Annotated in this window: 48 protein-coding genes and 5 pseudogenes (1 of these 53 running past the window's edge); 7 read left to right on the forward strand and 46 right to left on the reverse strand. The window is 68.3% G+C overall.

Features of this window, described 5'->3' with window-relative positions; genetic code table 11:
• Nucleotides 1–1722: hypothetical protein (locus tag AB0E14_RS26550; protein WP_362423072.1), on the forward strand; the 1722-nt coding region annotated here is incomplete at its 5' end.
• Between the two features lie 291 nt (nucleotides 1723–2013).
• Here the strand turns inward: AB0E14_RS26550 and AB0E14_RS26555 are convergent.
• Entirely contained in the window at nucleotides 2014–2613 is a 600-nt protein-coding gene (locus AB0E14_RS26555) for a transposase (protein WP_362423074.1), read from the reverse strand.
• 314 nt (nucleotides 2614–2927) lie between these two features.
• A pseudogene (locus AB0E14_RS26560) lies at nucleotides 2928–3433 on the reverse strand (IS3 family transposase); the annotation flags it as partial.
• Nucleotides 3434–3752: 319 nt separating this feature from the next.
• Between AB0E14_RS26560 and AB0E14_RS26565 the strand changes: the two are divergent.
• Nucleotides 3753–5924: a hypothetical protein gene (locus AB0E14_RS26565; protein WP_362423077.1), complete on the forward strand. Its 2172-nt coding sequence runs from the start codon at nucleotides 3753–3755 to the stop codon at nucleotides 5922–5924.
• 121 nt (nucleotides 5925–6045) lie between these two features.
• On the opposite strand, the gene AB0E14_RS26570 is transcribed toward AB0E14_RS26565, so the two are convergent.
• The 15 genes from AB0E14_RS26570 to AB0E14_RS26640 all read right to left on the reverse strand — a co-directional run bounded on the left by AB0E14_RS26570 (nucleotide 6046) and on the right by AB0E14_RS26640 (nucleotide 22417).
• Nucleotides 6046–6954, reverse strand: coding sequence for an alpha/beta hydrolase (locus tag AB0E14_RS26570; RefSeq protein WP_362423080.1), 909 nt, complete (start codon nucleotides 6952–6954; stop codon nucleotides 6046–6048).
• Nucleotides 6954–8027 (reverse strand): helix-turn-helix domain-containing protein, encoded by a 1074-nt coding sequence (locus tag AB0E14_RS26575; protein ID WP_362423083.1) that lies wholly within the window; start codon nucleotides 8025–8027, stop codon nucleotides 6954–6956. Before AB0E14_RS26575 ends, AB0E14_RS26570 begins: the two co-directional genes overlap by 1 nt.
• Nucleotides 8028–8077: 50 nt before the next feature.
• Nucleotides 8078–9325 (reverse strand): hypothetical protein, encoded by a 1248-nt coding sequence (locus AB0E14_RS26580; protein WP_362423086.1) that lies wholly within the window; start codon nucleotides 9323–9325, stop codon nucleotides 8078–8080.
• A gap of 722 nt (nucleotides 9326–10047) precedes the next feature.
• Entirely contained in the window at nucleotides 10048–10587 is a 540-nt protein-coding gene (locus AB0E14_RS26585; RefSeq protein ID WP_362423089.1) for a phage tail protein, read from the reverse strand.
• Nucleotides 10584–12542: a putative baseplate assembly protein gene (locus AB0E14_RS26590; protein ID WP_362423092.1), complete on the reverse strand. Its 1959-nt coding sequence runs from the start codon at nucleotides 12540–12542 to the stop codon at nucleotides 10584–10586. Before AB0E14_RS26590 ends, AB0E14_RS26585 begins: the two co-directional genes overlap by 4 nt.
• The gene (locus AB0E14_RS26595) at nucleotides 12542–12976 is read right to left on the reverse strand and encodes a GPW/gp25 family protein (protein ID WP_362423095.1); all 435 of its coding nucleotides are present in this window, start codon (nucleotides 12974–12976) and stop codon (nucleotides 12542–12544) included. The genes AB0E14_RS26590 and AB0E14_RS26595 overlap by 1 nt, the downstream gene beginning before the upstream one ends.
• Nucleotides 12977–12996: 20 nt before the next feature.
• Complete coding sequence (locus AB0E14_RS26600; protein WP_362423098.1) at nucleotides 12997–14811, reverse strand: VgrG-related protein; 1815 nt, start codon at nucleotides 14809–14811, stop codon at nucleotides 12997–12999.
• A gap of 23 nt (nucleotides 14812–14834) precedes the next feature.
• Nucleotides 14835–15419: a hypothetical protein gene (locus tag AB0E14_RS26605; protein WP_362423101.1), complete on the reverse strand. Its 585-nt coding sequence runs from the start codon at nucleotides 15417–15419 to the stop codon at nucleotides 14835–14837.
• 20 nt (nucleotides 15420–15439) lie between these two features.
• Complete coding sequence (locus AB0E14_RS26610; RefSeq protein ID WP_362423104.1) at nucleotides 15440–16066, reverse strand: phage tail protein; 627 nt, start codon at nucleotides 16064–16066, stop codon at nucleotides 15440–15442.
• Between the two features lie 55 nt (nucleotides 16067–16121).
• Nucleotides 16122–16640, reverse strand: a complete 519-nt coding sequence (locus AB0E14_RS26615; protein ID WP_362423107.1) for a phage tail protein — start codon at nucleotides 16638–16640, stop codon at nucleotides 16122–16124.
• Between the two features lie 48 nt (nucleotides 16641–16688).
• The gene (locus tag AB0E14_RS26620) at nucleotides 16689–17570 is read right to left on the reverse strand and encodes a hypothetical protein (RefSeq protein WP_362423110.1); all 882 of its coding nucleotides are present in this window, start codon (nucleotides 17568–17570) and stop codon (nucleotides 16689–16691) included.
• A 2206-nt stretch (nucleotides 17571–19776) separates the two neighbouring features.
• On the reverse strand, nucleotides 19777–19947 hold the full coding sequence (locus tag AB0E14_RS26625; protein WP_362423215.1) for a DUF6760 family protein: 171 nt from the start codon (nucleotides 19945–19947) through the stop codon (nucleotides 19777–19779).
• A complete protein-coding gene (locus tag AB0E14_RS26630) occupies nucleotides 19944–20312 on the reverse strand; it encodes a hypothetical protein (protein ID WP_362423114.1) in 369 nt (122 codons plus the stop codon). Before AB0E14_RS26630 ends, AB0E14_RS26625 begins: the two co-directional genes overlap by 4 nt.
• A 26-nt stretch (nucleotides 20313–20338) precedes the next feature.
• On the reverse strand, nucleotides 20339–20779 hold the full coding sequence (locus tag AB0E14_RS26635; RefSeq protein ID WP_362423117.1) for a phage tail protein: 441 nt from the start codon (nucleotides 20777–20779) through the stop codon (nucleotides 20339–20341).
• Between the two features lie 69 nt (nucleotides 20780–20848).
• The gene (locus tag AB0E14_RS26640; protein WP_362423218.1) at nucleotides 20849–22417 is read right to left on the reverse strand and encodes a phage tail sheath subtilisin-like domain-containing protein; all 1569 of its coding nucleotides are present in this window, start codon (nucleotides 22415–22417) and stop codon (nucleotides 20849–20851) included.
• A 176-nt stretch (nucleotides 22418–22593) separates the two neighbouring features.
• Here AB0E14_RS26640 and AB0E14_RS26645 point away from each other — a divergent pair, with 176 nt between their 5' ends.
• A complete protein-coding gene (locus tag AB0E14_RS26645) occupies nucleotides 22594–23202 on the forward strand; it encodes a Pvc16 family protein (RefSeq protein WP_362423120.1) in 609 nt (202 codons plus the stop codon).
• A gap of 9 nt (nucleotides 23203–23211) precedes the next feature.
• Here the strand turns inward: AB0E14_RS26645 and AB0E14_RS26650 are convergent, their stop codons facing one another.
• The 3 genes from AB0E14_RS26650 to AB0E14_RS26660 all read right to left on the reverse strand — a co-directional run bounded on the left by AB0E14_RS26650 (nucleotide 23212) and on the right by AB0E14_RS26660 (nucleotide 25419).
• Nucleotides 23212–23841, reverse strand: coding sequence for a response regulator transcription factor (locus AB0E14_RS26650; protein WP_362423123.1), 630 nt, complete (start codon nucleotides 23839–23841; stop codon nucleotides 23212–23214).
• Nucleotides 23842–24280: 439 nt separating this feature from the next.
• Nucleotides 24281–24472: a hypothetical protein gene (locus AB0E14_RS26655; RefSeq protein WP_362423126.1), complete on the reverse strand. Its 192-nt coding sequence runs from the start codon at nucleotides 24470–24472 to the stop codon at nucleotides 24281–24283.
• Nucleotides 24469–25419, reverse strand: a complete 951-nt coding sequence (locus AB0E14_RS26660; RefSeq protein WP_362423129.1) for a TerC family protein — start codon at nucleotides 25417–25419, stop codon at nucleotides 24469–24471. Before AB0E14_RS26660 ends, AB0E14_RS26655 begins: the two co-directional genes overlap by 4 nt.
• Before the next feature lie 342 nt (nucleotides 25420–25761).
• Between AB0E14_RS26660 and AB0E14_RS26665 the strand changes: the two genes are divergently transcribed.
• Nucleotides 25762–26646: a hypothetical protein gene (locus AB0E14_RS26665; RefSeq protein WP_362423132.1), complete on the forward strand. Its 885-nt coding sequence runs from the start codon at nucleotides 25762–25764 to the stop codon at nucleotides 26644–26646.
• On the opposite strand, the gene AB0E14_RS26670 is transcribed toward AB0E14_RS26665, so the two are convergent.
• From AB0E14_RS26670 to AB0E14_RS26740, 15 genes and pseudogenes are all read right to left on the reverse strand, one after another.
• The gene (locus tag AB0E14_RS26670; protein ID WP_362423135.1) at nucleotides 26614–27033 is read right to left on the reverse strand and encodes a hypothetical protein; all 420 of its coding nucleotides are present in this window, start codon (nucleotides 27031–27033) and stop codon (nucleotides 26614–26616) included. The genes AB0E14_RS26665 and AB0E14_RS26670 overlap by 33 nt on opposite strands.
• Nucleotides 27034–27041: 8 nt before the next feature.
• The gene (locus tag AB0E14_RS26675) at nucleotides 27042–27980 is read right to left on the reverse strand and encodes a helix-turn-helix transcriptional regulator (protein WP_362423138.1); all 939 of its coding nucleotides are present in this window, start codon (nucleotides 27978–27980) and stop codon (nucleotides 27042–27044) included.
• A complete protein-coding gene (locus AB0E14_RS26680) occupies nucleotides 27977–29410 on the reverse strand; it encodes an FAD-binding oxidoreductase (RefSeq protein WP_362423142.1) in 1434 nt (477 codons plus the stop codon). The genes AB0E14_RS26675 and AB0E14_RS26680 overlap by 4 nt, the downstream gene beginning before the upstream one ends.
• A 242-nt stretch (nucleotides 29411–29652) precedes the next feature.
• On the reverse strand, nucleotides 29653–30648 hold the full coding sequence (locus AB0E14_RS26685) for a hypothetical protein (RefSeq protein WP_362423146.1): 996 nt from the start codon (nucleotides 30646–30648) through the stop codon (nucleotides 29653–29655).
• Between the two features lie 161 nt (nucleotides 30649–30809).
• On the reverse strand, nucleotides 30810–32165 hold the full coding sequence (locus AB0E14_RS26690) for an ATP-binding protein (RefSeq protein ID WP_362423149.1): 1356 nt from the start codon (nucleotides 32163–32165) through the stop codon (nucleotides 30810–30812).
• The gene (locus AB0E14_RS26695) at nucleotides 32162–32827 is read right to left on the reverse strand and encodes a response regulator transcription factor (RefSeq protein ID WP_362423152.1); all 666 of its coding nucleotides are present in this window, start codon (nucleotides 32825–32827) and stop codon (nucleotides 32162–32164) included. Before AB0E14_RS26695 ends, AB0E14_RS26690 begins: the two co-directional genes overlap by 4 nt.
• Before the next feature lie 98 nt (nucleotides 32828–32925).
• A complete protein-coding gene (locus AB0E14_RS26700) occupies nucleotides 32926–34137 on the reverse strand; it encodes an ABC transporter permease (protein ID WP_362423155.1) in 1212 nt (403 codons plus the stop codon).
• A complete protein-coding gene (locus AB0E14_RS26705; protein ID WP_362423159.1) occupies nucleotides 34134–34967 on the reverse strand; it encodes an ABC transporter ATP-binding protein in 834 nt (277 codons plus the stop codon). The genes AB0E14_RS26700 and AB0E14_RS26705 overlap by 4 nt, the downstream gene beginning before the upstream one ends.
• Nucleotides 34964–36103 carry a peptidoglycan-binding protein gene (locus tag AB0E14_RS26710; RefSeq protein ID WP_362423162.1) on the reverse strand — a complete coding sequence of 380 codons (1140 nt, stop codon included), beginning with the start codon at nucleotides 36101–36103 and terminating at the stop codon, nucleotides 34964–34966. Before AB0E14_RS26710 ends, AB0E14_RS26705 begins: the two co-directional genes overlap by 4 nt.
• The gene (locus tag AB0E14_RS26715; RefSeq protein WP_362423165.1) at nucleotides 36100–36675 is read right to left on the reverse strand and encodes a hypothetical protein; all 576 of its coding nucleotides are present in this window, start codon (nucleotides 36673–36675) and stop codon (nucleotides 36100–36102) included. The genes AB0E14_RS26710 and AB0E14_RS26715 overlap by 4 nt, the downstream gene beginning before the upstream one ends.
• A gap of 198 nt (nucleotides 36676–36873) precedes the next feature.
• Nucleotides 36874–39747 carry an AAA family ATPase gene (locus tag AB0E14_RS26720; RefSeq protein WP_362423170.1) on the reverse strand — a complete coding sequence of 958 codons (2874 nt, stop codon included), beginning with the start codon at nucleotides 39745–39747 and terminating at the stop codon, nucleotides 36874–36876.
• 532 nt (nucleotides 39748–40279) lie between these two features.
• Nucleotides 40280–41044 (reverse strand): annotated as a pseudogene (locus tag AB0E14_RS26725) (transposase family protein).
• 140 nt (nucleotides 41045–41184) lie between these two features.
• Nucleotides 41185–41978: pseudogene (locus AB0E14_RS26730) on the reverse strand (IS5 family transposase); the annotation flags it as partial.
• A gap of 1067 nt (nucleotides 41979–43045) precedes the next feature.
• Nucleotides 43046–43603, reverse strand: coding sequence for a transposase (locus AB0E14_RS26735; RefSeq protein ID WP_362423173.1), 558 nt, complete (start codon nucleotides 43601–43603; stop codon nucleotides 43046–43048).
• On the reverse strand, nucleotides 43596–43853 hold the full coding sequence (locus AB0E14_RS26740) for a winged helix-turn-helix domain-containing protein (RefSeq protein WP_362423176.1): 258 nt from the start codon (nucleotides 43851–43853) through the stop codon (nucleotides 43596–43598). The genes AB0E14_RS26735 and AB0E14_RS26740 overlap by 8 nt, the downstream gene beginning before the upstream one ends.
• A gap of 306 nt (nucleotides 43854–44159) precedes the next feature.
• Between AB0E14_RS26740 and AB0E14_RS26745 the strand changes: the two are divergent.
• Nucleotides 44160–44622: pseudogene (locus AB0E14_RS26745) on the forward strand (transposase family protein); the annotation flags it as partial.
• A 137-nt stretch (nucleotides 44623–44759) separates the two neighbouring features.
• Here AB0E14_RS26745 and AB0E14_RS26750 read toward each other — a convergent pair.
• Complete coding sequence (locus tag AB0E14_RS26750; RefSeq protein WP_362423179.1) at nucleotides 44760–45338, reverse strand: hypothetical protein; 579 nt, start codon at nucleotides 45336–45338, stop codon at nucleotides 44760–44762.
• 200 nt (nucleotides 45339–45538) lie between these two features.
• Between AB0E14_RS26750 and AB0E14_RS26755 the strand changes: the two are divergent.
• Nucleotides 45539–45965: pseudogene (locus tag AB0E14_RS26755) on the forward strand (hypothetical protein).
• 7 nt (nucleotides 45966–45972) lie between these two features.
• Here the strand turns inward: AB0E14_RS26755 and tatC are convergent.
• From tatC to AB0E14_RS26805, 10 genes are all read right to left on the reverse strand, one after another.
• The gene (gene tatC / locus AB0E14_RS26760; protein WP_362423182.1) at nucleotides 45973–46917 is read right to left on the reverse strand and encodes a twin-arginine translocase subunit TatC; all 945 of its coding nucleotides are present in this window, start codon (nucleotides 46915–46917) and stop codon (nucleotides 45973–45975) included.
• Between the two features lie 59 nt (nucleotides 46918–46976).
• The gene (gene tatA / locus AB0E14_RS26765; protein ID WP_362423185.1) at nucleotides 46977–47270 is read right to left on the reverse strand and encodes a Sec-independent protein translocase subunit TatA; all 294 of its coding nucleotides are present in this window, start codon (nucleotides 47268–47270) and stop codon (nucleotides 46977–46979) included.
• Nucleotides 47271–47419: 149 nt separating this feature from the next.
• The gene (locus tag AB0E14_RS26770) at nucleotides 47420–47908 is read right to left on the reverse strand and encodes an ATP-binding protein (protein WP_362423188.1); all 489 of its coding nucleotides are present in this window, start codon (nucleotides 47906–47908) and stop codon (nucleotides 47420–47422) included.
• Nucleotides 47909–48075: 167 nt separating this feature from the next.
• Nucleotides 48076–48477 (reverse strand): DUF6009 family protein, encoded by a 402-nt coding sequence (locus AB0E14_RS26775; RefSeq protein ID WP_362423191.1) that lies wholly within the window; start codon nucleotides 48475–48477, stop codon nucleotides 48076–48078.
• A complete protein-coding gene (locus tag AB0E14_RS26780; protein WP_362423194.1) occupies nucleotides 48474–49997 on the reverse strand; it encodes a phage/plasmid primase, P4 family in 1524 nt (507 codons plus the stop codon). The genes AB0E14_RS26775 and AB0E14_RS26780 overlap by 4 nt, the downstream gene beginning before the upstream one ends.
• Entirely contained in the window at nucleotides 49994–51091 is a 1098-nt protein-coding gene (locus AB0E14_RS26785) for a bifunctional DNA primase/polymerase (RefSeq protein ID WP_362423197.1), read from the reverse strand. The genes AB0E14_RS26780 and AB0E14_RS26785 overlap by 4 nt, the downstream gene beginning before the upstream one ends.
• Before the next feature lie 560 nt (nucleotides 51092–51651).
• Entirely contained in the window at nucleotides 51652–52026 is a 375-nt protein-coding gene (locus tag AB0E14_RS26790) for a DUF6009 family protein (protein WP_362423200.1), read from the reverse strand.
• A gap of 201 nt (nucleotides 52027–52227) precedes the next feature.
• Nucleotides 52228–53778 carry a phage/plasmid primase, P4 family gene (locus AB0E14_RS26795; RefSeq protein WP_362423203.1) on the reverse strand — a complete coding sequence of 517 codons (1551 nt, stop codon included), beginning with the start codon at nucleotides 53776–53778 and terminating at the stop codon, nucleotides 52228–52230.
• Complete coding sequence (locus AB0E14_RS26800) at nucleotides 53775–54857, reverse strand: bifunctional DNA primase/polymerase (protein WP_362423206.1); 1083 nt, start codon at nucleotides 54855–54857, stop codon at nucleotides 53775–53777. The genes AB0E14_RS26795 and AB0E14_RS26800 overlap by 4 nt, the downstream gene beginning before the upstream one ends.
• Before the next feature lie 1068 nt (nucleotides 54858–55925).
• Entirely contained in the window at nucleotides 55926–56261 is a 336-nt protein-coding gene (locus AB0E14_RS26805; RefSeq protein ID WP_362423209.1) for a hypothetical protein, read from the reverse strand.
• A gap of 1214 nt (nucleotides 56262–57475) precedes the next feature.
• Between AB0E14_RS26805 and AB0E14_RS26810 the strand changes: the two genes are divergently transcribed.
• On the forward strand, nucleotides 57476–57671 hold part of the coding region annotated (locus tag AB0E14_RS26810) for a transposase family protein (RefSeq protein ID WP_362423212.1) (this coding region is incomplete at its 3' end). The annotated region continues 112 nt past the right edge of the window; 196 of 308 annotated nt are visible.

Below are 57671 nucleotides of genomic sequence, written 5' to 3' on the forward strand. Positions count from 1 at the left end.
GTGAACCTGGATGTGTTCGCACCGGATACGGCCGGCGGCGATCCGGTGCCGGGGCCCTCCGGACGGCCGCGTAAGCGCAAGGCCGACACGGATCTTCCGGCTGTCGTCCTCCACGACCCCCGGCCCTCCAGCAAGCGGACACGGGAGAAGGACGAGCAGATCCTCGCGGGCATCAACGCCGCACCCGCAGGCAGTATCGCCGATACCGCCCGGCACATGAACATGGACCCGAAGACCCTGAATAGTTGGCTGCAACAGAGGACTTCTCAGCTGGGGCTGGACTCCGGGACGACCAATGCGCAGACACTGCGGTATATCCGTGATCACATGGACGCGGTCGCCGTGGGCATGATCGGGAAACGAGCCAACGACCTCGCCCCCTACGAAACCCCCTGCCCCAAAATCCTGGACGAACGCGACAAGCAGGTCATCGCCACCCTCCTCCACCACCGAACCCTCAACATCACCGACCTCGCCAATGAGTACCGGCACCCGAAGCAGACCCTGAAACAGTGGGTGGAGAGGCTGGGAAAAAACCTGCGCGTGCCCGGCACAGCCGGTGAGGTGATGGCACATGTGCGGGACAACCCGGACGAGGCACTTCGCCAGGCCGGGCTCGACATCAGCGACATCACCACCCTCACCATCCCCTCCGGAGAAGTCGCAGGCCCCACCCCACGCGACAAGCAGGTCATCGCCACCCTCCTCCACCACCCCACCCTCAACATCACCGACCTCGCCAACAAGTACCAGCACCCAAGGCGCACCCTGGAGGACTGGGTGGCGGGGCTGGGACTGAGCCTTCGCGTGCCCGGCACAGCCGGTGAGGTGATGGCACATGTGCGGGACAACCCGGACGAGGCACTTCGCCAGGCCGGGCTCACCAGCAGCGACATCGCCACCCTCACCATCCCCACCGGAGAAGTCGCAGGCCCCACCCCACGCGACAAGCAGGTCATCGCCACCCTCCTCCACCACCGAACCCTCAACATCACCGACATCGCCAGGCACTACGGGCAACCGGGGCAGACCCTGAAGAATTGGGTGGCGGGGCTGGGAAAAAACCTGCGCGTGCCCGGCACAGCCGGTGATGTGGTGACGTATGTGCGGGACAACCCGGACGAGGCACTTCGCCAGGCCGGGCTCGACATCAGCGACATCACCACCCTCACCATCCCCTCCGGAAAAGTCGCAGGCCCCACCCCACGCGACAAGCAGGTCATCGCCACCCTCCTCCGCCACCCCACCCTCAACATCACCGACCTCGCCAAGCAGTACCAGCACCCGAGCAGGACCCTGGAGGACTGGGTGGCGGGGCTGGGACGGAGCCTGCGCGTGCCCGGCACAGCCGGTGAGGTGATGGCGCATGTGCGGGACAACCCGGACGAGGCACTTCGCCAGGCCGGGCTCACCAGCAGCGACATCGCCACCCTCACCATCCCCTCCGGAAAAGTCGCAGGCCTCACCCCACGCGACAAGCAGGTCATCGTCACCCTCCTCCGCCACCCCGCCCTCAACATCACCGACATCGCCAATGAGTACCAGCACCCGAGCAGGACCCTGAAGAATTGGGTGGCGGGGCTGGGACAGCGCCTGCGCCTGGACGTCGAAGCCCGTCAGGTGGCGCCGTATGTGAGGGACAACCGGGACGAGGTACTTACCCAGGCCGGGCTCGGCAAAGACATCACCACCCTCCCCGGCATCCCGAAAGGAAAGAAGTAGCACCCCTACACACCACACGATCACCGGAAATCACCGCGGCCACAGGAACAATGCCAACCGCTTCCGATCCAGCGGCCACCCCCTCCGCAGCTGAAGCCCGGAGGGGCTTGCCGATGCTCCGACCCCCACCCCATTCCGGTGATGCCGAGGCAGCACGGGATCAACGCCATAGGAACATCGCACGCCCCACGAAGGACAACCACCAGCAGTGCCGCATGGTCCACCAGCACTTCGAACGCAGAGACCGAACTCGGTCGCGGCGGCCATGTCGATCCGAAACCCATGGGGTTCTCACGCCCAGGACGTAACGGATATGTGCCACCGCAGTAGCCGCGGACGATGTGTGCCCGGCGCTGGCGTCTGCGGAAGAAGCAGCGGGTCTCGACGGCGAGTTCGGCCTGGCCGCGGGGGTGATGCTGCCTGGGCAGGCCGTGCTTGAGGTCGGCGTTGACCAGCTCGTCGGGGTTCAGCTCGGGCAAGGACGCCGGGGAAGAAGTGCAGTTCGACAGCATCAGGGGCGGCGAGCCAGTCGCGGACCTTCTTGAAGCAGTGGACGGAGAGCCCGTCGACCACGAGATGGACCTTGTGGTCGACGTGGCCTGCATACCGGTCCAGGAAGCGGCACATCACCGCAGCGGTGAAGCTCTCGGGGAAGACCATGAAGTGCATCCAGCCCTTGGTGCTGATCGCCGACATCACGTTCACCGAGAACCGGTTCCCGCTCCGCCGCACCACTGCGAGTGTCCTGCCCTCTCCACCCCAAGTGCGGCCAATATCCTGGTCGAAGCGGATGCCGAACAGGATCTCACCGCCCTCGGCCCTCGCCCTCGCGCGGATCTCCGGCCACGTCTCCTGATGCCACCGCACCACAGCCTCGGGGTCCTGCTCCACGGCACGGTTGCTCGGGCGCTGAAGGACAGCCCCCAGGGCCGTCGATCGAGGACCGCCTGCCGCACGGCTGTCTGCTCGACCCCCTCTCGATACTCGATGCCTACGCAGCGAGGGCGTACCGACACCGGGGAAAGCCCAGCCCGGGCTGCGGTCAAGTCGTGGGTGCAGTCGTGGGTGCAGCCGGGTATCGCCCGGGAGAACCAGAGATTGTGGCGTCGGGCCGAGCGATGACCTGCACGTTCATGCCATTGCTCGCGGTGTTTCATCGAGTGCTACGGCTCGTCCGCACGGATCCGGTCGGTGGGGTTGTCGTCGACCCGCATCAGCCAGGTCACGCGCTTGCGGTTGATCCCCGCCCCCCTCATCTGCGGCTCGGCATGGACGCGCGGGGCACCGTAGGCCCGCCGTGCTGGGCGTGGATGGTTCGGATCTCGGCCCCGGTCCGCTTCTCCTCGGCCTGGCGCTCGGCGCGGGCCTGCCCGGTGGCCAGATGGCGTAGTAGCCGGCGCGGGGCGCTTCGAGCACCCGGCAGATCCGCTTGACGCCGAAGTCGGCGCGATTGTCGGAGATGAAGCCCTGCGGCGAGGGCTCCCTCACCTCCCGCGTGACATACGCGGCCGCCCGGCGCGGGATGTCGCGCTCCAGGTGCCGCTCTTTCTCGGCTTCAGCAGCCGGGCGTTCCCCGCCCGCAGCCGGGCCAGCTCGTCCGCCTCGCCGCCCGTGTCACGGCGTCCGGGCACGTCATCTTCCCGGCAGCGGCATGGCTGAGCGCGACTGCGTCCTTCCTGAACTCCTCGAGATACGGAGACCTGCGTCCCACCTGGACATCCTCCCTGAACCATCAAGATCCATTGTCAGGTGTCCTCCAAAGGATCGGCCTCAGGACCGCCGACGTCCGACGGATCTTTTCCGGAACAAGGGGGCGGACCCACCCAGTGCCCGATCGGGCAGACTTCCAACTGCTGTGTTCAATAGGCTTCTTGGGTCGTTCTCTCGCCGAGTGAACGTGCGTTACCTTCCCGAGCACGGGAGCGCGCCTCCCGCCTGCCGCCCATCGCGTCTCCCTGGGCGGCAGGTCTTTTCGATGACCGGCGTCAGTACGCACGACGACACGACGTAGTGGACGGACAGTCGATTACATGACCTTTCTCAGCTCTTCGCGCCGCCGCCAAGGCTCCATGGGCCTGACGGGCGCGGCTCTCGCCGCGCTGCTCTCCTTCGCCGTCGCCCCGGGAACCGCCGCCGCGCCCGCCGCTTCGGCCGCAGCCGGCCCGCGCGCCATCGACCAGGCCGCTGTCGTCCTTCCGCGCTGGATGGACCAGGTCCGCGAGGTCATCGGCGACCGACCTCTGAACAAGATCGTCATGCCGGGCAGCCATGACGCCGGATCGTGGAGCATCACCGACACGTCGGGGGTCTGCGACACCGCCTCCAACGCGACGCCGGCGAAGGACCATCCGCAGCTCGCCGCCGCGATCTCGATCACGCAGATGTCTCCGATCAAGACGCAGCTCGAGAACGGCTCGCGCTACCTGGATCTCCGTGTGTGCAAGCAGAACGGCAAGTGGTTCACCTACCACGGCGGTCCCATGGGCGGACTGTTCTTCGACGACCCCGCCACCGGCCGCAAGGGCGAGATCAACGATGTCGCGGCATGGATACGCGACCACCCCACGGAGATCGTGACGATCGAGCTGAGGACCTCCGCCCCCGCGGACGACCCGGGCGCCAACACGGAGGCGGTCCGGCTGTTGGGCCAGGCGATCGGTACCGGGCGCTTCGCCGACAGGAACGCGCTGTCGCCCAGGTCGACGTACAACCAGTTCGTGGCCGCGGGCGCCAACGTGGTGCTGCTCGACACCAAGTCGACCACCTCCGAGCCCTGGTCCTGGCCGGGCGGCTGGGCCGAGGGCCGCGACAGCTACGTCGAGAACCAGGACTGGGGCGGGCTCGTCCTGGAGGCGCTCAAGAACCCGACCCGGAACCCCGCGATCGACAAGATCAGCGGTACGGCTATCAACCGCATGCACCAGGTCCTGTCCACGGACTATGGTGATCCGAACAGACTTTTCGTGCTGTCGGGAGCCGTCGACTCCACACTCGCCATCCCCGGCGCCCTGTTCGACGTCGTCACCCATGGCATGAACTACAAGCCCGACGGCGTGCCCTACATGCTCAAGGTGGCTCGCGAGCACAACACCCGGCTGCTCGCGAAGCTGGAGGGCGAGTGGCGCCACTCGTTCATCGCCGGCAACACGAACGTGGTGCAGATCGACTACGTCGACATGAGCGGCCGCCGGGCCGACGGCTCACTGATCGGCAGCGGTGACGTGAGCCGGGCGATCATCGCCAACAACACCCCGACCACGGCTCCCGGCACACTGATGGGCGCGGAGCGTGGCGCAGACGGCAGCTGGGACGCCGCCCGGACACTTCCCGGCGCCTACACCTCCCCCGAGTTCGCGGGGGGCGAGCGGGCCGTGGCCGCGATGCCCGACGGATCGCTCCAGCTCCTCGCCTACGGTCTCGACAACCGGATGTACCACAACATCCGGTTCACGAACGGCACCTGGCAGGGCTGGAACCGCGTCAACAGCGACGCCGTGGACCAGAGGTTCAACGGCGGTCCCCTCGCCGCCGCCGGAACGCCCGACGGCACGATGCACGCCGTCGCCGTCGACAGGGACGGCAACCTGCTCCACACGCTGCGCCGCCCGGGCGGGTCGTGGCAGGAGGCGGGCTGGGCCGGCGTGGCGGACGGCACAGGACAGGTGTTCAAGGCCAAGGACGTCGCCGTCGCCGGGCTCCCGGACAACTCCGTCAAGGTACTCGCGTACGGCCAGAACGGCGCCATGCGCGTGACCGAGCGGATGGCGGACGGGGCGTGGGAGAAGCCCGGCTGGACGACCGTCCCCGGCGTCGGCGGGCCCGTCTTCGCCGGCTACGACCTCAGCATCACCGGTATGGCCGACCGCTCCGTCCAGATCGCGGCGATCGGCCTCGACGGCAGGGTCTGGCACATCACCCGCGACCGGAACGGCGTCTTCTCTCCCTGGGGGAACCCGGAGTGGAAGCCACAGGACCCGATGCGCGCCACAGCCGTGTCGATCGCCGCACTGCCCGACGGAACAGCCCAGCTCGTCGCCGCCGGCCTCGACGGCAACGCCTGGCACACCACCCGCCCGACGACTGGCAAGTGGGCGGCGTTCAGCATGCTCACCGGCCCGTACCACCGCCCGTTGGCGGCCACCGGCGTGGGCGTCGCCGCGCTGCCGGGCGGACGCGTGTACACCCTCGCCAGGGCCCGCTGAACACCCTCGCCGGGGCCCGTTGTCCCTTGGGTCGGTGGCCGGGAGTTCTCGAGCCCCGGCGTCGTTCCCGCGCCGCCGCTCTCCCGCACATGGTGAGGGCGGCAGGCAGCGGCAGCTGCGATCAGCTCCAGGCACTCAGGTGCTCGGTGAACCAGTCGCGTGCCTTCTCGGACGACAGGCGGAACACCTCACCGTCGTAGGCGTCGAAGTGCCCGCCCGGGATGAGCTCCAGCTTCTTGGGATGCGCGGCGGTCTCGTAGGCGATCGTGGCGCCCGCGCCCGGCGTGGTCCCGTCGTGCGGTGCCACGATCATCAGCAGCGGTGTCGGGGCGATCAGCGGCAGATACATGGCAGGCTCGAAACTGTGGATGAGTTCCGCCGAGGTGAGGGTGATCTCGTTCCGCCACCGCGAGCCCTCGCCCGTCCGCGTGTACCAGGCCCAGGCATCGGGCGTGGGCAGTGCCGCCGGCGCGGTCGGGTCCTCCGCGACCACGGGGATCAGGCTGGGCGGGGTGCCGGCCGCACGGGCCAGACGCTCCGCGCTGAAGAAGTCGTCCAGCCCCTTGATATCGGCGGTCACCGCACCGCTGATCATCGGTACCTGGCTGACCACGGCACGCACCCGCCGGTCGATCGCGGCGGCGACGAACGCGTTGCCGCCACCGAGGCTGGAGCCCCACAGTCCGATGTGCTCCGGGTCGACGTCGTCCCGGCTCTGGGCGTAGGTGATCGCGTGCTGGATGCATCGAATCTGCTGCCAGGGGTCGATCTCCTGGCGCGGGGAGCCCGGCAGCGGATCGCTCGCGCCCAGTCCGGGATGGTCGTAGGCGAGCGCGCTGAGACCCGCTGCCTGGAACACCTCCGCGTACGTGTCGAGTCCCATCTCCTTGACGGCCGAGAAGCCGTGCTGGAGCACTACGCAGGGAGCCTTGTGGCCCTCGGCCTCGCGGCGCTCAGAGCCGGCAGCGGGATAGAACCAGCCTCGCAGCGTCGCGCCCTGCGCATCGAATTCCACGTCCTCGCGCACCATCAGTCGTCCGCCTCTCGTCGGTCAGTTGCGTCGATCCTCACCTCCCTCACGCCGCGCGGCTCGACTCTGCGTGCCAGCTTCTGGCCGCTCGACGACAAGGCCCGCCGGGCCCGCCTGTCCGTCCGGTAGTGCGACGGCGTGGTCCCGTACGCGGCGCCGAACGCCCGGGTGAAGTGGCTCGGGTCGGCGAAACCCCAGCGTGCGGCGATCACGGAGACGGGCTCCTCGCCTGTGATCAGCTCCGCACGGGCACGGGCGAGCCGGCGGGCCCGAACGACCTCCGCGACGCTCTCCCCACTCTCCTCGAAGAGGCGGTGCAGGGTCCGCACCGAGAGGGCGTGTGCCCGGGCGATCACCGGGGGCGTGAGGTCGGGACGCGTGAGGTTGCGGTCGATCCATCGCACGATGGCCGCGCGCCGCAGCCGCGACGGAACCGACCCTCCGGACGCCAGGCGGCCCGGCTGGTCGTGGTCGGTGCCCAGTGCCGCGGAGACGAGGTGGAGCGCGGCGTCACGGGCCGACGCCTCCGCCGCCGGCGGCAACTCGTGCACCGTGTCGGCGAGTACGCCGAGATAGTCGACGAGCAAGCGGGTGGCCGGCTCGGCCTGGTCCAGGATGCCCCGGACGGGGCCTCTGGGTCCGCCGACCTCGCGCAGCGCGCTCCGCGGGATCACGAGGCTGCGCTTGACCAGGGGCTCGACGACCTGGAACCGGGTCGCGCGAGCGCTGTCCCAGAGCGCGCCCGCGCCACGGCGCAGTTCCTTGACATCACCGCCCTGCGCCACCGTTTCCCGGCCGGAGCGGGTGAACACCACGATGACGTGGTCAGCGGCACTCCCCTGGATCTGCCCACTGCCACGGAAGCCCGTGCACGGGTCGCACCGGGTGTCGACCAGGGCGAGGTCGTCGACGTGGACCCGGCGCACGGACGCGCGGAACGCTCTGCCCGGGCGGCCGGGCGTCAACCGGATGCGGGTGTCCACGTGTGTGGCGGAGAAGACCTCCTCCCAGCGTCGCTCCCATTCCTGCGGCTGAACCCCGTCCAGGGTGAAGCGTTCGACCCTTGACGTCACCGGACCACCTCCCATCGTCGTCGCCTCTCCCCCGTCCTGGGGTCACAGGATCACGAGAGAAGCGAGAAGAACTCCAGCTCCGAGATGGCCACATCCTTGTTCTTCTTCGACGGAAAGACATCCACCACTGTGATCTGCACGGAGTTGATGGCCGTCGCACCGTTCAACGCGAATTTCTGCGGCTTCGCGCTGTCACTGAGCGTGATCATCGCCGTCTTCTCGTTCGTGAACCTCAGCAGGAGGACACGGGGCCTGCCATGGTCGGTGAAGGCATCAGCGACACCTGACGTGACAATCATCTGATCCAGCTTGACCAGGCGGTCGAACTTGATGGTCAGGGTGACGCTCTCCTTGGTCTGCGCGACGACGGGATCGTACGGCTTGGACCAATAGGTGGCGGTGTTCAGGTCGATCACACTCTCGGGACCGTGCCCCTTGGCCGAGTTCTTGGCATCGGCCGTGGAGGGACGGACCGGGGAGTAGTGGGACTCGATGAACCCCATGACGGTTGCGCGGACCGTGTTGACCCGGCGGTCGACCTCGTTTCTGAACGGCGCGTAGGACGCGTACAACAGGCAGGAAAGGCAGACCAGCGCCCCTGCCACGATCTTGGCCTTGACCATGATCTGGCGTCGTCGCTCTCCGGGTGCCGCTCCGGATCCGGATCCGGTACGGCCGGCTCCCGTACCCAGCGAGACGACCCGTGGGCCGCGCCGCAGCTTCAGCCTGTGCCACCACGGGGCTCCGGCGATCTCGGCCTCGCTCAGCTCGGCTCCGCATCGCGAGCAGAACCGGCGCGTGGGCGTGTTGCCCTGGCCGCAGCCCCCACAGATCAGGTGTCCCGGCTGAATGGAGTTGGAGCGGACGGTCTGGTGGTTCTGCCGCGGGACGGGTGCCTGTGAGACCTGGGGCAGCACCGCGTCCGGCTCGTCGTCCCAGTCCTCGTCGTCCTCTTCGTCCTGGGCGACAGAGGGCAGCGGAGCGATGAGGGCGGCGTCGCGGGCCCGGGCGTCCTCCGGACGGACGGACGGTATGGGGACCGTCAGCTCCGACGGGTCCCCGGGGCGACGCGCCGAAAACGCCGACGGGTGTCGCTCGTCGTCTTCATCGTCCTCGTCGTCTTCATCGTCCTCGTCGTCCTCGCCGTCCTCGCCGTCCCAGTCGTCCTCGCCGTCCCAGGCGTCCTCGTCGTCCCAGTCGTCCTCGTCGTCCTCGCCGTCCTCGCCGTCCCAGGCGTCCTCGTCGTCCCAGTCGTCCTCGTCGTCGTCCTCATTCGACTCCGGCCGGCTTTCTGGCATGCCGAGCCCGCCCATGCCCATGGACGGGCCTGCCGCATTGCCCCGAGCAGGCGAGGCATCCTCGTCCCAGTCGTCGTCCTCGCCCCAGTTGTCATCCTCGTCGGTGTCACCGAGACCGGGAGGACGCGGAGGACCACCCAGGCCGGGAGGACCACCGAGCCCCGGAGGACGCGGAGGACCACCCAGCCCAGGAGGACCACCCAAACCCGGAGGACCGCCCAGCCCCGGAGGACGCGGAGGACCACCCAGCCCAGGAGGACCACCCAAACCCGGAGGACCACCCAAACCCGGAGGACCGCCCAGCCCCGGAGGACGCGGAGGACCACCCAGCCCAGGAGGACCACCCAAACCCGGAGGACCACCGAGCCCCGGAGGACGCGGAGGACCACCCAGCCCAGGAGGACCACCCAAACCCGGAGGACCACCCAGACCGCCCGGACGCGGAGGACCACCCAGACCGCCGAGGCCGCCGAGGCCGCCGAACCCGTTGGGTACTTCCACCGCGTCACCCGTGACAGGGGGCGAGATCGCCCTGGCCGCGCCCTGCACCAAACGGCTCAGCAAGGGGCGCTTCGGCCGGTCGGTCACCGCGTCGGCCTGCGCCTGGACCTCCTCCGATATCTCCGGCGCCGACCGCTCGCCGGACCATTCGAGAAAGGCTCCGCACGACCCGCAGAAGTCATGGTTGTCGCGGTTCCGTCCGCCACAGCTACGGCAAATGATCATCGGCGGACCACCTCCATGCGGTACGGCACGTGTGCCGGTACGCACTCCTGCACCAGAGCCTCCAAGTCGACGAGGTCGGCGTCCTGTTCACGCTCGACGATGATCCGGATGACGGCTACGGACGGCAGCCCCTCCGGGAAGGGCGTTTCGGGTGCGGCGGAGGTGAACACCCCTCCGGAGTCGAGCAGTTCGACCTCGCCACCCGCCGCGAGGGCGACGCGGGAGCGGAGCCCTCCCACCGTGCCGCGCGTCCTGTGCCCCTGAACCGCGTGTGCGGTGGCCGCCCGTTTGCGTTCCAGGGGCCAGTCCTCGTCGAGCTGGGTGCCCATTCGGTCCGCCAGCCAGACCAGGAAGTCCGCCGGGGTGAGCCAGGGGTCGACGTACGCCTCGATGCAGTCGAGGGTATTGATCACAGGGGCGATCACGTCGTCCCAGCCGGCCGTGAGCCGCACCGTGAACGGGTCGTCCTGGTAGACCGCGGGCAGCAGCTGGACGAGTGAGTAGGGGCTGCCCAGCCCCTCGACTGCGGCCCTCATCGGTTCTCGTCCACGCGGACGTGGTGGTCGTAGGAGATGACCAGGCTGTTCGCCGGAAGGTCGATGCGCCTGGTCTCCTGGCCCCGTTCGCCCGTGACGGGATTGGCCGCGAACAGCCGCACGTCGTCCACCATGTCCACCCCGTCGACGCGCTGGAGCAGGGCGAAGATCTCGCCCACCTGAACAGGCCGCCCGAAAGGCCACCCCTTCCCCTGCGGGCCGCCGCCCGGCAGGGGGTCGAGGAAGCGGTACAGGGCGTCCTCGACGTCCCGGCGGACCCGGTCGGCCGCCGCCCGGTGGTGGGCCGTGATCCGGGTGACCACGGTCACGCCGCGGTACAGCGGGGGCTCGACCATGACGCGGGTACCCACCAGCCGTACCTCGTCCAGACGCTGGGCCACCCTGTCGAGGGTCTCCTGGGCGGGGATCAGGTGTTCCAGGCGTACCCGCTCCCCCACCGGAGCGGAAGGTACGACGAGCAGCTTCACGTTGCCGTGCTCCTGGCTGGGCAGGCACCTGATGCGCGCCAGCTCGGGAGCCGCCTCGTGCGACAGGGTCTCGAAGTCCTCCGCCGTCACGGCCCGGTTGCTGCTGCGCAGCATCATCGGGCCGCGGGCCATGGCCTCGGCCAGGGTCTCACCGTCGGCACCGCCGCGGGCCGGCCGCCGGTTCTCGATCCGGGCGATGAACGGCAGCGACGACATCAGTGTCCGCACGGCCCCGGCTGGCACGTTCCCTCGTGCCCCGCCGCCGATCGCGAAGTTCCGGATCCGGACGGTGGCCCCGTCGGCGGGAACGGCGCCGTACTGCCGCAGGGTTCCGTCGGCCTCACGTACGGCGGGCCCCAGACGTGCTTCTCCCGCTGCCCCGTCCAGGACGAAGTGCCGGTCCTCAGGACCGCTGTTGGCGAAGTGGTCGACCCTGGTCCAGGTCTCCCAGACCGTCTCGTGGCCCCTGGGGGCGATCTCCAGCACGGGGTCTCCGTACGGAGTGAGCAGAGGCCTGCGAGGGATCTCGAACCGCTGGCCCGGGACGCCCTCGGCCTCGTCGAGGACCTCTCCGTCGACGACCTCCACGTTCGTGGCCGCGACCGTCGCGCCCACGGTGGCCGTATGCAGCCCGTGCACGACCGGACTCGCCGTGTAGCCGGGCGCTCCGTCCACCGGCTCGAGGGCGCGGGCGCGTAGCCAGCCCGCGCTGTGTTCCGCCAGGACGGCCGTCCGGTGGTCCTCGGGGACATGGATGACGACCCAGCCGGACCGGTTCAGGCCGCCCGTCTCGTCGGCGGACACTTCGCACGCCGTCCAGGTGGAGCCGTTCCACGCCTCCCACGCCAGCGGCGGGGCGTCGGGGTCGACGCCGACACCGTCGACGCGTCCGTCGAACTCGATCCGGACGGCACATCTCGGCACCGCGTTCTCCAGCCCGAGCAGAAGTGCGTCCCCGGCCTGCGGTGTCGCGCTGAAGGCGGGGAACGGCGCGTGCAGCCCGTGGCTGCCGTACTCGACGTTGTCCAGCCGCTCGTCGGCGCCCACCATCGTGAGCACGTGCGCGAGGGGTCCGGGAACCAGTGTGATGTCGTCGTCCGTGCGGAAGGCGACCGGTTCCTCTCCTTCGGTGTGGAGGGTGGCGGCCCGGGTTCCCCTGCGGATGAGGAGGGGCGTGTCCGTGACCGGCGTGGTGGTCCAGAAGGTGATGTCCGTGCGGGCGGCGACGGGCGGAAGCATGCGTAGCCCGATGAGGTCGAGGAACTTGGCGTAGAGCCGATCGGGCACCTGGTTCAGCCGGTACAGCATCTGGTCGGTCATCATCGCGACCGCCTCGATCAGGGTGATGCCGGGGTCGGAGGGGTTGTGGTCGGTCCACTCCGGGCAGCGGCGCGCGATCAGCCGCCGCGCTTCGTCCATCAGGTCCGGAAAGCTCCGGTCGTCGAGGTCGGGGGTGGGAAGCGCCATCACTGCTCTCCTGCGTCCTGGTCGGCCGGAGAGTTGTCTTCGTCCGGGAGGGAATAGAAGGGGAAGACCATGTTCCGTGGGTCGTTGGTCCCCTTGGCGGTGTAAGAGATCACGATGTTCACCAGGGTGGGGTTGTACGGATCGGGCTCGACCCCCACCGCCTCTACGGTGACGCGGGGCTCGCAGGCGGCCAGGGATGCGGTCACCTCGTGGCTCAGTTCGACGAGCGTGCCGGGATCGGTGCCGGCGAACACGTAGTCACGCAGGCGGGAGCCGAAACCGGGCCGCATGGGACGCTCGCCCGGGTACGTGGTGAGGATCAGCCGCATGGACTGCTCGAGCAACTCGTTCCCGGTGACCATGCGGACGGAGCCTTTGCCGCCCACACCCAGGGGAAAGGCCCAGCCCGTTCCGATGAAGTCTTCGCCGTCCATGGCAGTCGTCCTCCGTGGACTCAGTTGAGTTCGATCTTGGAGCCCTTGATGGCGACGGTGCCGGTGCTCTCGATGGTGATGGACGACTGAGCCTTCAGCGCCAGCGACGATCCGCCGTCGATGCTGACCTTGCCGCCCTGCCCCGCCGCGATGTTGACCGTCCCGCCGGCGCCGCACTCGATGTTGATCTGCCCCTGCGCCGCCTTGCTGTTCGGCGCCTTGGGCTCGCAGCTGAGCGTGAGGGTTCCCGCGACCTGGTCGATGGCCAGGCGGAGACTGGCGTCCTGGGTGCCCAGGACGATGGCGGAGGCGGTCGGCGGCTGATTGGGCGCGGGCACCTTGTCGTGGAACTCCAGCATGTTGCCCGCCGGCGAGACGATGCCTCTGCGGACCACCTCGGCCGTGTCGCCGGTCGCCTCCACGGCGGGCCCGCTCAGCTTGTACGTACTGGCGTTGCTCAGCACACCGCCCACCACGTACGGGCGCCGCGGATCGCCGAGCTCGAAACCGAGCAGCACCTGGTCCTCGACCTCGGGCAGCAGCAGCGCCCCGGCCCGCCGGCCTCCCGCGGCCTGGACCACGGGCGCCCAGTCGGTCACGTAGCTGGGTGCCAGCCAGGGCAGCTTCACCTTGACCCGGCCCTTCTTCAACGGGTCATTGACATCGGTGACCACACCACAGACCAGGCCGTTCACCCGCGGGGCCGAGTGCAGCCCGCCGTCGCCCGCCGTCAGGCCGAGGAGCGTGCGGTCCTCCCCGTTTCCCAGCTGCAGCCGGGTGCGGTAACCGCCGTCCGCGAGGTCGAAGACGTGCTGGGCCGCCACCACGGTCCAGGATCCCGCGAACGGCTTCGGCACTCCGACGACTTCCACCGTCGCGCCCGCCTGGAGCGCGGGGTCCCCCCACGTCTCCGCCTGCGCCTCGGCGAAACTGCCCGCCAGGCGGCGGGCCGGCCCTTCGACCGCTGCACGCGAGGCCGCGCTGAGGGATCCACCGCCTGCCGCGGGGGCCCTGTCGGTCAGGATCCGTCCGTCGGCTGAAGGCGCAGGATCCTGCGAAGGTGCGCCGGACGGCGCCGCTGTCGGCCTCTTCGTGCCCGCGACCCCGCTGATGGCCTCGGCGGCCTCCGCGCCGATGTCGACGACATCGTTCACCGTACGCGTCCGGGTTGATACGGCCTTGACCTCCAACGGGTCCCAGACGCGCATCTCGACTTCCGGTGCCATGTTCCCGGCGGTGATTCGCGGCCGGAAGGTCCGCAGGTTGCCCAACAACTCGAGCCTGACAGCGGAGCCCTTCGCCGTGGCCGCCGGCCGGAAGAAGAACTTCCCCTGGTCGACACCGAACTCGTAGCCGATCTCGCGGCAGCGCCAGGTCAGGAACTCCCAGTCGGTCTGGTTCATCTGGCCCAGGTGCTCATGCGTCACGGTCGTCTGCTTGATCTCGCCGATCGGCAGCCCGGCCTCTCCCGCGATGAGCTTGGCTATGTCGGAGTCCTTCTGCTTGATGTAGTCACGCACCCGAGAACCGCGCTGGAGCAGGTGGCTGCGGTCGTAGGCGCGGACGATGGTGAACACCGATCCGTCGAAGCAGTCCGCTTCGACAGAGGTGACCTCGCCGGCTCCGACCACGACACGGTCACTGGCCCGGCTGTACGAGGTCGCCACCTCGATCCTGCTGCCGAAGGTGATCCCCGAGTCCGCCAGAAAGTTCGATCCTGTGTCGGTGAAGGTGACCTCGATCATGGTCGGCATGTTGACGCGGCTGTCCACCACGGCCCTGACGACGCGTTGCTGAACGTCCTCCTGGGACTGTCCGATACGAACGCTGGCCACAGGAGGAGAGGAAGGAAAGTCCATCAGCCACCCCCGAGCATGCTGCGCACCGGGTCGCTGTTGGGACCGATGGCAGAGTCCATACCTGCGGGAACCCGCTCCGCTCCGCGATGCGCGTCGATCACCGCCCCGGACGGGGCACCGGGCCCGCCCCCATGTGCGTCCCCGAGCACATTGAGGGTGACATTCCGAACCTCCGCTCTGATGGGCCGCCCCTCCCTGGTGAAGCGTGTGTAGGTACAGTCGAAACGCACGAGTTCGACCTCGTAGTGAAACCCCTTTCCCACCGCCCCCCACTTGAATTCGAGAATCTCCCGGCGAGATTTCGATTCACCGTCGAAGACTTTCTGAGCAACCCAGTCCATGAGCAGCTTGACCACCGGTTGACATCCGTCTCCAGTAAATGTGAGAGGGGACAATATGAGCCTGGTCGAGCCCCGAGTCGCCAAGGCACTCCACGCGTTCCGATCGTCATCACCCTTTTTCGCACCCATCGGGTCCGAAAGGCCTTCGGCATTGTGTGAAATACTGATCTCGGACGGGTTGTACTCGAAATCGAGATTTTTCCCCCCGCCCGACAGCCTCGCCTTGGCGACGAGTCGCGTCATGGAATTCATGGGTGCACTGGTCACTGGTTACCCTCCAGGGCGGTCATGGAAGGCTCCGACTGCAGGAATCCAGAGTGCTCGAAGGAGATCTTCTCGGTCGCCACCGAGTTGCTCTGCGCGTTCAGGTCGGGCCCCACCCACTCCTTCGGCATCGCGTTCTTCAACACCCACCGGCTGACGACCCGTCCCCGGTGGTCGAAGAGCCTGATCGTCACGCTCTGACCCGCGTACTGCGCCCGATCGCCCTCGCCGTCGAATTCGTAGCCGGTCCAACGCATCGCCACGTTCGCCAGCCACTCCTGGACCTTGGGGGAATCCGTCTGAGTCATGACCCGTTCCAGGGTGACAGCGGAGTACCTGATACGGTCCGGGAGCAGGTCGCGGTCGAAGTACTCGCCGCCCTGGGCTATCTCCTTCGCGGTGAACTGCACCTGGAGACCGCGGCAGCTGGACCACAGGCCGAGGTCGGTGCCCCAGTCGTCCAGAGCGACGTGGAAGCGCATGGCGAGGCCGGCGCGCGGGTAGTCCGCCGGAGCGCGGCGTTGGGGACGGCCGTTGAACGAGGCCATGGCCTGCTTGGCCAACCCGGAAGGAGACAGGGACTGGGCCGGATGGGTCCAGCTCATACCCGGCAGTTTCTGTGTCATCTCGGTTCCTCGGTGCGATGCGGATGTCGGGGCTGCTGTGCTCGATGTACTGCTGTCAGTACATGTCGGGCAGCTGGGGGCCAGGATTGTGCGGCGCGAACTCATCGTCCACAAAACCTGAATGGACGATTTCCAGGGTCTCGATCGCCACCTTGCCCTGACCCGCGTTGAACTCATTAATGTTCCAGGCAGCCGGGAAGAACTCCCGCAGCTCCCACCACATCGCGTCGCCCATCCAGTTCACGAGACCCACCGCACCGGTGAGCGGCTCGCCCCGCACCGCGGTCTCGCTGAGCCATTCCTGGACCACCAGAGAGTCGCCACAAGCGGCCCGAGAAAGCTTTATCCGCTGGTATTTGGGGACGCTGGGATAGATCAGCGGATGGTTCCAGCGGTCACCCGATCGGTACTCGCACACCTGCCAGTTCACGGACAGGCCGGAAGCACTGGACCAGTCCCCCAGTTGGTACTGGCACCGGTCGATGGCCACAGTAAAGGTGTGCGCCATCGCCACGGAGCCGAAGAGCGCGTCGCTCCACTTGCTGGCGCTGCTCACCGCCTTCTTGAGCTGCATTGACTCTCTCTTCCGAAAACTGGACCGGGCCGGGGGTTGCAGTACGTGTCAGCCACGTGGGGTCAAAAGGCCGTGTCGCTCGCGTTCCACGACGAGTTCCCGCCGGACGTGCGCGAGGATGCGGTCGTAGAGTCGGCCGGCCAGTCTGTCGAGAACGGCCGGCTCGTCGAGGAGATGAGCGAGGGTCAGGCGGCTGTCCGGCAGCGCGGAGAGGAGCGCAGCCAACTCCGCTGACTGGTCGAGTGGGCCTTCGCCCCTGCCGCCCGTGCCGCCCGGTGGGCCACCGCCGAATGCGAACCCCGCGGGTGGGAGATCCCCCCCGCCCCCGGCGGAGAAGCTCACCGTGCCCGCTCCAGGCTGGGTTCCGCCGTCGAAGCCCGCCTCACCGCCCGAGGCCGACAGCACGTTCGACACCTCCGGCGGACCGGGGGTCCACGTCATGGCCGACGCCGGTGAGCCGGCCTCGTCCTTCCCCTCCCCCGGTCTCGTGACCGCGGCGCTGACATGGTGGAGAGGAAGATGGGTGTCGACCGCGCCGAACCACCTCAGCCCCGCTCGCTCGTGCGGACCGGCCGGAGCCGCGCCGGCGGCGGGAGCCGACGGAGCCAGTTCGCTTCCGACAGCCGCCAGCTGCACGACCTCGGCCATGCGCTCCGCGGACACCAGTTCGTCTTCACCGAAGACCCCGGGCTCCGCGGAAGGGCCGAGGCCCGTAACCGTGGTATCGCCGGACGGCGGGGAGCCGAGCGTCGCTCCTGCGAGAGGCGGAGCGACGTACTGAGGGACGGCGAACAGCGCACCGGCCGTCCTGCGGGAACCGTCGGCCGAGGACTGTGGCGCCGCGTCCGAAATCGACGGTACGGAATGCACCAGGCGTAGTGCCGGCACGGACCCTGCTACGGCCCAGTCCTCGCTCGGCTCGGCCGTCACCGCGGGGCCTCCGGTCTCAGCGGCGGCCTCGGGCGGCGCGACGTACTCGCTGTCCGCGAAGGCCGGGACCGCTGACGGCACAGTCGAGACCGGAAGGGACCTCGTGACAGGCGTGGGGAAGGCCAGGTGCGGAGCCGCTCCGGTGATCACGGGCATCGCGACCGGGCCCATGGCCGGCTGGAGGTCCGGTATCAGGGCGCTGACCACGGTGTGGGGGCGTCTGTGCTGCAGGGCCGGGTATCGCTGCTGGACGACATGCTGCGTGTCCACGACCGTCAAGGCACGCGCGGGAAGGCTCCGAGGCGCCGCCGCTTCGACGAAGGCTCCGTCGGTGGCCTCAAAGGTGCCGCCAGTGTCTGGCCCGGTGACGGTCTGAGGCATGACGAGGACAGCTCCGGCCCCGGTTGCCGTCCACGCATCTGCCGGATCCGCGGCCGCGTCAGGTGCGGTCAAGGGAACCGCGACGGGCGTTTGCGGGATGCGGTGACCGTCAGCCGGATCGACCGCCGATCGGGGCTCCGCCGCGCCTGCGTCGCTCTGGGCGTGTGGCGTCACGTGGGCAAGAGCCGGGCCGAGGTCCGGGGCCAGGGGCTCGCCGTCTCCGTGCCCGGGATGGGTGGCCGGTGCTACAGGGCCAGGCGCCCTGTCCGCCGTCACGGTGTCGTCGGCCGAGCGAACGGGTTCCGGGCTGCCGGCTGACACGGCTCCCGACGGCACATGCGGAGAGCGGCCGGACGACGTCCAGCTGTCCCGACCGTCCTCCGGCTCGGAAGTGGGCTCTGGGACGGAGCCCTCGAGGGAGGTGGGGGCGGCGAGGTGTGCGGCAGCACCAGTATCCGCCCGGTCCGTGGAGACGGGCGGCGGGCCGATGAAGGACGCTGTGTCGTCCTCCGTCGGCGCGTCGGATTCCGGTTCGGCCGCTGTACGCGAAGGGCTCCGCTCCGGCAGTTGGGACCCTTCGGCAGCAGCAGGACGCGAGGAGCGAGCGGAGCGGTCCATCGGCCGAGAGGGGTGGTTGCGCACGTGGGGCATGCTCTGCCTGGACTGTTCCCCCTGTCTCAGGCTCCACGCGGCCTCCCAGCTGGGGACCGAGAGAGGCGCCGTGGCCGCCGAACCGGTGTCGGACGGCCGGACGTCGTGTTCGTCGCCTGCCTCGTCCTGCTCGCCCGGCGTGTCGCCATCGTCGACCGACGGGACCACGTCCGCCACCGGATCTGACGGGGGCGCGAACCCGGCTGGAGCAGGCCCGTCGTCGGCCTGCCGTTGTGAGGCGGATACCGAATCGATTGCAGGGAACTCAAGGTCGGCCTGAACCGCCGGCTGTACCTCGGCCATCGGTGCGTCCGTGTCCGTGCTCTGCTCTCCGTCGGCCCCGGGCTGGCGCCTCGTTCGCTGAGCAAGGCCCCGCCGCCGAGATTCGGCGAGATTGGCACGGCGGGCGCCCGGCGACGCAGGAGCGGCTGAAGGGAAGCTCTGTGGCTGTGCGACGGGCACGGTCGGCGCCCCGCCGGGAGGACGGTACTCCTCCATACGGGCCCGGACGAACGACGGCAGTACGTCCACACCCTGAAGCTTCGCGACCAACTCGGGGGTGCGGAACTCGTCGAGTCGGCGGTCCCACTCGGAGCGTGGCGGAGGCGGTGTCACCGGTTGAGGCTCGCCGACGTAGTCATCGGTGGCGCGGGTGAGCACAGGCGCTTCCTCCGGTGCGGCCACCGCGTCGGTGCTGGCACCGGTGCTCGGCCCGACCACCGGAACGCGACGGAGTGGAAGAGCGACGCCGAGGTTCCCCGGTTCGGCGTTCTCCGGCACCACGGAGTCGTGCGACGCGGGCCTGAGCGGTTCCGCGCCGGGCAAGTCCTCCGCGACTCGCGATGACGAGGGCGGGATGGGCGTGGCCGCGGGTCGGCTGACGAGGGAGTCCACACGGCCGCGCGGCGCGGCGGCTCGCCGCGGGGAAGCGGGCCGGTGGATGAGCGACCGCGTACCGGCCGTGGCGGTGCCTGCCCGCCCTGTCGCGACGACGGTCCACGGTGTGGCATGGATCGTCGTGCGCAGGACGGGCAGCCGCCGCCACGAGGCAGGTCCTCGCCTGGTGCCCACGGAAGATGTCGTCGCGAAGGCACGCCCTCTGCGGAACAGAGCGCGTACCGACCTCCACGGCCACCGCATGATCGCCTCCTCTTCGTGGGTCCACAGGGGGAATTCAGTCACCCGATCCGTCGGGATCGGAGATTTTCAGGTTGATCCGGCCGATCTCCTCGATCACCCTTTGGCGTGCTGGGTGCTCCAGGTCGAGAATCGAGTCGGCGGGCCAGTGCAGGTAGTAGGCGACGTAGACGACCTCCTCCCAGAGACGGTCGGCCGAATACGTCAGGATTCCCCCGAGGCCTCACCGGCGACATCGACAAGGAAGGAGTTGTCGCAGGACGGGCAGTTCACTTCTGCCTCGGTCCTGCCTTCCTGGTTGATGCGCCGGTACAGGTCCTGGAGGAACGCGAGATCCGACGCGAACAGGTTCTCGATCGTGTCGGTTCCCACGTTCGTGACGGAGCCCAGCCGGGTGACGGTCCGGCTCAGCAGGAGAACCGTGAGGTAGGCGGGGTTCTGCTGAACCTTCGGATCCACCTGCGGGGCGATCTCGTCGCGAGCTGTCGCCAGACGCATGAGACCTTCGCGATGGACGCGGCCTTCGGAATCGACATATCCGCGAGGGAGAACGAACGGGTATTCCGTCTTCATCTCCCTGCCCGTGACATGTGCGTCCGTCACGACGATCCACCGGGCAGCGGCGCCGACTGGATGGACTCACAGGTGAAGGTGACACTTTCGAGAACGACCTCGGACGCGCCGGCCTTGAGGTTGCCCACCTCGACCTTGCTCGGCCAGGCTCCTGTCAGCATGTACGCGGCGAGGACGGGCTTGCTGTCGCCCGGCGAGTTCGGGTGACCCAGGATCGACAGGGTCCCACTCATACGAGCGGCCGCGGCACCCGCGCGCGCCATCACATGCCATGCGAACAGCGCTCCCGAACCGTCGACGCCGCGCTTCAGCGTGACGGTGGGGGGCTTCGTCTTGCCGAACTGCTTGGTGAGCGTGGTGTTTCCGTCCCGGGCGTTGCTGGCGATGTACTCGACGGGCTCGATCTCGCTCGTGATTCCGGACAGCTCCGAGAAGTACGAGGGAGCGGTTCCGTCGAACGAGACCATGAACCCAGCGGCAACGAGTGCGACCGGGCCTCCGCTATTTGCTTCAGACATAGTTCTCAGCCTTTCCTGCTATTCGTCGAGGGAAGAACCCTGGGAGTACTGCGAGAGTCGGAAGATGACGAACTCGGCAGGCTTTACGGGCGCGATGCCGATGTCGATCGTCAGGATGCCGGCGTCACGGTTCTCCGGCGGGTTGTTCTCTTCGTTGCAGCGGACGAAGAATGCCTCCGACGGGCTGCGCCCGAACAGCGCGCCGCTCCGCCAGACTCGCGTCAGGAATACGGTGACGGTGCGCCGGACGCCTTCCCAGAGGTAGGGGTCGTTCGGCTCGAACACCACCCAGTTGGTGCCGTCGAGGAGGGACTTCTCCACGTAGTTGAAGAGCCTCCTGACGTTGAGATAACGCCATTCCGGGTCGCTCGAGAGAGTGCGCGCTCCCCAGATGCGTACGCCCTGGCCAGGGAACGCACGAAGGCAGTTGACGCCGATCGGGTTGAGAATGGCCTGCTCACCCTTGGTGATGGCCAGCGCCGGGGAGAGTACGCCCCTCATGATCTCGTTGGCCGGTGCCTTGTGGACGCCCCGTGTGTCGTCGTTGCGGGACCATACGCCGGCGACGTGGCCGCTCGGGGGGATGAACTCCGCCTTCTTGTCCAGCGGGTTCATGACCTTGACCCACGGCCAGTACAGGCCCGCGTACTTCGAGTCGAAGTTGGAGTACTCCTGACGCCACTCGCGGACCTGCTGCGCGTTGAGGTCGGGCAGCGGGTCCAGGATCGCGACCCGGTCGCCCATCAGCTCGCAGTGCGCGATCAGCTCCAGCTGGACCGCCTTGACGCCTTCCGCGTCGATGACACCCTGCTGATACGCCGCCATGAGGTCCGGCACGGAGACCATGGTGATGTCGTCGATCGCCTCCAGGCCGGAGAGACCGGTGCGTGCGGCGGTGTCGCCCACGTACAGACCGGGAGAGATCTCCGGCTGAGCCTCCGCAGGCACGTTCGCGGGACGGACCGGGGCCAGAGCTGCCTTTGCCCCCTTGGCCGGGCGGGCGAGAGCAGCACCCTTGATCTCTTCGAGCGTGATCAGGGGGGACTGCTTGACCGCCGTGAGAACGTTGGCGGGACCCTTCTTGGTGGAGACGTTGTCGTACACCTCCTCCACCTTGCCGTCGCGGCGTACGACCAGCTTGAAGAGGTCGTCGCCGCTGTCGGTGGCGTCCTCCACCTCGACGCTGACGGGTCCGCCGTTGGCGGAAGCTCCCTCGGCCCGCAGTCCCACCGTCAGCGAGGGACGCGCACCCCCGACGCCGGCCAGTTCGGCGCGAGGCGGGGGGGAAGCCTCCAGCTCCGCCGGCGGCTTCTGAGGAGTCACCCCGGCTCCCAGGCTCACGATGTACGCGTTGCCGCCACCGTTGAGGAAGTAGCCGTATACGGCCTGGGGCAGGTAGGCACCCGGAACGAAGTCACCGAAGACGTTCGTGAACTGGGTCCAACTGGTCACCAGCACGGGTTCGTTGAAGGGGCCCTTCTGAGTGAATCCCACAAAGGCCGCCGTAGCGGTACCGACACCCTCGATCGGCTTGATTCCCGAGGATGTCTCTTCTACGTAGACACCTGGGGTCAGGTAATTGGGCACGCGTGCCTCGCTTTCGTGTGCGATGCAGCCGATTCTTACCGTTGGAACGCCAGCGGTGGAGCGACGGTCAGACATCCATTCAGTCACGTCCGACTGCACGAAAGGGAAGGGGAGACAGCGCCACGTCATGCCCTTTCGCCGGATGTTTCGTGGACATCCACAGCGACGATGGTCCGATGATGGATGCAGTCACGCTGTCCCTGGAGTCCTGGCTGCGCCGTGTTGTGCCGACGGCAGCCCTCTGCTTCGACTCCCCCGCGAACGAATTTCCCCAGCAGGCGTCGGGGAGCGCGATCCGCGCCTTCCTCTACGACGTGCGCGAGGAGGAACATGGACGGAGCGGCAGCATGTACCTCCGCGATTCAGCCAACAAGGTCGTGGCACGGCTGCAGCCCGTGCGGATCCTTCAGTACTCCTACCAATTGACCTCGTGGGCCCCTGGCTGGCAGGAGTGCTACCGCGTTCTCGGCGAGGTGATGCGCGGGGCCGCGACCTACTCCGCGATACCCGATGAGTGCCTGCACGCGTCGCTCACCGAGTTCCGCTCCGGAGCCGTCCGCCTCATCCTGGCGCCGCCGGACCCCGTGCCCTTCCCCTGGGCGGGTACGGCTCTGCCGCCCTCCCCCGTCCTGCACCTCCAGGTGATCGCTCCTCTGCAGGCGTCCGCGGACACCGATCTGGAGCAGTCACCTGAGAAGGTCGACATCGGTCTGGGTGCCACGGAGCCGGACAGGGAGCCACTCCAGCGCAGGGTGGTCCGGCCGCGAGGCCGGATCGAGGAATAGCGAACGGCCTCAGATCAGGCCTTCTCGGATGGCATAGGCCACGGCATGCGAGCGGTTGCGCAGGTGAAACCGATGAGTGACGTCGTGGAGGGTGTTCTTCACGGTCCGCTCGGAGTACGAGAGGTGGGCGGCGATCTCCCGAGTGTCCATGCCGTCCGCGACGAGCTTCAGCACTTCGCCCTCGCGCTCGGTGAGTCCGTTGAAGCGCAGGCCGCGCGGCGCGAGCACCTGCCGCTGCACCTGAGAGACCTGCTTGAGCAGCCGGCCGAGGAGATCCGGGGGGACCACCCCCGCGCCGCGGTTGACGGAGCCGATGACCTGCACCAGCCGGTCCGCCGTGGCCTCCCGCCGCCGCACGAGCCCCGCGACCCCGGACTCCACGGCGATCATGAGACCGACATCGTCCAGCTCGGAGACCACGACCACCGCGTCCTCGAGCCCCTTGCTCCGGACGGCGCGCAGGAGGCGGAGCGCCTCCTCGTCCATCTCGTCGGCGACGATCAGGGCAACGGTCTCGGGAGTGATCTGGTGTTCCTCGGTGATCCAGATCTCGCCCCGGGCCTTCAGCGCGGCGGCGATCCCCGCCTCGGAGATGGGATCCGATGCCTTGACGTGAACGAAGATGCGATCGACTGACATAGGGTGCCCCTGCTCTTTCCAAGGTCGCTGCCCCCGTACACCTGCCGATCGAGGGCCGTTCTCGGCTTTGCCCGAACAGCCTCCCTTTTCGAAGGGGGGCGAAACCATAGCCGGGGACGGGGACTTCATGCACCAAGTCGGTGTTACCCCGCCGTAGACCACCTCGGTCTGTGCAGAATTTAAGAAATACCAAGGAGTAACCATGCCCGAAGGGGAGGCCGGGCGGTCGCCCGACCGTCTGCCCTTACGGTCACGGGACGGAGCGGGGCATCGCGCCTGTGCGCGCACATACAGCGCGTGACCTCGCCGAATTCGACACACCGAATCCCAGCCCGCGTCCGTACGGCACGCATAGATCGCACCGACCCGCTTCCGGGACGTTACTCTGAGTGACACGCTATCGGTCCATGCTCATGATCGGCTCACGAACGCCATGCCCTCAGATGGTGGTCGTGTCTCCCTGGCGGGGCTCCCCCACCGCGTCGGTGCGCCCTCGCGGGCATCGCAGCCGTGTGCCGAGACGGAAGGCCCCCGCAGCCGCGGCTCCGACGAGGAGGAGGACGGCCAGTCCCCAGGCGCGGGCTTCCGCGCTGTCATTGAGCACGGTCAGGACGTGCGTGACGTCGTTCATGAACGCTCCTGCTTCTTCGAGGCGATGAGGCTGGTGATCGTGGTGATGATCAGAACTCCACAGATGACCGAGAGCGAGAACGGGATGGAGATCTCGGGGACGTGGACCCCGGACTCGTGCAGTGCGTGCAACACCAGCTTCACACCGATGAAGCCGAGGATCACCGACAGGCCGTAGCTGAGGTGGACCAGCTTCTTGAGCAGTCCGCCGATCAGGAAGTACAGCTGACGCAGGCCCATCAGGGCGAAGGCGTTGGCGGTGAAGACAATGTACGGGTCCTGCGTCAGGCCGAAGATCGCCGGGATCGAGTCGAGGGCGAAGAGGACGTCGGTGGTGCCGATGGCCAGCATGACGACCATCAGCGGGGTCAGCACCCGCTTGCCGTTGACCTTGATGAAGAGCTTCGTGCCGTGGTACTTGTCCGCGACGCCGAACCGCTTCTCGACCGACTTGAGGAGACGGTTCTCCTCCCACTCGTCCTCGTCGTCACCGGCACGCGCCTCCTGGATGAGCTTCCAGGCGGTGTAGATCAGGAACGCGCCGAAGATGTAGAAGACCCAGGAGAAGCTGGCGATGATCGTGGCGCCGGCGGCGATGAAGATCGCGCGCAGGACCAGGGCGATCAGCACACCGACGAGCAGCACGCGCTGCTGGAGGTGGGAGGGCACCGAGAACTTCGCCATGATCAGGACGAAGACGAAGAGGTTGTCGACGCTCAGCGACTTCTCGATGATGAACCCGGCGAAGAACTCCCCCGCCGCCTGGCCGTTGCCGAACATCGCCAGCTCCAGGCCGAAGAGGACGGCGAGCGCGATCCAGACGATGGTCCAGATTCCGGCTTCCTTGACCGACACGTCATGGGGCTTGCGCCCGATGAGGAAGTCGATCGCGATGAGGGCGGACAGACCGAGAACGGTCGCCACCCAGAGAGTCGTCGAAACATCCACTGCGTGCTCGTCTCCAGCTGTGATCGGCGCTGATGCCTGCGCTGATCGATGTCCTCACGCGAGCAGCGGCTCCTATCGTGCGGCCTGGGCCGTGCCGAGTGAGGGCCTGCTGGGAGGCCGAAAGTGCCATTCGTTCGCCACCCAGGTCTGCCCCGTCGCCCCGTCCGAGGAGGATTCGGCGGCCCCACGGTGGGACCTGTTCGAGGGTCCGCAGGAGCGGCACGGACCAAAGGGCAGCCGGACGGGCAGAAACTTTGTCCCACGAAGAGGTTCGGGTCGCCGTTTACCCGGCCGGGGCCGTGCAGGAGATTGGCAGGTAAAGCGCGAGGAGCGATGTGAACAGTGACTGACGACGAATTCGACACGTTCACCAGGGGCGTCTACGAGCAGGTGCTCTGGGTGGTCAGCATCACGCTGGAGGAGAGTTCGGACGCCTCCCCCGGCACTGTCACGAATCTGCTCTATCACGCGCTGAGGGAACCCCAGGTCCTGTGGACCGAAGGTGCTCAGGACTCCCTCGCGAGGAACTGGCATACGGTCGAGCTGTCCCTCGCACGGTACCTGGAGCTCGGCCACGATCTCGAGACGCGGTCGGCACGGGAAGCGATCTGGCAGGAGATCGAGGAAGCGTTCTGGCGCATCACCCCGGAACTCGCACACGGGCTCATCGCGACGGAAGCCTCCACGGAGCAAGCGACACAGGGCTTCTACGAGTCCCCCAGCCTCAGCGGGGCGGCCCACGACGACTACGCCTTCACCTCCGCCCCGCACCCCGCCCATGCCCGGCAGGGCGCCGCACCCGTCCGCGACCACGAGCCGGGAGCTGCTGAACGGCGCAGGACCCAGCGCGCCCAGCGGGCCCTCGAGAACGCGCGGAGGCTTCTGCAGCGCCTCGACTGGGGCGAGGTCGACGCGCAGAACGGTCACCTTCTGAAGTCCCTGAAGGTCGGGGGGCGTCTGGAAGTGCTCTGGGTCAAGAGCCTCGGCAGGATCGTCGTCGGCCGCCGCAACCCCGCCTTCGAGACGGTCGCCGCAGTACAGAAGATTGCCGGAGTCGGGGTCTGCGGCGGCTCCCTGCAGCTCACCAGGAAGCCTCCTCTCCTCGGCGGACTGGGCAGGGCCGACGTGACGGGCCTGCCCCCGGGGGAAATCGACACGGTGGCACGGCTGTTCCACGCCCACAAGATCGAGGTTTCACCGACGGTCTCGGAGCGCTGGGCTCGCTGAGCCCGTTCGGCCCACGGCCGGCGCACGCCGGGATCGGGCGATGTCCAGGTAGTCGACCGACCCGTCCCACGTGGTGAAGTAGGCGCCGACGATACCCACGGCCGCCAGCAGCCGCTGGCACCGTTCGCAAGGGCGTGCCATGACCGGCTCGCCTGCCGCGTTGACCCTGGCCACGTAGATGACCGTCCCGGCCGGGTTGCGCACCCGCCGCACCGCCGCCTCCTCCGCGTGGAAGGTGGCGTGGTGGAAGTCCACTCGGGGCGAATTGCGACGACTGTTCGAACGCGTCGCCAGAACCCGCGGTCCGGCGGCGATCACGGCCCCGACGCGGTGACGGCACGGGGAGTAGAGCGCCGTCCTCTTCGCGAGTTCGATGTGCGAGCCCACTTGTCTCCTTATGACGCCTGCGGACGGCCCGCCGCGTCGACGAGTCTGCGGAAGTGCTGGCGTGCGCTCGCCAGCGTGCGCGTCGTCGTCGCGTGATCGGTCGCGTGCGCCCTGAGTTCGGTGAACGCCCTCTCGTAGGCGTCGATGTCGTCCCACTCGTCGAGGTACGTACCGCCTCGCAGGTGCTGCTGGTACACCACCGCCTGGGAGCGAGGGGCGTCGAACGCGTCCTCCCAGGTGACGATCTCGAACGGGCCACACGTCGCGGTCGGTTGGACACCGGCGCCGAAGGGGAGGATCCGCAGTTCCACGTTGCCTGTGTACGCGAGCGCCATCAGGCGGTCGCACTGCTCCACCATGACCTCCCGGCCGCCGACCACACGGCGCAGCACGCCTTCGTCGAGGACGACGACCAGCCGGAAGGAGCGGCGGCTGAGCACTGTGAGGCGTCTACGGCGCGCGCTGTCGGCGTCGTCACACGGAGCGCAGGGACGCCCCGGGCCCGGATCGCCGCGAAGTGCCAGCGCGTACCGGCGCGTCTGCAGGAGTTCCGGGACGACTCCACCGGAGTAGAGACGGACGTGTCTGGCTGCGGCTTCGAACGAGAGAAGGGGCCTCTGGTGGGCCGGCAGCTCCGCCTGCGACCACCATCCGTCGTTCTGCCCCTCCACGAGCTCCGCCAGGCAGCGCTGGTCCGCCGGCGACGCCCCGCACACGGCGGCGAGCGCCAGGACGGTGTCTCTCGTGTAATTCCTGATGTCCTGCCACATCTCGTACCGATGAACGGTGGCCGGGGAGACCCCGATAGCCCTGGCCAGTTGGCTCTGGGTCAGGTGGGCGTCGTGACGCAGGCGGCGGAGCGTTCGCGCGATCACGAAGCGGGCCGCCGGGCCGGCGCAGGCCACGGTCGGCCCGGCGGGAACGGGGGAGAGGACAGGGACGTTCACAGCTGGGCCTTAGGGGCGATGTTGGGGTTGTACCGGAACATGTTCGTGGGGTCGTACTCCGCCTTGAGCGCCCGGAGCGTCTCGTACGCGGCGGTCGAGTAGGCCCCGCGCAGTCGTTCGCCGCTGTGCGGCCCGGCAACGAAGTTGGGAAGAACGCCCCGGGCGGACCAGGGAAGGAGAGCCTCGATCAATTCGTCTTGGCGGCTCTTGAGGCGCTCGACATCCGCGTCCAGCGTCACACGGGCGACGGTGAAGAGGTTGAAGGCGGCGTCCGGGTGGTGTCCGAGGGCGCTCGCGCACGGGGGTCTGCGGGCCAGTGCTCCTCCCATGTGGCGAAGTTCCAGTACGAACGGAGCCTCGGCGTCCGCGCCGGCCAGTCTCTCGATGGCGTCGATCGCCTCCGGCGCGAGTTCGCTGAGCAGCATGCTGCGGCTGACGGTCGCCATCGGCTCGGTGGGATCGGCGTGGATACGGCCCGAGAAGCGGTAGGGCATGGGTGCCGTCGTGTCGTGCAGCAGCGGCGCGGCGTCCCGCAACGGAGCGAGGAGGCCGCGGGCGTCCGACGCCGCTCCGGGGTAGGCCACGCGGAGGTGGACGACGAACCGGCCGCGAAGGGCCGCGGCCACCCAGGGGGACGACCGGCGGATCCGCCTCAGGCAGACGGAGGTGCTCATGGCGTCGGGAACGCCCGACGTCCACTGCGCGTAGGCGTTCAGGAAGGCCCGGGCGTGGCTGCCGTCGAAGAACAGGCCGCCGCCGAAGAAGTCGTCGACGGGGAAGAGGTCGATCTCGGCGGAGGTGACGGCGCCGAGATTCCCCCTGCTGCCGCGGAGCCCCCAGAAGAGGCCTGGGAGGTCGCGGCGGGAGGCCACCTGGGTCTGCCCGTCGGCGGTGACGACGCTGAAGCTGTGGACGTGGTCGCCGGCGCTTCCGAAGCTTCGGGACAGCAGCCCGAGCCCGCCGCCCAGGAGGTAGGAGATCGCTCCGACGTCGGGAGCGGAGCCGCTCAGAGGCACCAGTCCCCATGGTGCGGCCGCGTCGATGACGTCGCTCCAGCGCGCACCGGCGTCCACGTGCGCGGTCCTGGTACCGGCGTGGACGCGTACCCTCCTCAGGCGTGAGGTGTTGACGAGGATGCCGCCCTCGTCGGCGGGGACGCAGGCGCCGTGCCCCGTGGCCTGGATCGCCACGCCGAGGCCGTGCCGGCCCGCGTACCGGACTGCCGCCGCGAGGTCATGGGGATCTCCCGCGACGACGACGAGTGCGGGGCGGTGGACGACGCTCTCCTCGAATCCGCGCTTCACCATCGCGTAGCGGCGGCGGCCCGGAAGTACCACTGAGCCGACGACCTCGCTCCTGAGCTGCTTGAGCGAGGCCGGTGTCAGGGCGGAGCGTACGTTCCCGACGGGCGGGCTGCTGCTGATGTCCACGGACACTGATGACCTCCGGCAGAGAAGATGTGGTCCCGGAGCTGTCGTGACCGTTTTCTCAGGCTTCGCTCTCGATTTTTCGCGAGGAGCCGACGCGCGGAGCTGCCGATGGGGCAGCCGAAAGTGCCAGGTCACCGGCGCCCGCTGTGCCCGGAAGGGCAATGCGGGCGCATGCGTCTCGCTTGTCCTCCGCCTTGACTGCTGTCCGGCCGGGGACACGCCACCGGCCGCCGCTCCGTCGTTCAACTCGCTCCCGACGACGACTCTGACGTCGAACCCACGCCCGGCGAGGTCGAGGACGAACTCGGCGAGGGAGAGGGCGACGGCGGATCCGTGTCCGACGGCGAGGGCCTGGGACTCGGCGTCGGCTTTGGAGTGGGACTCGGCTTCGGCTTCGGAGTGGGACTCGGCTTCGGCTTCGGAGAAGGGCTTGGTGACGGGGTCGGGCTGGGGCTCGGGTCCGGCGAAGGATCCGTCTGTGACACCGTGGCTCCCGAGAACCGCGCGATCCAGCCCGTCACCGTGTCGGCGTACTCCGACGACCTGTTGTAGCTCAGGATGGCCGCGCGCAGCTGCTTCGGGTCCGACAGGTCCCGTCCGTTCGCGCACAGATAGCGTCCGGCTGCCAGCGCGGCGTCGTAGATGTTGTGCGGGCTCGCGACCCCGTCCTGGTTCCCGTCCGTTCCCCAAACGGCCCACGTGGTGGGGATGAACTGCATCGGCCCCACCGCGCGGTCCCAGCGGGTGTCCCCGTCCAGCCGGCCGTCGTCGGTGTCGGAGATGGAGGCGAACCCGGCTCCGTTGAGCGCCGGCCCGAGGATCGGGGTGAGCGTCGTCCCGGAGGCGTCGACAGCGCCACCACGGGCCTGGTTGGACTCCACCTGTCCGATGCCGGCGAGTATCGCCCAGGTCAGGTGGCAGCGTGGTTGTGTCGTCGCGAGCCGTCCCTGGGCATTGAGGTACGCCTGGTGTACGACGGCCGGCAGACTGACATGCCCGCCCTTGGTCGAGACGGTGCGGGATCCCCCTGAAGCGGCGGGTGGCGCGACGTTGGGCGCGATCGCGGAACCGCTCGGTTTCGTGAACGGCCGGGACACCGCCTGCGAGCCCGGATCGAGTTGTTCCTCGGCGGCTCCCGCCGGCTGGGGGTCGGACTGCACTCCGAGGGTTACGGCGACCACCGTGGCGGCGATCGCCACCGCGGCGAATCCCTGCGTGGCGCGCTGGAGGGCTGCCATGTCCTTTGGACCCCTGATTCCTTGAGTCGGCGGGCCCATAGCCGTCCGGGGCGGGGCCCGGCTCACGGATGACGACCCGTACCCGAGTCATCCTGGCAAGGCAGCCGTCGCCGGTCAGGCACGTAGGGGAGGTTGAGGGGGCAAAGGAAGTGCCCGAGGGGTCATCTCGGGAGATCCACCGACACTTCCAGCCCGTCGGGACTGAGCGGCACGGCTCTCAGCGTGCCGTTGTGGGCGCGGACGATGGACTGCACGATGGCAAGTCCGAGACCGTGCCCGGACGCGCGGCCGGAAGAGCACGCCGCACGGGTGTCCAGTCGGTGGAAGGGCTCGAATGCCTGGTCCACGGCGTCCTGGTCGAGCTTCGGGCCGGTGTTGCGCACGGTGAGCCGCGCTCCGCCCGCCGGGGAGCGGGTGGTGGTCACCGTCACGGACCCGTTGCGGTGGTTGTGGCGCACGGCGTTGTCGACAAGATTGTGGACCAGCTGTCGCAGCAGGGTGCGGTCGCCGGTGGTGCGCGCCGGGCTGCTCGGTCCGGCAAGCTCCACCCCGGCCTGATGTGCCTGGGGTTGGGCCTGCACGCAGACCGCACGCGCCAACTCCTCCAGATCGACGGGCTCCCTGGAAATCGCTCCGTGGTCGGCGCGGGCGAGGGTGAGCAGGGCCTCGGTGATCTCGGTGGAGCGTCTGTTGAGGACGAGTAGTTGCGGTCCGGCCGCCCGCAGGTCTTCGTGCTCCGGTGAGGCGAGCGCCACCTGGAGGATGGTCCGCATGCTCGCCAGAGGAGTGCGCAGTTCGTGCGAGGCGTTCGCCGCGAACCGGCGCTGCGCCTGGAATGCCTGTTCGAGGCGGCGGAGCATCGCGTTGAAGGTGTCCGCCAGTTCCCTGATCTCGTCCTTCGGCCCGGAGAGATCGATGCGCTCGTGCAAGGTGGAGTCGGCGATTCCTCTGGCGGTCGCTGTGATCTGCTGCAACGGCGCCAGCATGCGGCCGGCCACGAGCCAGCCGACGACAACGGAGATCAGCAGCAGCAACAGGAAGACGACGGCGCTGAACACGAGGAGCGCCTGCAGGAAGTCCGCCTTGGTGGAGACCTCCAGGGAGAGCAGGCCCGGTGCGGCCTGGGCCGTGTCTGAAGCGGTGAAGTCCGGGAGCGGGCCGGGGCCTGTGGCGACGGCCTCCGGGAGCATGCCCGGGTCCTTGGCGGGATCGGTCCCCGACGGGCTCGGCCCAGGACCTGTGGCGGTCGGGGTCAACGACGGACTCGCGCTCAGGCGGGGGTCCGGCATCGCCGAGTCCGCAGCGGCCCCCGGCAGGTCCGGGCGCGCCCCGCCCGTCTCGGGCCCCAGGGTAGGCACGGCTGCCTGGGTCAGGGCCTCGGAGTAGCTCGGGCCGAACCGCATGAAGAGGTAGAGCAGTCCGGCCATGGCGGCGGCCGAGGTCGCGAACAGGACCCCGTACGTCAGGGTGAGCCTCGCACGGATGGTCAGCCGGGTACGGGGCGCGGCGGCTCTCACGGAGAGGTCCCGAGGCAGTAGCCGGCACCGGTCCTGGTCTGCAGGAGGGACGGCTCGCCGAGCTTGCGACGGAGGGTGGACACCGTGACGCGCACGGCCTGGGTGAACGGGTCGGCGTGCTGGTCCCAGGCCTTCTCCAGCAGGGTCTCGGCGCTGACCACCCCGCCCTGCGCCGTCATGAGAATGTGGAGTACGGCGAACTCCTTGCGGGTCAGCCGCAGATAGCGTCCGTCGCGGTACGCCTCACGGCGGAAGGGGTCCAGCCGTATCCCGCACCATTCCAGTACGGGTGGGGGCAGCGTGCCGGACCTGCGGTGCAGGGCGTGCAGCCGGGCGACGAGCTCGGGGAAGTCGAACGGTTTGGGCAGGTAGTCGTCGGCGCCGATTCGCAGCCCGTGGACACGGTCGTCCAGGGAGGACGCCGCGGTCAGCATGAGGACGCGCACGGAGCCGTGCCGTTCGACGATGTGGCGGCACACCTCGTCACCGTGGACGCGGGGCAGGTCGCGGTCCAGGACCACGACATCGTAGTCGTGGGTGGCGATCTGCTCCAGAGCAGCCTCTCCGTCGGGGGCGTGATCGGCGGCGATCGCCTCCCGCCTCAGGCCGTTGACCAGGGCCTGCGCCATGAACGGTTCGTCTTCGACAATCAGCACGCGCAAGGTGTTCTCCTCCTGTGCCTCGACGCGGAGCGGGTCGGGGACCGGCCACAGGTCACACGTCCGTCGTCCGCCCCGCGAGAGCGGACGACGGACATCCGCTACGGAGCTGCGAGGGCGACCGTCGGCGGGGTGCCTGCGGCACGCAGAGCCGGGTACAGCCCGGCGACCGCGCCGATCACGGCGGTGGCGGCGACGCCTCCGGCCAGAGCGGTCAGGGGGATGGCGGTGGGCCAGCCCTGGCTGAGAGCATAGCCCGTGGTCACGGCCGCGCCGAGGATCGCTCCACCGAGGCCTCCGAGGCAGGACAGGAGCAGTGCCTCCACAAGGAACTGCCGGGAGATGTGCCGCCGTGTCGCGCCGAGCGCGCGCCGCAGTCCTATCTCACCGCGTCGTTCCATGACCGCTATGACCATGGTGTTGGCCACGCCGATCCCACCGACCAGCAGGGCCACGGCCCCGAGCCCGACGAGCAGCCCGGTGAACGATGCCTCCGCCGCCTGCCGCGCCTTCAACGCGTCGGAGGGCCGGCTGACGGCGACCAGCTGCGGGTCCTCCGCATTGGCCGCGCGCGCCAGTTTTCTCCGCACGCTCTCCACGAGCTCGTCCGAGGAACGCTCGTACACCTTTGTGGGGCGACCGTCGTAGCCGAGGTACCGCTCGGCCGCCGCGTTGTTGACGAGTACCGCGGTGTCGAGTTCGGGAGCGAGCGGCACGGGATCGAGGACGCCGAGCACTGTGAAGTACCGGTCGCCGATCCAGATGCGTTCACCGGCGTTCGTGACGCCCAGGCGGGAGGCGGCCCGCTGGCCGAGGACCGACGTCGGATAGAGGTCGGGGGCCCGGTCCAGCCAGCCTCCCCAGCGGAGGTCCGCCTCCAAGGCGTCGAGCAGCTGGGTGTCGGTGGCGAGCACGCTCAGGGCATTCGACTCGGCGGGGTCGACGCGGGCGTTGCGGTACGCGTTCACGTCCTCGAGCGCCCCGGTGCCGCTGACGGTGTCCACGCCGTCGGCCCGGGCGATGGTCGACACCACGGTCACAGGCAGGGGCGCGCGCTCCCCCGTCTGCGGGTCCTTCCCCGGCTCGATGGTCAGCAGGTTGGTGCCCAGCTTGTCGAGTTCGGCGTCGAGGTTCGCCTGGCTCGACGCCGAGATGCCGATGACGGCGATCATCGCGGCGATCCCGATGGCGATGCCGGCGGCGGAGAGCACCGCGCGCAGAGGGCGGGTACGCAGGCCGTTGAGGCCGAGGCGGAGGAGGTCTCCTCCGCGCAGGCGCGAGGCCCCGGGGGTGTCGGGGGTGTCGGGATTCATGCGGGCTCCTGGGCGGGTCGTGGCCCGGTCGCCGTGGTGTCGGATGTCCGCGTCGCAGGTCCGGTGTCACGGTGGGTCCGGGCGGGCACGTGGGCGTGGGATCCGTCCCTGACGTCTTCCACGAGCCGTCCGTCCCGCATGACCAGTCGGCGCGGCAGGCTTTCGGCCAGCTGTGTGTCGTGGGTGATGACGACGACGGCCGTGCCGGAGGCGTGCAGGTCGCGGAGCAGGTCCACCACCATGGCGCCGGAGCGGGTGTCCAGGGCACCGGTGGGCTCGTCAGCCAGCAGGAGGGCCGGTTTGCCCACCACGGCGCGGGCGATGGCGACCCGCTGCCGCTCGCCGCCGGACAGCTCGTGCGGTCGGTGGTCCAGCCGGTGGCCGAGGCCGACGCGGTGCAGGGCCTCGGCGGCACGCTTCCGCCGTCGCAGCCGCGACAGTCCGGTGTACAGCAGGCCGTCGGCGACGTTGTCCAGGGCGCGGGTGCCGCCGGAGAGATGGAACTGCTGGAAGACGAAGCCGATCCGGTGCGCGCGCAGCGCGGACAGCCTGCGGTCGTCGAGCTTGTCCACTCGCTGTCCGTCGACCACGACCCGGCCCGACGTGGCACGGTCCAGGGTGCCTATGAGGTGGAGCAGGGTCGATTTGCCGGAACCGGAGGGGCCGACGACGGCGACCAGTTCCCCGGCCGAGACACTCGTGGTGACGCCTGTGAGCGCGTGGACGCGGTGCGGTCCTTTGCCGTAGGAGCGGCTGACGTCGGTCAGCTCCACGACGGGAGCGGTACTGCAGACCGGTTCCCGCCCGGCCTGCTCGAGGGGATCGGTCACAGCGTGGGCACCCCCACACGCGCCCCTTCCTCGATGCCGGCGCCGCTGACCTCCACGTGTCCGTCCGCGAACGCGCCCGTCTTCACCTCGACGGTCTTGACAGCGCCGTCGTTCACGAGCTGCACCGCGTAGCCGCCCCCGTCGGCCGGCAGGAGCGCGATGACCGGGACGGAGAGGACGTCCTCGGCCTCGATCCGCCGCAGCACCACGACGATGTCCGTGCTCTGCGTGTTGTCGAACAGTCGCGTGGATTCCATCCGGATCGCGATCGGGACGACCTTCTTGCCGTCGGCGTTCATCTTCTCGGTCCCGACGGAGGAGATGGTGCCCTTGACCCGCTTGCCGTTGAGGAGTTCGACCTCGGCCTTCGCTCCTTGCACCGCCAGATCCTGCTCCTTCGCCGGAACGTCGGCGGACACGCTGTGATCGAACCCGGTGACCCGGAGAACGTTCTGCGCGGGCGCGATCGGATCGCCGACCCGCACCGCCGCGCTCGCGACACGCAGCCCGCCGGTGGCATAGACGACACGGCCGAGTTCGATCGTGCCGGTCGTCTCAAGCCCGTTGTTCTTCTGCCAGCGTTTCACCGCGGCCTCGGTCTTCTCACTGAACTCCTCGTCCACGGTGAAGCCGGTGTAGCCGAGTTCCGCGAGGTTCTGCTCCAGCATGCGGACGTCGTCGCCGTCCGCCATCCCCTTCTTGAACTCCCTCCAGGCGGGCAGCGAGCCCCGCAGCAGGAAGACGGGCCTGTTGTCGACGGCGTAGAGGCGTTCGCCCGGGTTCACCGCCGCGTTGGCCTTCGGGGTCCAGGTGACGATGCCGGTCAGATGGTTCTTGATGTCGCGTCCGCCGGAGAGCTGTACCGCCCCTGCCGCGTGCACCTCGGACACCAGATCGCCCCGGACGATGTCCCGTGTCTCGGCCGGCAGCCGGTCCCCCGCGGTCGTGGGGGCAGGTGGAGACTGCCGCATGTAGGCCATCCCGGTGGCCGCTGTGGCGGCCACCGCGCCGAGCGCGATGACGACGAACGCGGCGCGTCGCCGACCGCCGTAGCGCCTGCGCCGGGGGTGGGCGGCAGCGTCCGGCACGGACAGTGACGGAAGCTGGTCCGTACTCTGCCCGTCCTGTTCCGTCACTTCTCCCCCATCACCTTGTCGAGGTACTCCCGCAGCGCGTCACCGGTCTCCTTGCAGGCCGCGATCGCCCGGTCGAGCACCGGGTCCTCGCCCGGCATCTTCGGCATCTGCGCCGTCTCCGTGGTCTCAGGAACCACGTAGCCGTTCTCCCGCAGGCACTGCTGCTCCCTGAGCGCGAGCTCCTGGTACTTCTCATCGCTTGCCAGACCTCCGCTCCCGGCCTGCTGCTGCTGCGCGCCCGGCGCCTTCCCGCACTCCTTCTCGGCCTTGTCCAGGACGGACTCCGAGACCTGCTCGGGCAGTCTCGGCGCCTCCCCCGGCTTGGGGTCCGCGACGTCGACGCCGTTCTTCCGCATGCACGCGGCGTAGATCACACCGTCGTCCTCGACCGCCGTTCCGGTGTCCGTCTGGGTGCCGCTGCCCGTCGTCTCGGTCGGTCCGTCGGCCTGAGGGGTGTCCTGCGTGGTGGTGGGCTCCGCGTTTCCCGCGCAGGCCACGGCTCCCGTACCCAGCAGCAGGGCTGCCGCCGCGGCGACGAGACCGCGGCGCCAGCGGTGGACCGACGATTCCATAAGTGCCTCCAGGACTGGGCTCCGGCATGGAGCCGGAGCGTCGCGTGGTGTGACCGGTGCCGGCCCCGGGGGGAATCGGTTCGCCCGGCAACCGGTCACGGGTGTCATTGCACCCGACCGCGCGTTGCGCGCCCGTGAGGGAATTTCCTTACCTTTACGCAAGGTGGGCGGTGCCGGTCCGGAACACCGCACCGTGGTCTAGCGAGGGTCGCCCGCGGGGGCGGTGAGGTCCCTGTCCCGCTGCACCTGGTCACGCAGCTCCCGGCGGTTGGCCAGCCCGAGCTTGTCGTAGATGTGGCCCAGGTGATACTCGACGGTCTTGGAGCTGACGAAGAGTTCGTGCGCGATCTCCTTGTTCGTCAGACCCCGGCCGATGAGGAGCGCGACGTCACGCTCCCTGCCGGTGAGCTCCGCGGACCTCCTGGCTTTCGTGCGCGGGGTGCCGTGCGACGAGGTGGGCACGTCCTGGGCGCACCGTTGGAGGAAGGGCTGGGCGCGCATGCGCTGGAGGCGCTCGCGCGCCTGACCGAACCACGTTCCGGCGTCCGCGGAGAACGCCGACGCGGCCAGCACCCGGCCGTAGGAATGTTCCAGCATCGCCCGATGCAGGGAGACGGCTTCTCCGGGCTCAACCTGACCGAGCCCTCGCTCGTACGTCGCGCGCGCTCGGACGACGTCGCCGACGCTCTCGGCGTGCCAACCGGACAGCCACGCCGCGGCGGTCCGCAGACACGTGACCTCCTGTGCCGTGGTCTGGAGCCGCGTGACAGCGGCCTCGGCCTCATCGCGGCGTCCCAGGCCGATGAGCGACTCGGCGTGGAGTGGGAGCCAGAACACCTGGTCGAGCTGTGGCCAGCCGCCCTCGGCCCGCGTGAGCGGCTCCACGGCTTCGAGCATCGCGCCGTGGTCGCCCCGGGCCTGCGCGAGGATCGCCCGGCTCATCGCCGCCCATGTGGAGGCCTGCTCCCCTCCGACGAAGCGAGCCCAGCTCTCCGTGGTACGCAGACCCTCCTCCGCCGCACCCCACTCTCCTCGCCCTGCGGCGAGCCACGTGGCGACGGCGTGCTCGAGGGGCTGGGCCGCGGCCCAGCCCTCTCCGTTCGATGTGATCTCCAGTGCGTGCTCGACGTTGAGGGGAACACGGTCCCAGTCTCCGAGGAGGTACTGCACGGCCGCCGTGCCCAGGTACGCCCAGTCGGGGAAAGCGGACGCCCCGTGGGACCGGCCGAGGGCCAACGCCGTCGCACAGTCCTGGATGCCTGGCTCCAGCGTCCCCGACTGGATCCGGAACCAGCCCTGCATCGTCAGCAGGAATGCCTGGGCGGGCTCGCCCTTGGCCGCCGCGGGAACGACCAGCTGCGTGATCGGGGCCAGTTCCCGCAGCGCCGCCCGGGGTCCCTCCGCGAGTCCGAGACCGGTACTCAGGTTGGCACGGGCCCATGGTGAGTCGGGCACCATCGCCAGGACCTGCTTCGCGGCCTCCGCCCCCTCGCCCTGGCGCCCCAGGAAGTTCAGGACGCTGCTGATCCAGATGCGCGCCATGACCCCGGTCCAGCCGTCCTGTTCCTGGTCGCTCCGCGTCAGTGCGTCGGCGAAGTGGGTCTCCGCCGCCGGGAACGTGCCTCGGGACATCGCGTCGGCCCCCAGGACCAGGCTGCGCAGGGCGCACGGGGCCGTCGCCTGGACGCGGGGCAGCAGGGAGGCGACGCGCGTGTTCCGGTTGAAGGTCGCCAAGCGCGCTGCGGCGGTGAGGAGATGGCGCTCGCGCTCCGGTCGCTCTGCTGCGAGGTCGGAAGCCCACAGGAGCAGCGTCGCCGAGCGTTCCGCCTCACCGGCGGCGAACTCCTCGTCCGCCGCCTCGACCAGCTCACCCGCCAGTTGGACATCGGTGGGTTCGGCGGCGGCCACGCGGTGGGCCCAGGCCGCGCGCCGGTCCACCAGGAGCGCCGCCTTCGCGTGCAGACGCCGCAGGCGCTCCGGGGGGACGGCTTCGGTGATGGCCTGCTGCTGCAGTGAGTGGGCGACCTCCACCGGCCGTGAGGGCTTGCTCGGGTGCCAGCGCACCAGTCCGGTGGCCAGGCCGGCTTCGAGGGCGGGGTGCGGGGCTTCCACCCCCGCCACTTGGCCGACGAGAGCCAGCGGGGTCGGCGTTCCCAGGACGGCGGCGGCTTCGACCAGGGCTCGGGATGCCTCCGGCATCCCGAGCAGTTCAGAGCGGATGGCAGTGGCCAGCGATGACGGCACGGGCAGCTCAGCCGACGGGTCCTCAGCCAGGCCCGCGTCGGCCAGTTCCGCCAGAACGGTGTTCATGTACAGGGGATTGCCCCCGGTGTGCCGCTGAAGATGTTCGGCAACGGACAACCGGACCCGCCCTCCGGTGGCCCGGTCGAGCAGCTCGGCCGCCTCCTGCGTCGACAGCCCCCCCAGGGGCAGTCGGAGGTTCATCCTCGAACTGTCGAGCAGCCGGCGCAGTATCTCGTCCAGCTCCGGATTGGTCCCAGGTCCCGCGGTGCGCGCCGTGCACACCGTGAGCAGGGCATCGGCATCGAGCCTTCGCTGGACGAAACCCCAGGACTGCAACGAAGCCGTGTCCGCCCAGTGCAGATCCTCGATCAGAACCCCGACGGGGTGCTCGCCCTGCAGGGTCCCCATGAGTGCGAGCAGCTGCATGCCTACCTCGAAGGGCGGGGCTGTCGTGGGGACCGGGCCCTTGAGGAGGGGAAAGTCCTCCAGTAGTTCCGCCGGGAGCGGGGCGATGAGCTGCTGGATCATGCCGAAGGCGAAGTCCTTCTCGAAGAGATCGCAGCGTGCCCGCAGTACGACGAAATCGTCAAGAGCCCCGGTCGCACGCCAGCGCCGCAGCAACTCGGTCTTGCCTACGCCCGCCTCCCCCTGGATCAGCACCACCCAAGGACGTTGTGCCGTGACGACATCCGCGGCACATTCACGCAGCTTCGCGAGTTCGGCCTCTCTGCCGACAAACAGACCCTCATCACCCATAGCAACCATCCTGAGAGGCTGTCCCGGTTCTCTGTCCCACGCTAGTCCCGGACCGAGGCTCATCCCAGGCATTCAGGACACGGAGCAGAACCTCCCGCCGACATTTCGGCACACCGGCACCGTGGGTAATGTAGCCGAAACCCAGCGTCATCCATGTCCGGCATGCTGATGCGATTCGGTGCTCTCGGCCCCCGCCCTGTCGCGACCAGCGAGCGGGGGTGCTCCAAAGGGGATCAGCTCTGCCTCTTCGACCGCCCGAGTGGGAGCGAAAGATCAAGAAATCGCACCCTATTCTCGGTCCGCTGAACCGGCAAGGGCCTCGAATTCCGCCCCACCGGGCTCCCTCGCGAGCCTGGCGATTTCGATGGACAGCGTCATGTACGAAAGGGTGGGCCGTGTTGCTGAATGACCGCTTGACAGACCTGGAACAACGCGTGTCCCAACTTTCACTTGAGGTTCTGAAGCTGGAAGCAGCCCTGAATCGCCTGCTGAGTCAGCTGGCACTTCCCGAGTCGGCTGACACCGGCGACCGGTGCTCCTGAGAGGGATCGCCCCGGTCCTCACGACGGACCGGGGCGGGGAATCACGCCGTGAGCCTTTTCCATCACCGCTCTGAGCTGGCCAGATGCAGGGCGAGGACGGCTTGGACGAGAGCGGTGATGCGGGTGGTCGAGCACCGGATCTTGCGGAGAAGTCTCCAGGCTTTGATGTGGCCATGGCCTGCTCGACGAGTGCGCGTCTCTTCGCGTGCGAGCGGTTGACGGCCTTCTGGCCGGTGGAAAGGGTTTCCCAGCGGCCCCAGGAGGGGCGCGGACCGTTCCACTGCACCCCGATAGGCCTTGTCCGCCCAGCAGGTGACGCCGACCTCGGCAAGGGCGTCGACGACGCCGTGTTCGCGGGCGCGCGGACATCGTGGACGGCGCCGGGCAGGGCCGCTGAGGCCCACAGCAGCCGGCCGAAGGGGTCGGTGAGGACCTGCACGTTCACCCCGTGCTTTTTGCGTTTCCCGGAGCAGAAGGGCCGGCCCGCGGCGATACGGTCGATCGGCAGGAGCGTGCCGTCCAAGAACACGAACGTTTTCGTCGATGCCGTTCGCACGGCGTCTGCCAGGGCAGGAGCGAAGTCAGCCAAGAGGCCGACGGCTTCGGCGACGTACCGGTAGGCGGTCGTGGTTCCGATGCCGAATCCGGCTGCGAGCCGGGCATATGTGTGCCCCACCCGCAAATTGGGCCAGCGCGAGCAGGGCCTGACGGCCGATGCTCAGACGCCGCCAGCGGGAGCCGATCGCGCGACGGTGCCGCCGCAGACGGCTGGACAGGAAACGCAGGGCAGAACTGGACACGTCGACACCCGACGGATAGACAAGCATGCGAAGACCCTGGTGAAGACGGTTCTCTTGGTCGAAAAACCATCTACCAGGGCTTCACCACGTTGTCAGCCCAACCGGCAAGCTCCTGCGGCAGGTTGGAAAGAGCTCGGCGAAGCCCTTAGACCTCGTTTCACTTGGTGCCGGTGGTTGATGAGGCTGGTGGCGATGGCCGTGATGGCGAGGAAGTGCTCGGGCTTGTGCTCGTAGCGGCGGTGGAGCCGGCGACAGCCGGCCAGCCAGGACATGGTCTGTTCGACGACCCGTCGGTGACGTCCCAGCCGCTGTGATGTCTCGATCCCCCGACGGGCAGTCCGAGGCGTGATGCCCCGGCCGCGGAGCCATCGCCGCGGTTGGGGGTAGTCGTAGCCTTTGTCCCCGTGGAGCTTGTCGGGCCGTCGGCGGCGGGGGCCTCGACGGCTGCGGATCGGCGGTATCGACGCGACGAGCGGCTGCAGAGCGAGACTGTCGTGGGTGTCCGCCGCAGAGATGGCGACCGCGACCGGCAGACCGGACCGGTCGGTGACGAGGTGGATTTTCGATCCCATCTTGCCGCGATCGGTCGGATTCGGTCCGGTCAGAAGCCCCCTTTGAGGGCCCGGACACTCACCGAGTCGATAGCGAAACGCGACCAGTCCAGCTCTCCCTGGGCGCCGAGTTCATCCAGGACGACCCGGTGCAGACGGGCCCAGACCCTGTCCTTGCTCCAGCGGGCGAACCTCCGGTAGACCGTCGGCCAGGCCGGCCCGAACAACGGCGGCACCTGCCGCCACGTGCAGCCCGACGTCGCCCCGAACACGATCGCGGCCAGACACTCACGATCCCCGGCCCGCCGGCGGCCGCCTCCTTGCGGGCGTATCACCACCGTCTCGGGCACCACCCTGCGGAACAACTCCCACAACTCATCCGGCACCAGCCGCTCGGCAAGACTCGTCATGCCCAGCACAACGAGCCAAACCACCAAAGGAAACGACGTCTAGCGCAGCGCGGTGAACTGAGCCTCGATGCGGTTGAGCCAGGAACTGTTGGTAACAGGGCAGGCCCCTGGTCGGTTGCGTGGTGATCTCACTGAGCCTCTTTCATCCTCGGGTTCCGAGAGTGAAGATCAAGAGCATCGCTGCAGGTCAGCAGCTCGCGGGATCGTGCGGAGTCCAGGATGAAAGAGGTTCAGTCGCCACCAGGACCCGTGGTGAGTGCTACCTGTGTGGCTGTGAGGGACTTACCACGAGCCCCAGCACCCGGTTGCGGCCGGAGACGGATAGGTCCCGTGCCAGCCCGCGCCGATTATGACGCGTACGGGAGAAAGGCCCGGTGCCCAGACGCACTCTGGAACGCAGTACCACCGGGCCGCCCCCACCTTCTTCCCCGCCCCGTAGGGCACGGCCGTCTGGAACGATGCCCAGTGAGCTTCTTCAGAACGGCCACGATCGGGTGACGGCCTGATCCACGGAGGCCGAGCGCGACCGCAGATCAGAGACGGATCAACTCCACAGAGCCGTTCACCCTCTGGAGTGGCCGCTGAAGAGGTTCAGTAACCGGGAGGACAGGAAGTGCCGGGCAATCGCTCTGGCTGCCGCCCGGCTCGGCCTGCACGCCCCGGCCGAGCCAGACCCCGGCAGGTGTCAGCTCGCCTGTTGGCGCATGAGCGTTCGACCCAGGCGTTGTACGCGCAATTTTCCGTCCCGTGAACCCTGCTCAAGGCGGCCGGGATCTTGCTGGGGTGTCCTCAGCGATTGTGGGTCTGCGGGAACTCGAAGGTGAGCTCCTTGTGAGTGAGGTGGGACAGAAGTTCCCTGACCTTGCCTTCAGAGCGGGCGTCGCAGGTTACGGTCAGACGCCCACGGCTGCTCAGTCCACCTGACTGGGTCTTCACGACTGTTCCATATTGATCAAAAACTCATGGGGTTCTCGTCCAGGACGTAGCGGACGTGCGGGCCGCCGAAGTAGCCGCGGACGATGTGCCGCTGACGTTGACGCTGAGGTTGAAAGGGTGGGGTGACAGGGCTACGGGGGCTCCAGCCCGAGTCCGGCCTGGGCTATGAAGCCCTCGAGGATCCCGGGTCTCCGTTGGATGTCGCGTAGGCGGTTTTTCAGGAGCGGGGTGAGGCCGTCGATCGTGCGGGGTGCGAGGTTGGCCAGGGAGTTCTTCAGGTGGGCCCAGACGCCTTCGACGGGGTTGAGGTCGGGTGCGTACGGAGGCAGCTTGATGATGGTGAGCCAGTCGCTGTTGCGGTCGCAGAAGTCCCGCAGGGCCTTGGCGTGATGGGTGCTGGCGTTGTCCCACACCACGATCAGCGGGGCGCCGCCGAGCTGCCGGCGGGCGGAGGTCAGCAGGTCGGAGAACTCGCGGGTCCGGAAGCCCTTCTTCTCGCCGGTACGGCCCCGGTACGTCTGCGTCCGGTAGATCAGCCTGGTTGCGCGGCCCGGCCGGACTCGGCCATCAGGACCCGGCCGGATCCTTTCCCCGTCACCCTGACCAGCGGCGTCCTGCCACGCCTTGACCAGGTCCGCCCCTTGCCGGGCTTCAGGTCCTGGCCGGCCTCGTCCTCGAAGACTATCCACGCGCCCAGGATCTGGGCCGTCCTCTTACCCGTGAGCACTGCTCCGTCCGCCACCGCTCTACGGCCTGCTCGTCGCGTTCGACGGCCCGGTGGGCGGGGACCTGCGGTGACCAGCCCAGCCGGTGCAGCAGGTAGGACACACCGCGCGGGGTGGACCGGTAGCCGAACAGGCGATGGATCAGCTCCGCGACCCTGGCCAGGGTCCACTGCTGGTCCTCGCACCAGCCGTGCGCGGCGGGTCCGGCCTCCAACTCGGCCTGCAGGCACTCGGTCTGGTCATCGCTGAGCTGGCAGGGAAAGCCACCAGGCCCCTTCGAGGCCAGGGCTGATCTGCCGCCGTCCCGCCAGGCCGCGTGCCAGACGTAGGCCGAATCCGCGACACCCGTAACCTGCGGGCCACCTCCGGCAGCCGCACCCCTTGCTCGAACATCTCCGCGGCCCCGAAGCGCACCGCCTCACGCTTCGCCCGCCCCGCAGCGGTCAGACCGCCGCCATCCGCGTACCTCATGACGAGGATGTAGCACCGCCAACGCCCCCTGTCACCCCACCCTTTCAACCTCAGCGGCACCCTCGTGGGCACCGACCGGATCGGCGCGGACGAGCCGTACTACTCGACGAAACACCGCAAGCACAGCATGAACGTGCAGGTCATCGCCCGCCGGGACGACACACCGCTGTGGTTCTCCCGTGCTCTGCCCGGGCGCACCCACGCCCCGACCGCGGCCCGGGCCCCACGACATCGTCCAGACCCGCCTCACCAGACAGATCCTCGTCCCCGCCGACCACGCCTACCAAGGCGCCGGCGCCACCGTCCGCACCCCCTACTACCACCACCGAATCCAGCCGCCGCACTACCAGCAGTTCAACCGGAACCACGCCCGACTCCGCACGCCAGGCGAACACGCCTTCGCCCGGCTGAAGTCACGGCGCATCCTGCGACAGCCACGCTGCTCCACCAACCGCACCAGCCAGATCATCAAGACCGTTCACACCCTCCTGACCTGCGAACACTCAGGATGAAAAGGGCTCACTGAGCCTCCTCAGAACAACCACGATCGGGGTGACGACTGTGCCCCGCAGCATCGACTGCATTCGCAGCTCAGGAGCCAGTCAACCGAGAATAACCGTTCACCCTCAAGAGTGGCCGCCGAAGAGGTTCAGCGGATATATTTCTTGGAAAATACTGAAACGTACTCCCGCACATTGTCTCCATATTCGGGGGGGGTGCACTCCAGGACATATTCTCCATGGAATGATCGCCCGGGAAGGAAGCCAGGAAGGGGGTTGATTCCGTGCCCCATTTTCTTGATCGATCCGATGGCGAGGCAAGATGTGTCGAAGTATCCCACATCCTCGCGATCTCCGAAGGCAATTTGGAGACCTTTCGGTGCCCGAAAAACAATAAAATATGCCGTACCGCCCACGGGCAGTTCCTTGAGTTTACGTGCGTTCAACTCCCACAAATGACCGAAGTCACCTGAATACGAAATAGCGCACACTATTTGCCGTACGCATTCCTCAAAATTATCTCCTGTGAGCAGATTCCTGTATATATAATCTCGCGTCGCTTCATTAATATTCGCCATCCATGGCTGCTCCATAATGAGGTGCGCCATCTCCTCAGCGAGGCGCGTCATCTCCTCCGCGTCAACCTCTTCCGGGCCGCGACGAAAGCGCTGCAGTCCGCGCACAAAGCCCTCGGCATGCGCTTTCAGGGGCTCGACATTCCAAAACATGCGCTCTCCTTAGTTTATGACGCATGGTTTTCATTGTCCTTCAGCTTGCCCGTTTTGGTGGGGTCAAAACGGGCAAGCAAACGGGAAGAAAGTGAAGCACGTTCAGAACGCCTACTGATCCCTTTTCATCCCGTCCCTGGCGGGTGAAGTTGCTGGTCAGAGGGGCATGAAGTGACGTGGCAGGGCCCCTGGTCGTTGGCGTGGCGACTTCACTCAACACACCGGCGACCGAAGGGGCCCTGTTGGTTCCGTATTCTTCCATGCTCGACGTCCCGCACGGCCTCCTCGAGCATGCCTCGTGGCTGATCCACGCCGCCGGGAGGAGCTGAACTCTCCGTGGCGGCGCCTGGGTTGCTTCAAGCAGGCACTCATGGCCGGCACATCTGCGGAAAAGCGAAACGTTCCCGCAGCTCGCGGCCGGTTTCGGTGTCTCCACGCCACCGCGAACAACCCACCCACTACCAACAGTTCAACCGCGACCACGCCCGACTCCGCACGCCAGGCGAACGCGCCTTCGCCCAACTCAAGACCTGACGCATCCTCCGACGAGCCAGATGCTCCACCCGCCGCATCAGCACCATCGCCCAAGCCGCCCACACACTCCCGACCAGCAACTATTCAGGATGAAAACGGCTCACTGAGCCTCTTCAGCGGCCACTCCAGAGGGTGAACGGCTCTGTGGAGTTGATCCGTCTCTGATCTGCGGTCGCGCTCGGCCTCCGTGGATCAGGCCGTCACCCGATCGGTGACCACTCCGAAGATCCCTACTGACTTCGCCGAGTTCGCTGTCGGTGTCGCCGCCGGCCCGGGCCCTGCGCCGGTCGTGGAGGAGCGAGAAACCGACGGCGCCGAAGTACAGGACGGTGATCGGGCCCGCGAGAGCGATCATGCCGATGGGGTCGGTGGTGGGGGTGACGACAGCACCGAAGAGGAAGACCCCCAGGATGACACCGCGCCACCAGCCGGCCATCCGCCGTCCCGTGACGACACCGGTGAGGTTCAGCATCACGAGGACGAGCGGCAGTTCGAAGGCGAGACCGAAGACGAGCACCATACGCAGGGTGAAGTCCAGGACATCGCCGAGAGAGAGGATGTTCGCGGAGCCACCGGGCGTGAGACTGAGGAGGACCTTCACGCTGACGGGGAGGATGAGGTACGCGAGGTAGGCACCGGCCGTGAAGAGCGGGACCGCGGCGCCGACGAAGACGTAGGTGTACTTCTTCTCGTCCTGGTGCAGGCCGGGAGCGATGAAGGCCCAGAGTTGGTACAGCCAGACCGGACTCGCGACGACGAGACCCGTCACGAGGCTGATCTGGATCGTCATGCTGAACGGCGCCATCAGCGTGTTGAAGGAGACGATCGCACAGTTGCCGCCGTCGCTCGTGACGCCGGGGCCGCACTGGGGCACCGACCTCGCCAGGAACCGCATCAGCTCCTCGCTGTACACGAGGGCCACGACGGTGGCCGCGACGATGGCCAGCAAACCCTTCGCCATGCGGTCGCGAAGTTCACGCAGGTGCTCCACGAGGGGCATGTGGCCCTCGGGGTCCTTCTCCTGCTTGCGGGCGGACTTGAGCAACCCACGTCCTCATCTCGTGCGGCGGCCTCCGCTCGAGCGCAGGCCGCGACGGACCGGGGTCAGCGCCGGGCCGCGTCCGAAGGCTCGGTCACGGGAGGCGAATCGGCCGCATCACCACATGCGGCCTCAATCGTGCGCGGGGCAGACTGCTCCTGCGCGCCGGGGGTGGGCGGGTCCACCACGACGACGGGTGTCACCTGCTGGTCGTCCGCCTTCATCGCCTTGGCCTCGCTCTTGAGAATGCGAGCCGACTTGCCCAGCGAACGGGCCATGTCCGGAAGCTTCTTGGCGCCGAACAACAGGATGATGACGACGAGAATGAGAATGATCTCGGTGGGACCGAGCCTGCCCATGGCTGTTTCCCTTCTTTACCACGCGATGGCGAACGCCAGACAGCGGCGAACGCAGTAGCCAAAACGCCGGAAGGCGCTCGGTGAAAGCATCATTCGATTCCTCATACGGGGATGGGACTGTGGTCGGCGGAGGCAGAACGCCGGCCTCGTCACGAGGCTGCCGAGAGCCGCGCCCAATGTGTGGTGGCCCCGTCCGTGTGGCGGTACCAGCCATGGGATTCGGCCAGCGCCTCGACGATGCCCAGGCCTCGGCCGTGTTCCTCCTCCGTACAGGACGAGGTCCAGGCCCCTTCCTCGCAGGCTGGCCCGCCATCCGTGACTCCCACCCATATCCCGGTGGCGGCACGGTCCCGATGCAGACGGAGAGTCAGCGGGGGGCAGGCGTGCTCGACGGCGTTGGTCACGAGTTCCGACACCACCAGCACGACGGTGTCGGGGTCACCGATCTTCCAGCTGTGCATGAGCTCCCGCACAGCGTTCCGCGCGGCGGCCACCACCTGGGGACAGTGCTCGAGGACGTGGCTCACATCGGTGTGATCGCTGTGATCAACAGGTTCCTGTGCGCTGCCGGAAGGGGAGAAACCCGCCTGCGGACCGCTGGCGTCGGCTGCGTCGAGAGAGTTGCTGCTGACGTACATACATCACATCCGAAGCATCTGCGCCTTGTCCGTATGACTGGATTACCTACTTCATATAAGGATGAATCGGACCTAGGGGCATCAGGGAAAGTCCCTAATGCCGTCCTGGGAACTCGTCACGGTCGGCCCTGGACATCGTCGCGGCGCCCGCGAGCAGGCCGGGAGCGCTAGAGCGGCAGCGTGATGCCGAGCTCCTGCATCGCGGTCGACGGCGGACCGCCCTCGGAACGTTCGGTCTTGCGTCCTTTGGTACCGGGGGCGAGTGTCTGCGGATCGATGCCTTCGGACGGTCCCGACGCGCGGTACAACCCCTCGGGAACCGAGTCCCGGTCGTGAGGCAGAAGCCAGAAGACGCGGCGCCGGAAGGTTCCCGAAGCACGGGAGGCCTTCGAATCGGGGCCGAGGATGGCATAGCCGACCATGCGGCCGTCGCGGAAGTACGCCGGCCTGCCGCCTCGGGTGGGCAGACGGTCGAGGCTCTGGCGGACGTAGTCGAGCTGTCCGATGTCCTCGAGCCAGACCAGTTCGGTCTCGTACTTGATCTCGTCGTCGCTGATCAGGGCACTCATGCCGTCTCCTCGTCGGCGAGCAAACCGATTCCAGGGTAGTACTTCCTCGAATTCGACAAGATCATCTCTTTCGGGGACGACACACCGACGAGTTCGCGGGTCCGCTGTGCGAACGCGCGACTGGTGGCCGGCGGGGAACCCTCACTCGTACACCACGCCCGGTAGGCGTCGTAGAGGGTCTTCTGTTCGGTGCGGGCATCGGGATTGAGGAGGCAGGCCTCGTCATAGAACCGTCCGGTGTGGTCTTCCGTCTCGGCGTACGCGGTGGTGGCTATACGGACCTTGTCGGGACCTGTGAGGTCCTTGTCGCCGGCAAGATACCGCCGGGCCCCTTCGACGAGCCAGTTCAGGATGCCGGGCCCCTCCTCGGCGACGAGGATGTCGGCGAGATTGTCGATCTTGCGGTCGTCGGCGACGGTTCGCTCGAAGGGAATGAGCCGCATACGGCGCCAGAAGGCGAAACCTCCGGTCCCGACTTCGGGGCGGTGGTTGCCGAGGAGCCACAGCTTGTGGGTGGGCGCGAAACTGAAGAAGTCCTGCCGCATACGGCGCGCCTTGATGCGGTCGCCTCCCGTCAGGAGTTTCACGCGTGCTTCGTCGAATCTGTCACCGGGCTTGACCTCCGAGCACACGATGATGCGACGGCCGTGGAGTTCGGCGAGATCGGTGGGATGGCCCTCGTACGGCCGGGCCATCAGAAAGCCGGGCGGAGCGGCGTCCGCGTAGTCGCCCATGAGTTTCATGAAGAGGTCGAGCAGAACCGATTTTCCGTTCTTGCCCGCCCCGAAGAGAAAGGGCATGACCTGAGCGCCGACGTCACCGGTGATCGAGTATCCCAGAAGCAGTTGGAGGTACTCGATCATCTTGGCGCCTTCGGGGTCTTCTCCGAAGGTGTCGGTGAGGAACCGGAGGAACCGTGGGGTCGGCATGGCCCTGGGCCCGGTGGTGGTGCAGCGTGAGTTGAGGTCGGTGTTCGGGTCGGGAGTCCTCAGCATGCCCGTGCGCAGATCGACCACGCCCGCGGGGGTGCACAGGACGTAGGGGTCGGAGTCCAGCATGGCCGCGTTGAGGACCAGGCCCGGAGCGGACCTTGCCTGCGCGAGCATGGCGTTGATGCCGGAGGTGCTCAGGGCCCGTTTGCGGTGCTTCCTGAGGGCCTCCGTGCTGTGGATGCCCCGGGGGTCGGTCGTGGCGATCTCCTCGCCGATCTCCCCCGCTGCCCACAGGACCGTATCGTCCTCGTCCATCTGCCAGCGGGTCGTGTCCCAGCGGTACCAGCCCAAGCCGGGAACGTGCCGGAAGTCGGAGGCGTAGGTCCGCACGAAGAGCTTGGCGTTACCCCGGTCGGTGAGACTGTCGGGCAGGAGACCGTCGGCGGTTGCCGGTCCTGCGGAGCGGACGGGCTGCGCGGCTGCCTGCGAACGGGCGAAGGCCGCGTTCTTGGCGATGATCTGCTCGGCGATCGCCTGCGGATCGAAGTCGAACAGCACGTCCTCACCTCCGCCCGTGGTGCTGGTCACGGCCGGCCCCCCCTACGGAAAGGGCTTCGGGAACCGGCCGCCATGCCACTGCGGATGATCTGCGCGGCCCGCCATTCCTGCCCGGGGCGCGCGATCCCCGCCGCTTCCCGCAGGAGGCGGTCGGCTTCGTCGTGGGAGAGATGACCCGTGGCCGCGAGGCCTCCGGCCGTGTAGGCGGCGCGGTTGAGCTTCTCGGAGAAAGCAGCACCTTCCGGTACCGCCGCGCACGCGGTCACGTCCGCGAGGACGGTCGCCAGGGCCCTGGCGGCCGGGATGGCACCGGCACCGGCCGCGACGACAGCCTGCCGGGCACGGGCGGGGAAGGCTCGGGGTGCCGGACTGCCCGCGGCGGGCAGGTGGTTGGTGCGCTCCAGCTCCTGTGCGAGCCAGGGCGGCAACGATGCGGGCAGACGCACGGAACCCAGCGGGGCGTACGTTCCCGCGGGCGTGGTGGTGCCGGGCGCGACGATGTAGCCGCTGTCGGCGCGTACGTCGACCTGCCAAGCAAGGGCTCGACTGCCTCCGGAGCCGGTGGAGCACTGCCAGCGGCGCGCGTCGGTGGCGCGGTACCAGATGTGCAGGCCCCCCGAAGGAGTCCGCACACGCAAGGTGCCGGTGTCGTCGGCCGGGTTCCGCTCCCCCCGCAGCGCGGCCAGGACGGCGAGTGTGTGGAACCCGGTGGTCATCGCTGACACGTCGATGTCCTGCGCGATCGTGATGCCCGGGAGGAGCCTCGCGCGCGCCGGCGGGGGCGAGGGGTGGGCGTCGATGTCGATGACCACGAGGCCCGCCGCGCCACAGGCGACCCCGACGCCCATCCGTGGGCTCTGGCCCCACCAGCGCCGGATCCGGTTCGTGTCGAGCGTCGCGGCGTGGAAGCCGTGACACCAGCGCCCCGAAGCCCGGCACGGGCACTCCTGGCGGTCATGGGGTCGCGATCGGCACTCCTCGCAATTGGCTGCCGGGGTCTTCCTACCCGGCGCCAGCGGGTGGACGGGCCAGCCGTGGCCGGCGCACCACAGTGCGACCGCGAGCGGCTCAGGGACTGAGGACGTGGTCGGGTTACTGAGGGGAACCCGCGGGTGAGCAGGCATCTTTCCCCCATCAGCGACTGAAGCGACTCAAGAACGCCGTTAGCCTAGCGAAATTGCCCAGCGGGGCGGACACCCTCCCGAGCGGCCCCTCCGGACGCGACACAGCGACTGAAGCAGCGCTGAGAGACCCTCCAGCGTTCAGTCACTGCCTTCAGTCGCTGCACAAAACAGCAGGTCAGAGGCGTACTCCCACAGAGAACAGCGACTGAAGCGACTGAAGCTCCCTATTTATCAGCCACATCTTTCGGTTCATATAGAGCTGATATACCCGAGCTTGAGTCGCTTCAGTCGCTGTTTGATCAACGTCACTGCTCTGACCTGCGGTTTTATGCAGCGACTGAATGTCCTTCGGTCGCTGCTCCTGAGTCGCTGCCCGAAGAGGCAGACTTTGAACGAGCGACTCGAACGGCACTCTCGTTCGGTGAGCGATCTCCAGTTCGATCCCGCTTCCCTGCCTGCCGGTGGCACGCAGTGCAGTCGTCCCACCGGCAGGCGCGCCTGCCTTACCTGGCAGCACGCCGACCGGAAGTGACGGGAGTTCAGGGACCGAAGGGACTCGGCTACGCGACTGTCGTCGCCGAACCGCGCTGCGATCGCGCGGTCTTCTTGCCGACCTGCCGAGGCTGGATGGTCCGCGGGTCCACGGCCTCCCCCGGAGCCCCCTCACGGTAGAGACCGTTCGGCTCGGCGTCCCGGTCGTGCGGGAGCAGGTAGAAGACGCGCCGCTTCTGCAGCCCGCTGTCGGGGTCCGCCTCGGCCGTGTCGCTGAGCTCGGTGAAGCCGATCATGCGTCCGTCGCGGTGGTAGCGCGGCTTTCCGCGGCGGCGTGGGGTCTTGTCGAGAGCTTGGCGTACGTAGTCGAGATCCTCAGGGTCTTCCAGCCACACCACTTTGTCCTCGTGGGTGAGATCGCCTGGTGTCAGTAGCGAACTCATGGCTTGAGTCCCTTCTCGTTCACGTCGTCCGTCCGCAGTCCCAGCACCATCGTGTTCAGCGCCGGTACTGGTATGGGGCCGACCGTCGTGGGCTGAGGCTTGCTTGCTCGGCTCATGATTCCTGTCCATGGTAGGCGGGTCGATCGTCTTGCGGGAGGACGCGTACCGGCATCCCGTCGCGACTTGCCCGGAACTGTCGCGTCACGAGGCCTGTTCCTCCACCAGCAGGGCGAGTCCGGGGTAGAACTTCTGACCGTTCGAGCGCAGCATCTCGCTCGGCGAGGCGACGCCCACCTCGGCACGGATTCGCGTGGCGAAGGCACGGGTTGTGGCGGGTCGCAGCCCCTCGCCGTCCTGGCACCAGCTGCTGTAGGCGCGGTAGAGGGCGCCTTGCTCGACCCTGAGGTCGCGGGGCTCGTCGAGGTCGGATCCCGTCGTGCAGCACTCGGCGAGGAAGCGTCCGATGTGGTCCTCGGTGGTGGCGTAGGCCTGGGTCGCGGTACGGACCACGCTGGGGCCGGTGAGCGGAGGCTTCGTCGCGAGGTACGCCGCGGCTCCCTGGATCATCCAATGGAGGATGCCGGGACCCTCGTCGTGGACGAGGATCTCCGCGAGGTTGTCGATCTTCCTGTGGTCGGGGACGACCTTCTCGAAGGGGATCAGCCGGATCCGGCGCCAGAAGGCGTGGCCGCCCGTGCCCACCTCGGGACGGTGGTTTCCCAGCAGCCACAGCTTGTGCGTCGGCTCGAAGCTGAAGAAGTCCTGCCGCATACGGCGGGCCTTGAGCCGGTCTCCACCGGTCAGGAGCTTGACGCGGGCCTCGTCGAACTTGTCGTGGGGCTTGAGCTCGCTGCACACGAACAGCCGGCGTCCATGGAGTTCCGTCAGCTCCGTGGAGTGCTCGTTGAACTTGCCGCGTTCCATGAGAAAACCGGGCGGAGCCACGTCGGCGTAGTCGCCGAGGATCTTGATGACGACGTCGAGGAGGGCCGACTTGCCGTTGGCGCCCACGCCGTAGAGGAACGGGAGGACCTGGCCCCCTACGTCTCCGGTGATCGAGTAACCGAGGAGGAGATGCAGGAAGTTGACCATTTCCTTGCCCTTGTCGTCCTCACCGAAGGTCTGGGTGAGGAACTCCTGGAACCGTGGGGTGGGCATCGCCTCCGGGGCGAGGAACGTCGCACGCGAGTGAAGGTCGCGCGTGGGATCGGGCTTGCGTAGCTCGCCGGTACGCAGGTCCACGACTCCGGCGGGGGTGCACAGCGCGTACTTGTCTCCGTCGAGGGTGTCGGGATCGAGGGCGAGTCCGGGCGATGCCTTCGCCTGGGTGAGCATGGCCTTGACGCCGGAGGTGGACATGGTGCGCTTGCGGTGCTGCGCGAGGTCCCGGTCCGTGAAGACGCCGCGGGGGTCGTGGGCGGGTAGTTCCTCCGCCATGTCGCCCGCCGCCCAGATGGCGGCCTTCTCGCCCCCGGTGCGCTTCCACCGGTACTCGTCCCACACGTACCAGCCCAGTCCTTCGACGTGACGGAACCTGTCGTGATGCAGGTGGGCGAACAACTTCGCGTTACCACGGTCGCTGAGGCTGTTCAGGAGCCCCGCCTGGATGAAGTCCGAGGGCGTTCTTGCGGCAGGGGCCGTCTTCGGCTGGGCGGGAAGCTGCGGCGCGGTCCCGGCGGAGTCGGTGGCGAACGCGGCGAGCTGTTCGGCCGCCGCCTGGGCGTTGAACCCGGTGCTTCCGGCGCTGCTCATGTGCGTTCCTTGGGGTGGATGGGTCGGGCGCTGCCGGCCCGGAGGCCGGATTCGACGATGCGGGCGTTCCGCCCGGGCTGATGAGGTCTCGCCTCGGCGGCTGCCCGCAGGAGGAGGTCACGGCATTCGGCCTCCGCGAGGTGTCCGCCCTGTACGAGCCCCCCCGCAGTGAACGCCGCGCGGTTGAGCTTCTCGGTGAAGGCCATGCCGGTGGGATTCGCAGCGCAGGCGCGGACCTCCTCGGCCAGCGAGACGAGAACGCGTCGCCCGTCGCCTGCGGGCTTCGGCGCGTGGGGCCGCGGTGAGGACACGGCGGCCCCGGGCTCGGTGATGTCCATGCTGTGGCCCGTCCGCGTCAGTTCGGCGGCGAGCCAGACGGGAAGCTGCGCGGGCCTGCGCCCTCCGGGGAGGGCCTGGTACTCGCCCGCTCTCGTACGAGTGCCGGGAGCGACGATGTACCCGTTGGCGGCGCGGATGTCGACCTGCCAGGCCAGAGCGGCCTTCATTCCCGAGCCGCTGGAGGACCTGAACCGGGGCCCGCTCAGGGCAGTTCGGTACCAGATGTGCATGCCACCCGAGGGAGTCCGCACGCGCAGGGTGGTGGTGTCCTCGCAGGGATCGGGCCGCTTCCGGTAGGCGGCCAGCAGGGCGATGGTGTCGAATCCGCTCTGCAGCCCGGTCAGATCCACCGCCTCAGGGATGGCGATGCCAGGCAGAAGACGCTCGCGGCCTGGGAGAGTCGCGGTGTGGGCATCCACGTCTATGACCACCAGCCCGGCGGCCCCCCCGCAGGCGACTCCGATACCGAAGCCCGGCTCAGCGGTCCACCACTCCCTGATGGTCTCCAGATCGGTGGTGGCCGAATGGAACCCATGACACCAGCCACGTCGCGTGTGACAGGGGCAGTTCCGCGGCTGGTGCTCGGCCCTGCCGCAGGACGAGCAGTTGGGTGCGGGCGTCTTGGCTCCAGGGACCAGAGGATGCACGGGATATCCGTGCCGGGCCAGCCATGAGGCGACCTCCAGTGGTGTCCGTCCGCTCGTAGCCTGCGACGGCTGATCCTCGGGTTGGACGGGCACTGGTTCTTCCTTGACGGTGTGTCGGCTCGTTCTCGATCTCGGTGTTCTTCTCCCTCAGCACCGCGTCTGCTCGGCCACTCTGAAGGGACTGAAGGGACTGAAGATCTACTATGCCGGAGGTTAGCGCAGTGGAGTGCGCGACTCACCTATGACGTGGCCCTTCTTGTGAAGTTGGGTCCCTTCGGTCCCTGGGTGGAGTCATTCTGGGTCGATTTGCCCTAAAGATCACGTACAACAGTACTGCGTGATCGGCGTGTCCCAGTCAGTCCCTCATTTGCCCCGAGCTTTGGACCCTGCCGGAGCACAGCTCCCCCTCTCCCGAGCCCCTCTCCCCCGCCCAGGGGCTGAGCCCGGTTCCAGACCCTTCGGTCCCTGTTCCTTCGGTCACTGATTAAACCTGCTGGTCAGGGGAGTGGCCCGCCGTCGTCAGGGACTGAAGGGACTCAAATCTCTAGTTATGAGCTACTCAGGCATATAGGGGGTTCTAGCGCTCGCGCACATACGCGCGCACACTAAGCGTGGAAAGGGCAATCTTGAGTCCCTTCAGTCCCTCTCTGAAAGGTTGAACAGCTCTGACCTGCACTTTTCTTCAGGGACTGAAGAAGCAGGGACTGAAGGACGGTCCAGTCCCGGTCCTAGAGGCACGAATTCATGGACCCGAGCAACGGCGGTAGCGGTCTGGTCCCTGATTCAGGGACCAGGGACCAGACGACGCCGACTGAGCCCATCCACCTGAGCTGAGGCGGACTACAGGGGTAAGAGGCAACCAAGGCGTCGAAAGATCCGGAGGCGGACGGCAGCGACGACGCTCGTCTCACTGCAGGCCGGGCTGATGTCGTCGGCCTCGTGGCTGCCGACGTACGCCGCGGCGTTGCTGCTTGCGCCCGTCGCGCAGCAGCTCCAGGCCCCCCACGGGCGACCGAGGCGAGCTTGCGGGCCAGCCCCGGTGCCGCCGCGTCCGAGGCGCCCCGCAGGTGAGCTCCTCCAGCAGAGCGCGCATCGACGGCGCAGGCAGGGGAACGGCTCGGCGAGCCCACGACGGGCGGAGTGGCCGTAGATCCATAGGATCTACGCCTCAGACGCCGGCCGCATCGAGACCCCGGTCGACCATTGGGCCTGGATCCGCTCGGCCTGCTCCAGGCGGCGGCGCACCTCCGCGTCGGTGACGACCGCGGGCATCAGACCGAGCTGCAGAGAGACTTCAGCCCGAGCTGCCCGGAACGCCGACACGACGGCGTCCTTCTGGTTCAGCGGGAGCGCGAGCCAGTCGGTGCGGCCGGTCAGCTCCAGGTCCTTGAGCCGGTCCAGCACCGCGTGCCCGAGCTGCTCATAGCGGCGCACGCGCTCCAGGTCGATGTCGTCGACCATGGCCCGCACCACGGCGGTCGGTCGATCTGCGGGCACAGCGACATGACATGCGCCACACCGCCCATACGGTGCCGTGGGTGGTGAAGATCAGGTCCTGCTGGACGTGCCGGATCGGCAGGCGCATCGTCAGTTCTCCAGTCAGGTACGGGTGGTGGTGGCGAGGAGGGCCTGCACCCGGAGGCCACCGGCGCGGTGGGTGCCGGAGGCCCTGCGGGTGGTGGTGGCGGCGGGTGTCGCGAGCCGGGTCTGGTCTGCATCGGCAGGGGCTCCGGTGCGAGGGCGTCGGTGACCGCCGGGGCGGTGGCTGCGGCGGCTTGTTCGCCGGTGGGCAGGTGGATGCGGGTATCGCTGCGGGTGGGGCGAGCTGGTCGGTAGGGGCGGCCACGGAGGTGGCCGCGGCGGGGCGCGGCCAGCATCGGGGAGACGCTCAGCAAGGCGGCCGCCGGGAAGCCGGATCCTCCGGTCGCCGTTGACGTCCCGGCTCACGCCGTGCACCAGCGGCGCGCGCCGCGCCTTGGTGTAGCAGCGGCCAATCGGCTCGAAGTCCAGCTCGCCGCCATGGGCGGCGGCCTCGCTCACTGGTCCTCCGGACGCCGTTGGGGCCGCCCTGGCACTGGACGATGTCCTCGGTCGTCTTGTTCTTGAGGGCGCCCATGCTGACAGACAGGCCCCAGATGATCGCCGCGGAAGTTGACCGCCATGATCGTCGGGCCGGGCGCCTTTGTCCATCCAGCCCACGACGACGTAGATCCAGAACAGTGCCGGGATGGCCACCGTGGCCATGGGAACCTGGAAGTAGCGCACCGCGTCGGTCGCGGCAGAGGGCTCGGGGAGGCACCCGTTTGCGTCGACGGTGCGGCCGTGGGCTTCGCGCCAGTGACGCGGGCCGAGACCCTGACCGACCAAACGGCGGTGTCGGTCTGGCGCAGCCGGACGACGGTCAGTTGCTCACCTCGCCGCTGCCCGGTCACGCCGTCGAGCTCAAGGTTGCTGGCCGCCGGGAAGTAGGCGGCGAGCTTGGCCTCGCGGCCGCGCCCGGCGGACAGGTAGGCGGCACCCCTCGACGCATCACCGCTCGTTAGCCTCGGGGCAACTTCAGCTCGAACCAGACCACCTTGCCGCCCGAGAGCCGTGTCGCTCCCCACCGCGTGGCCTGCCGTTTGACCAGGTAGAGCCCTAACGAGTTCGTGCACGGTAAGCGGTGAGACGTCGAGCCACGGATGGTCGATCATGGTGGGGTGGTGGGGACCGTGACTCGTGCAGCGATCGTCAGCAGCCGTCGGATCACGGGCCTGTCGGCCGATGTGATCGCTGAACTCGTCGCGGACCTCGGCCCGTTATGGCATGAGCGTCACCAGGCAAAGCTGGCCTCCCGGCCGCGGCAGCGGCGTGTGGGAGCCGGCGCGAAACACCGGCTGGTGTTCGTCGACCGGCTCCTGGCCACGC

Origin of the sequence: Streptomyces sp. NPDC047981 (genome assembly GCF_040653315.1) — a bacterium.
In the GTDB taxonomy this organism is placed as follows: domain Bacteria; phylum Actinomycetota; class Actinomycetes; order Streptomycetales; family Streptomycetaceae; genus Streptomyces.

Coding starts and splice junctions, on each gene's coding strand:
- AB0E14_RS26565 (WP_362423077.1), top strand. CDS start 3,753: ATGACCTTTCTCAGCTCTTCGCGCCGCCGCCAAGGCTCCATGGGCCTG.
- AB0E14_RS26570 (WP_362423080.1), bottom strand. CDS start 6,954: ATGGTGCGCGAGGACGTGGAATTCGATGCGCAGGGCGCGACGCTGCGA.
- AB0E14_RS26580 (WP_362423086.1), bottom strand. CDS start 9,325: ATGCCAGAAAGCCGGCCGGAGTCGAATGAGGACGACGACGAGGACGAC.
- AB0E14_RS26585 (WP_362423089.1), bottom strand. CDS start 10,587: ATGAGGGCCGCAGTCGAGGGGCTGGGCAGCCCCTACTCACTCGTCCAG.
- AB0E14_RS26590 (WP_362423092.1), bottom strand. CDS start 12,542: ATGGCGCTTCCCACCCCCGACCTCGACGACCGGAGCTTTCCGGACCTG.
- AB0E14_RS26595 (WP_362423095.1), bottom strand. CDS start 12,976: ATGGACGGCGAAGACTTCATCGGAACGGGCTGGGCCTTTCCCCTGGGT.
- AB0E14_RS26605 (WP_362423101.1), bottom strand. CDS start 15,419: ATGACGCGACTCGTCGCCAAGGCGAGGCTGTCGGGCGGGGGGAAAAAT.
- AB0E14_RS26610 (WP_362423104.1), bottom strand. CDS start 16,066: ATGACACAGAAACTGCCGGGTATGAGCTGGACCCATCCGGCCCAGTCC.
- AB0E14_RS26615 (WP_362423107.1), bottom strand. CDS start 16,640: ATGCAGCTCAAGAAGGCGGTGAGCAGCGCCAGCAAGTGGAGCGACGCG.
- AB0E14_RS26630 (WP_362423114.1), bottom strand. CDS start 20,312: ATGAAGACGGAATACCCGTTCGTTCTCCCTCGCGGATATGTCGATTCC.
- AB0E14_RS26635 (WP_362423117.1), bottom strand. CDS start 20,779: ATGGTCTCGTTCGACGGAACCGCTCCCTCGTACTTCTCGGAGCTGTCC.
- AB0E14_RS26645 (WP_362423120.1), top strand. CDS start 22,594: ATGATGGATGCAGTCACGCTGTCCCTGGAGTCCTGGCTGCGCCGTGTT.
- AB0E14_RS26650 (WP_362423123.1), bottom strand. CDS start 23,841: ATGTCAGTCGATCGCATCTTCGTTCACGTCAAGGCATCGGATCCCATC.
- AB0E14_RS26655 (WP_362423126.1), bottom strand. CDS start 24,472: ATGAACGACGTCACGCACGTCCTGACCGTGCTCAATGACAGCGCGGAA.
- AB0E14_RS26685 (WP_362423146.1), bottom strand. CDS start 30,648: ATGGCAGCCCTCCAGCGCGCCACGCAGGGATTCGCCGCGGTGGCGATC.
- AB0E14_RS26700 (WP_362423155.1), bottom strand. CDS start 34,137: ATGAATCCCGACACCCCCGACACCCCCGGGGCCTCGCGCCTGCGCGGA.
- AB0E14_RS26715 (WP_362423165.1), bottom strand. CDS start 36,675: ATGGAATCGTCGGTCCACCGCTGGCGCCGCGGTCTCGTCGCCGCGGCG.
- AB0E14_RS26720 (WP_362423170.1), bottom strand. CDS start 39,747: ATGCCTGGGATGAGCCTCGGTCCGGGACTAGCGTGGGACAGAGAACCG.
- AB0E14_RS26750 (WP_362423179.1), bottom strand. CDS start 45,338: ATGTTTTGGAATGTCGAGCCCCTGAAAGCGCATGCCGAGGGCTTTGTG.
- tatA (WP_362423185.1), bottom strand. CDS start 47,270: ATGGGCAGGCTCGGTCCCACCGAGATCATTCTCATTCTCGTCGTCATC.
- AB0E14_RS26770 (WP_362423188.1), bottom strand. CDS start 47,908: ATGTACGTCAGCAGCAACTCTCTCGACGCAGCCGACGCCAGCGGTCCG.
- AB0E14_RS26775 (WP_362423191.1), bottom strand. CDS start 48,477: ATGAGTGCCCTGATCAGCGACGACGAGATCAAGTACGAGACCGAACTG.
- AB0E14_RS26785 (WP_362423197.1), bottom strand. CDS start 51,091: ATGCCTGCTCACCCGCGGGTTCCCCTCAGTAACCCGACCACGTCCTCA.
- AB0E14_RS26790 (WP_362423200.1), bottom strand. CDS start 52,026: ATGAGTTCGCTACTGACACCAGGCGATCTCACCCACGAGGACAAAGTG.
- AB0E14_RS26795 (WP_362423203.1), bottom strand. CDS start 53,778: ATGAGCAGCGCCGGAAGCACCGGGTTCAACGCCCAGGCGGCGGCCGAA.